This is a genomic window from Trueperaceae bacterium, assembly GCA_036381035.1.
Classification (GTDB): Bacteria; Deinococcota; Deinococci; order Deinococcales; family Trueperaceae; genus DASRWD01.
In genome coordinates this window covers 1-56,900 of sequence record DASVDQ010000071.1, presented here as the reverse complement: position 1 = coordinate 56,900, position 56,900 = coordinate 1, and the positions used below count along the sequence as shown (strand labels likewise).

General features: G+C 74.2%; 52 protein-coding genes and 1 riboswitch (1 of these 53 running past the window's edge). Of the genes, 29 read left to right on the top strand and 23 right to left on the bottom strand.

All coding sequences use genetic code 11. The annotated features are described in order from the left end of the window. Positions 1-1,869, top strand: partial view of a VWA domain-containing protein gene (locus VF202_08605; GenBank protein ID HEX7040157.1) — the 3' portion only. 3,045 nt of this gene lie to the left of the window's left edge; the window shows 1,869 of its 4,914 coding nt (coding positions 3,046-4,914); its start codon lies beyond the left edge, outside the window; the stop codon is at positions 1,867-1,869. A gap of 115 nt (positions 1,870-1,984) precedes the next feature. Then, on the top strand, positions 1,985-3,163 hold the full coding sequence (locus tag VF202_08600; protein ID HEX7040156.1) for an amidohydrolase: 1,179 nt from the start codon (positions 1,985-1,987) through the stop codon (positions 3,161-3,163). Between the two features lie 30 nt (positions 3,164-3,193). Here VF202_08600 and VF202_08595 read toward each other — a convergent pair whose 3' ends face one another. The 3 genes from VF202_08595 to VF202_08585 form a co-directional block, all read right to left on the bottom strand. Then, entirely contained in the window at positions 3,194-3,841 is a 648-nt protein-coding gene (locus VF202_08595; protein ID HEX7040155.1) for a CsgG/HfaB family protein, read from the bottom strand. Positions 3,842-3,942: 101 nt separating this feature from the next. Then, positions 3,943-5,274 (bottom strand): aspartate--tRNA(Asn) ligase, encoded by a 1,332-nt coding sequence (gene aspS / locus VF202_08590; GenBank protein HEX7040154.1) that lies wholly within the window; start codon positions 5,272-5,274, stop codon positions 3,943-3,945. A gap of 185 nt (positions 5,275-5,459) precedes the next feature. Then, positions 5,460-5,864 carry a hypothetical protein gene (locus VF202_08585; protein HEX7040153.1) on the bottom strand — a complete coding sequence of 135 codons (405 nt, stop codon included), beginning with the start codon at positions 5,862-5,864 and terminating at the stop codon, positions 5,460-5,462. Positions 5,865-5,932: 68 nt separating this feature from the next. On the opposite strand from VF202_08585, the gene VF202_08580 reads away from it, so the two are divergent. Next, positions 5,933-6,391, top strand: coding sequence for an META domain-containing protein (locus VF202_08580; protein HEX7040152.1), 459 nt, complete (start codon positions 5,933-5,935; stop codon positions 6,389-6,391). A gap of 16 nt (positions 6,392-6,407) precedes the next feature. On the opposite strand, the gene VF202_08575 is transcribed toward VF202_08580, so the two are convergent. The 4 genes from VF202_08575 to VF202_08560 form a co-directional block, all read right to left on the bottom strand. Continuing rightward, positions 6,408-7,070 carry a thiamine diphosphokinase gene (locus VF202_08575; protein ID HEX7040151.1) on the bottom strand — a complete coding sequence of 221 codons (663 nt, stop codon included), beginning with the start codon at positions 7,068-7,070 and terminating at the stop codon, positions 6,408-6,410. Then, a complete protein-coding gene (locus tag VF202_08570; GenBank protein HEX7040150.1) occupies positions 7,067-8,131 on the bottom strand; it encodes an ABC transporter ATP-binding protein in 1,065 nt (354 codons plus the stop codon). The genes VF202_08575 and VF202_08570 overlap by 4 nt, the downstream gene beginning before the upstream one ends. Before the next feature lie 105 nt (positions 8,132-8,236). Next, the gene (locus VF202_08565; protein HEX7040149.1) at positions 8,237-10,195 is read right to left on the bottom strand and encodes an adenylate/guanylate cyclase domain-containing protein; all 1,959 of its coding nucleotides are present in this window, start codon (positions 10,193-10,195) and stop codon (positions 8,237-8,239) included. An 85-nt stretch (positions 10,196-10,280) separates the two neighbouring features. Next, a complete protein-coding gene (locus tag VF202_08560) occupies positions 10,281-11,876 on the bottom strand; it encodes an iron ABC transporter permease (protein ID HEX7040148.1) in 1,596 nt (531 codons plus the stop codon). Between the two features lie 387 nt (positions 11,877-12,263). Here VF202_08560 and VF202_08555 point away from each other — a divergent pair, with 387 nt between their 5' ends. Together VF202_08555 and VF202_08550 are read left to right on the top strand one after the other, a co-directional pair. After that, the gene (locus VF202_08555) at positions 12,264-14,114 is read left to right on the top strand and encodes an ABC transporter ATP-binding protein (protein HEX7040147.1); all 1,851 of its coding nucleotides are present in this window, start codon (positions 12,264-12,266) and stop codon (positions 14,112-14,114) included. After that, positions 14,111-15,898, top strand: coding sequence for an ABC transporter ATP-binding protein (locus VF202_08550; GenBank protein ID HEX7040146.1), 1,788 nt, complete (start codon positions 14,111-14,113; stop codon positions 15,896-15,898). The genes VF202_08555 and VF202_08550 overlap by 4 nt, the downstream gene beginning before the upstream one ends. A 14-nt stretch (positions 15,899-15,912) precedes the next feature. Here VF202_08550 and VF202_08545 read toward each other — a convergent pair whose 3' ends face one another. Next, positions 15,913-17,022 (bottom strand): thiamine ABC transporter substrate-binding protein, encoded by a 1,110-nt coding sequence (locus tag VF202_08545; GenBank protein ID HEX7040145.1) that lies wholly within the window; start codon positions 17,020-17,022, stop codon positions 15,913-15,915. A gap of 40 nt (positions 17,023-17,062) precedes the next feature. Further along, positions 17,063-17,170, bottom strand: a riboswitch (TPP riboswitch). Positions 17,171-17,228: 58 nt separating this feature from the next. Next, complete coding sequence (locus tag VF202_08540) at positions 17,229-18,488, bottom strand: MFS transporter (protein ID HEX7040144.1); 1,260 nt, start codon at positions 18,486-18,488, stop codon at positions 17,229-17,231. A 129-nt stretch (positions 18,489-18,617) separates the two neighbouring features. On the opposite strand from VF202_08540, the gene VF202_08535 reads away from it, so the two are divergent. After that, entirely contained in the window at positions 18,618-19,295 is a 678-nt protein-coding gene (locus tag VF202_08535; GenBank protein HEX7040143.1) for a Crp/Fnr family transcriptional regulator, read from the top strand. Between the two features lie 111 nt (positions 19,296-19,406). Here the strand turns inward: VF202_08535 and VF202_08530 are convergent, their stop codons facing one another. The 3 genes from VF202_08530 to VF202_08520 are packed head-to-tail and all read right to left on the bottom strand — an operon-like array spanning position 19,407 to position 21,261. Then, the gene (locus tag VF202_08530) at positions 19,407-19,742 is read right to left on the bottom strand and encodes a metal-sulfur cluster assembly factor (GenBank protein HEX7040142.1); all 336 of its coding nucleotides are present in this window, start codon (positions 19,740-19,742) and stop codon (positions 19,407-19,409) included. Beyond that, a complete protein-coding gene (locus tag VF202_08525; GenBank protein ID HEX7040141.1) occupies positions 19,739-21,037 on the bottom strand; it encodes a hypothetical protein in 1,299 nt (432 codons plus the stop codon). The genes VF202_08530 and VF202_08525 overlap by 4 nt, the downstream gene beginning before the upstream one ends. Continuing rightward, positions 21,037-21,261: a DUF2249 domain-containing protein gene (locus tag VF202_08520; protein HEX7040140.1), complete on the bottom strand. Its 225-nt coding sequence runs from the start codon at positions 21,259-21,261 to the stop codon at positions 21,037-21,039. Before VF202_08520 ends, VF202_08525 begins: the two co-directional genes overlap by 1 nt. Before the next feature lie 85 nt (positions 21,262-21,346). On the opposite strand from VF202_08520, the gene VF202_08515 reads away from it, so the two are divergent. Genes VF202_08515 through VF202_08495 form a run of 5 tightly spaced genes read left to right on the top strand, consistent with a single transcriptional unit; the run spans position 21,347 to position 22,898 of the window. Then, on the top strand, positions 21,347-21,646 hold the full coding sequence (locus tag VF202_08515) for a DUF1858 domain-containing protein (protein HEX7040139.1): 300 nt from the start codon (positions 21,347-21,349) through the stop codon (positions 21,644-21,646). Next, positions 21,646-21,993, top strand: a complete 348-nt coding sequence (locus tag VF202_08510) for a hypothetical protein (GenBank protein ID HEX7040138.1) — start codon at positions 21,646-21,648, stop codon at positions 21,991-21,993. The genes VF202_08515 and VF202_08510 overlap by 1 nt, the downstream gene beginning before the upstream one ends. Next, complete coding sequence (locus VF202_08505) at positions 21,990-22,199, top strand: ferredoxin (protein ID HEX7040137.1); 210 nt, start codon at positions 21,990-21,992, stop codon at positions 22,197-22,199. Before VF202_08510 ends, VF202_08505 begins: the two co-directional genes overlap by 4 nt. Further along, a complete protein-coding gene (locus tag VF202_08500) occupies positions 22,186-22,410 on the top strand; it encodes a DUF2249 domain-containing protein (protein ID HEX7040136.1) in 225 nt (74 codons plus the stop codon). The genes VF202_08505 and VF202_08500 overlap by 14 nt, the downstream gene beginning before the upstream one ends. 44 nt (positions 22,411-22,454) lie before the next feature. After that, complete coding sequence (locus VF202_08495) at positions 22,455-22,898, top strand: hypothetical protein (protein HEX7040135.1); 444 nt, start codon at positions 22,455-22,457, stop codon at positions 22,896-22,898. Between the two features lie 63 nt (positions 22,899-22,961). Here the strand turns inward: VF202_08495 and VF202_08490 are convergent, their stop codons facing one another. Then, positions 22,962-23,567 carry an RDD family protein gene (locus VF202_08490; protein HEX7040134.1) on the bottom strand — a complete coding sequence of 202 codons (606 nt, stop codon included), beginning with the start codon at positions 23,565-23,567 and terminating at the stop codon, positions 22,962-22,964. 109 nt (positions 23,568-23,676) lie between these two features. Between VF202_08490 and pta the strand changes: the two genes are divergently transcribed. From pta to VF202_08475, 3 genes are all read left to right on the top strand, one after another. Beyond that, entirely contained in the window at positions 23,677-25,806 is a 2,130-nt protein-coding gene (gene pta, locus VF202_08485; protein HEX7040133.1) for a phosphate acetyltransferase, read from the top strand. Between the two features lie 66 nt (positions 25,807-25,872). Then, positions 25,873-28,194, top strand: a complete 2,322-nt coding sequence (locus VF202_08480; protein HEX7040132.1) for a Smr/MutS family protein — start codon at positions 25,873-25,875, stop codon at positions 28,192-28,194. A gap of 48 nt (positions 28,195-28,242) precedes the next feature. After that, entirely contained in the window at positions 28,243-28,929 is a 687-nt protein-coding gene (locus tag VF202_08475) for a TIGR00730 family Rossman fold protein (protein ID HEX7040131.1), read from the top strand. A gap of 179 nt (positions 28,930-29,108) precedes the next feature. On the opposite strand, the gene VF202_08470 is transcribed toward VF202_08475, so the two are convergent. Then, positions 29,109-30,203 carry an ankyrin repeat domain-containing protein gene (locus tag VF202_08470; GenBank protein HEX7040130.1) on the bottom strand — a complete coding sequence of 365 codons (1,095 nt, stop codon included), beginning with the start codon at positions 30,201-30,203 and terminating at the stop codon, positions 29,109-29,111. A gap of 43 nt (positions 30,204-30,246) precedes the next feature. Between VF202_08470 and VF202_08465 the strand changes: the two genes are divergently transcribed. From VF202_08465 to VF202_08455, 3 genes are all read left to right on the top strand, one after another. After that, complete coding sequence (locus VF202_08465) at positions 30,247-31,611, top strand: MATE family efflux transporter (protein HEX7040129.1); 1,365 nt, start codon at positions 30,247-30,249, stop codon at positions 31,609-31,611. A 23-nt stretch (positions 31,612-31,634) separates the two neighbouring features. After that, complete coding sequence (locus tag VF202_08460; protein HEX7040128.1) at positions 31,635-31,757, top strand: hypothetical protein; 123 nt, start codon at positions 31,635-31,637, stop codon at positions 31,755-31,757. Positions 31,758-31,864: 107 nt separating this feature from the next. Further along, entirely contained in the window at positions 31,865-32,251 is a 387-nt protein-coding gene (locus VF202_08455; GenBank protein ID HEX7040127.1) for a hypothetical protein, read from the top strand. 63 nt (positions 32,252-32,314) lie between these two features. Here VF202_08455 and VF202_08450 read toward each other — a convergent pair whose 3' ends face one another. Then, positions 32,315-33,316 carry a rod shape-determining protein gene (locus VF202_08450; GenBank protein ID HEX7040126.1) on the bottom strand — a complete coding sequence of 334 codons (1,002 nt, stop codon included), beginning with the start codon at positions 33,314-33,316 and terminating at the stop codon, positions 32,315-32,317. Positions 33,317-33,381: 65 nt separating this feature from the next. Between VF202_08450 and VF202_08445 the strand changes: the two genes are divergently transcribed. The 4 genes from VF202_08445 to VF202_08430 are packed head-to-tail and all read left to right on the top strand — an operon-like array spanning position 33,382 to position 37,046. Next, the gene (locus VF202_08445) at positions 33,382-34,413 is read left to right on the top strand and encodes an NAD(P)H-quinone oxidoreductase (GenBank protein HEX7040125.1); all 1,032 of its coding nucleotides are present in this window, start codon (positions 33,382-33,384) and stop codon (positions 34,411-34,413) included. Continuing rightward, positions 34,397-35,152, top strand: coding sequence for a methyltransferase domain-containing protein (locus VF202_08440; protein HEX7040124.1), 756 nt, complete (start codon positions 34,397-34,399; stop codon positions 35,150-35,152). Before VF202_08445 ends, VF202_08440 begins: the two co-directional genes overlap by 17 nt. Further along, on the top strand, positions 35,149-36,216 hold the full coding sequence (locus tag VF202_08435) for an ABC transporter ATP-binding protein (protein HEX7040123.1): 1,068 nt from the start codon (positions 35,149-35,151) through the stop codon (positions 36,214-36,216). Before VF202_08440 ends, VF202_08435 begins: the two co-directional genes overlap by 4 nt. Beyond that, positions 36,213-37,046 (top strand): ABC transporter permease subunit, encoded by an 834-nt coding sequence (locus tag VF202_08430; protein HEX7040122.1) that lies wholly within the window; start codon positions 36,213-36,215, stop codon positions 37,044-37,046. Before VF202_08435 ends, VF202_08430 begins: the two co-directional genes overlap by 4 nt. 6 nt (positions 37,047-37,052) lie before the next feature. Here the strand turns inward: VF202_08430 and VF202_08425 are convergent, their stop codons facing one another. From VF202_08425 to VF202_08405, 5 genes are all read right to left on the bottom strand, one after another. Further along, the gene (locus tag VF202_08425; protein HEX7040121.1) at positions 37,053-37,931 is read right to left on the bottom strand and encodes an NAD(P)-dependent oxidoreductase; all 879 of its coding nucleotides are present in this window, start codon (positions 37,929-37,931) and stop codon (positions 37,053-37,055) included. 77 nt (positions 37,932-38,008) lie between these two features. Next, positions 38,009-39,169, bottom strand: a complete 1,161-nt coding sequence (locus VF202_08420; protein HEX7040120.1) for an acetoin utilization protein AcuC — start codon at positions 39,167-39,169, stop codon at positions 38,009-38,011. An 18-nt stretch (positions 39,170-39,187) separates the two neighbouring features. Next, positions 39,188-39,838 carry a CBS and ACT domain-containing protein gene (locus VF202_08415; GenBank protein HEX7040119.1) on the bottom strand — a complete coding sequence of 217 codons (651 nt, stop codon included), beginning with the start codon at positions 39,836-39,838 and terminating at the stop codon, positions 39,188-39,190. 18 nt (positions 39,839-39,856) lie between these two features. After that, on the bottom strand, positions 39,857-40,450 hold the full coding sequence (locus VF202_08410) for a hypothetical protein (GenBank protein HEX7040118.1): 594 nt from the start codon (positions 40,448-40,450) through the stop codon (positions 39,857-39,859). A gap of 20 nt (positions 40,451-40,470) precedes the next feature. After that, a complete protein-coding gene (locus tag VF202_08405; GenBank protein HEX7040117.1) occupies positions 40,471-43,698 on the bottom strand; it encodes a hypothetical protein in 3,228 nt (1,075 codons plus the stop codon). Positions 43,699-43,777: 79 nt separating this feature from the next. Here VF202_08405 and VF202_08400 point away from each other — a divergent pair, with 79 nt between their 5' ends. From VF202_08400 to trxA, 3 genes are all read left to right on the top strand, one after another. Next, on the top strand, positions 43,778-44,896 hold the full coding sequence (locus VF202_08400; GenBank protein ID HEX7040116.1) for a CofH family radical SAM protein: 1,119 nt from the start codon (positions 43,778-43,780) through the stop codon (positions 44,894-44,896). A gap of 11 nt (positions 44,897-44,907) precedes the next feature. Beyond that, positions 44,908-46,107 carry an amidohydrolase family protein gene (locus tag VF202_08395; protein ID HEX7040115.1) on the top strand — a complete coding sequence of 400 codons (1,200 nt, stop codon included), beginning with the start codon at positions 44,908-44,910 and terminating at the stop codon, positions 46,105-46,107. A gap of 197 nt (positions 46,108-46,304) precedes the next feature. Continuing rightward, positions 46,305-46,628, top strand: coding sequence for a thioredoxin (trxA, locus tag VF202_08390; protein ID HEX7040114.1), 324 nt, complete (start codon positions 46,305-46,307; stop codon positions 46,626-46,628). Between the two features lie 105 nt (positions 46,629-46,733). Here the strand turns inward: trxA and VF202_08385 are convergent, their stop codons facing one another. Beyond that, positions 46,734-47,069, bottom strand: coding sequence for a hypothetical protein (locus tag VF202_08385; GenBank protein ID HEX7040113.1), 336 nt, complete (start codon positions 47,067-47,069; stop codon positions 46,734-46,736). A gap of 47 nt (positions 47,070-47,116) precedes the next feature. Continuing rightward, on the bottom strand, positions 47,117-47,785 hold the full coding sequence (locus VF202_08380; GenBank protein ID HEX7040112.1) for a hypothetical protein: 669 nt from the start codon (positions 47,783-47,785) through the stop codon (positions 47,117-47,119). Between the two features lie 46 nt (positions 47,786-47,831). On the opposite strand from VF202_08380, the gene acnA reads away from it, so the two are divergent. From acnA to mfd, 5 genes are all read left to right on the top strand, one after another. Then, complete coding sequence (gene acnA, locus VF202_08375; GenBank protein ID HEX7040111.1) at positions 47,832-50,567, top strand: aconitate hydratase AcnA; 2,736 nt, start codon at positions 47,832-47,834, stop codon at positions 50,565-50,567. A gap of 215 nt (positions 50,568-50,782) precedes the next feature. After that, a complete protein-coding gene (locus VF202_08370) occupies positions 50,783-51,202 on the top strand; it encodes a hypothetical protein (GenBank protein ID HEX7040110.1) in 420 nt (139 codons plus the stop codon). A 255-nt stretch (positions 51,203-51,457) separates the two neighbouring features. Continuing rightward, complete coding sequence (locus VF202_08365) at positions 51,458-52,573, top strand: SpoIID/LytB domain-containing protein (GenBank protein HEX7040109.1); 1,116 nt, start codon at positions 51,458-51,460, stop codon at positions 52,571-52,573. A 26-nt stretch (positions 52,574-52,599) separates the two neighbouring features. Next, complete coding sequence (gene rsmI, locus VF202_08360; protein HEX7040108.1) at positions 52,600-53,469, top strand: 16S rRNA (cytidine(1402)-2'-O)-methyltransferase; 870 nt, start codon at positions 52,600-52,602, stop codon at positions 53,467-53,469. Continuing rightward, positions 53,459-56,629, top strand: a complete 3,171-nt coding sequence (gene mfd, locus VF202_08355; GenBank protein HEX7040107.1) for a transcription-repair coupling factor — start codon at positions 53,459-53,461, stop codon at positions 56,627-56,629. Before rsmI ends, mfd begins: the two co-directional genes overlap by 11 nt. 81 nt (positions 56,630-56,710) lie before the next feature. Here mfd and VF202_08350 read toward each other — a convergent pair. Next, on the bottom strand, positions 56,711-56,900 hold a 190-nt coding region (locus VF202_08350), incomplete at its 5' end, for a hypothetical protein (protein HEX7040106.1).

The following is a 56,900-nucleotide window of genomic DNA, read 5'->3' as shown; positions in this document are numbered from 1 at the left end:
GAACGCACCGCGATGGCCCTGGACGAGCCGGTATGGGCGCGCTACGTGCGCCTCTCGTCCCCGAAGCGGGAGGGCGGCAGGCGCTACTTCCCGCCGACGAAGCTCGAGGCCCGCGAGGCGGCCCCGGGCGACGGCTACCTCTCGGCCCTCGGCGAGTGGGGTACGGGCGCCGGGAGCGGCCCCTACGAGCTGCTGGCGGCCGCCCCCGCCGCCGCCACTGTCGGGGCCGACGACGACGACGCGCCCGAGCGGGCGACGCCGTTGACGCCCGGCAGCGCGGTGGCGGGCACCGTGGCCGTGGGCGAAGACGTCGACTGGCTCCGCTTGACGGTGCCGCCGGGCCACAACCACCTCGCGCTGCGCCTGGGAGGCGACCCGACGATCGCCTACGACTACGAGCTGCTGGACGCCGACCTGACGCCCTTCCCTGTGGAAGCGAGCGAGGACGGCGACGAGGTGGTGCTGAGCGCGTTCGTCGCCCCGGGCGACTACCTGCTCAGGCTCGAGGAGCCGAAGCGGACCGTGGTGTTCTCGTGGGACACCAGCGGCTCGGTGTCGAGCTACCAGCCGATCACCTACGCGTCCCTCGCCGCCTTCGCCGACGACGTGGACGGGGACCGCGAGGCGGTCCAGCTCCTCGCCTTCGACGAGCCCTCCCCGCGATGGCTGCTGCCCCACTGGTCGAGCGACCCCGAGAGGGTGCAGCGGACGCTCACGGAGTGGGACAGGAACGCCGACTCGAGCCTCGCCGAGCTCGCCCTGCTGACGGCCGTCGAGGGCCTGCGCGAGCGCGAGGGCACGAAGGCCGTCCTCCTCATCACCGACGCCGAGACGGGCGGCTACTGGCTCACGCCCGGCCTGTGGGCGGCCCTGCGGGACGTGCGCCCCCGCGTGTTCACGTTCGAGGTCAGCTCGGGCGGCGACCTCTACCCGCAGCAACTCATGCGGAGCTGGGCCGCGGCCGGAGGCGGCGTCTACACGATGGCCGGCGGCGTGGGGGACTTCGACAGCGGCTTCGCCAGGGCGTCCTGCCTGCTGCGCCGCCTGAAGCGCTACACGGTCACCGCGACGACGGCCCGGTTGGAGCCGCCCGGCCCCGGCACGCTGTCGGTGCTGCCCGCGGGCGACGCCGGGCCCGGGGCCGTCCACGTGATCTTCGACGCGTCGGGCTCCATGGGGCAGCCGCTGCCGAGCGGCGAGCAGCGCATCGCCGCGGCCAAGCGGGCCCTGGAGCAGCTAGTCGGAACGGTGCTCGAGGAAGGCACCCCCTTCTCGCTGCGGGCGTTCGGCCACGTCGCTCCCAGCTCGTGCGAGACCCGCCTCGAGGTCCCGCTCGCCCCGCTCGACCGCGAGGGGGCGCTGGCGTCCGTGGCAGGCATCGAGCCCAAGCTCCTCTCGCAGACGGCGATCGCGGACTCGCTGCTGGCCGCCGTGGACGACCTGCGCTCCGCGACGGGCCCCCGCACCGTGATCCTCGTCACCGACGGAGAGGAGTCCTGCGGCGGCGACCCCGCCGCGGCGGCCGCCGCGCTGCGCGCCTCGGGCAGCACGACGATCGCGATCGTCTCGCTGGGGCTCGACGAGGCCGGCCTGGCCGCTTTCGAGGCGCTGGCCGAGGAGGTCGGCGCGACCTACGTCGACGTGACCTCGTTCGAGGAGCTGCGGCTGGCCGTGGCGGACGCCCTGAGGCCGGGCTTCGAGGTCTACGGACCCGGAGGCGACCTGATCGCCACCGGCCGGGTGGGCGAAGCGGTCGAGCTGCCCATGGGCGTCTACGAGGTGCGCGTCCTCACCTCTCCGGCGCAGGTGTTCGAAGCGGTGACGGTGCCGGGCGACGGCTCGGTGGAGGTGCGGGTGGGGGGACGCTGAGCCGCGGGCGTGGGCGCCGCCGAGCGGCGGGCCGGCGCGGCGGCGAGGAGGCCGGCGTGGCGCCGGACGTCCCTGGGGGGTGCGCCGGGATGCGCGTCGAGCGTAGTCTCGTGTCATGAGCAGCAGCATCGCGGCACAGGCGAAGGAGCTCCAGCAGAAGACCGTGGCGACGAGGCGCGACCTCCACATGCACCCCGAGATCGCGTTCGAGGAGCGCAGGACGATGGGCGTGGTCGCGTCCCGCCTGCGCGAGCTCGGCCTCGAGCCGCGGGTGGGCGTGGGCGGCACCGGCGTCGTCGCCGTCCTCGACACGGGGCGCCCCGGACCCACGGTGCTGGCCCGCGCCGACATGGACGCGCTGCCCGTGGCCGACGAGAAGGACGTCCCGTACAAGAGCACGGTGCCGGGCCGGCACCACGCCTGCGGGCACGACGGCCACACGAGCGTCCTGCTCAGCGTGGCCGAGGTCCTGGTGAGCCGGCGCGAGAGCCTGCCTGGGCGGGTCGTGTTCGTGTTCCAGCCGGCCGAGGAGATCGTGGCGGGTGCCAAGGCGATGCTCGCCGACGGCGCGCTGGACGGCGTCACCGTCGACCACGTCATAGGGCTGCACCTCTCGAGCACCGACAGGCTCGGGACCGTGGCCGTGCGCGCCGGGCCGGCGATGGCGGCGACGGACAGCTTCAGGCTCGTCGTCAAGGGCAAGGGCGGCCACGCCGCCTACCCGCAGGACGTGATCGACCCGATCGTCGCCGCCTCGCAGGTGGTGACGTCCCTGCAGACCGTCGTGAGCCGCGAGACCGAGCCGGCCGACCAGTCGGTGGTGAGCATCACCAGCTTCCAGGCCGGCACCGCCTACAACATCGTCCCGGACGAGGTGGAGCTGAAGGGGACCTTGAGGACCTTCGACCCGGCCACCCGCGAGAGGCTCAGGGCGCGCGTGCTGGAGATCGCCGGCACCGTCGCGCGCGCCTACCGCGCGGAGCTGCAGAGCGAGTGGTTCGAGGGGACCCCGGCCGTGGTCAACGACGCCGCGGCGGTGGCCAGGCTCCGCCGCGTCGCCGCCGGTCTCCTCGGCGAGGACAACGTCCTGGAGCAGCGCCTCGTCATGGGCGGGGACGACATGGCGCTGTGGCTGCAGCAGGCCAAGGGCGTCTACTTCTTCGTGGGCACCCGCTCGGGCGAGGCGACGGCCCACCCGCACCACAGCCCGCGCTTCGACATCGACGAACGCGGCCTGGAGGTCGCCGTGAGCGTGCTGGCCTCCGGCATCGTCGACCTGCTGGCCGCCGACTGACTCCGGGACCGGAGAGCCCCGGACCGCTCCCTAGAACGACGCGCGGATCGCCGCCACGACCTGGTTCACCGCCTGCTCGGCCGCCTCCGCCAGCAGGGGACCGACCGCCGGGTCGTCGAAGCGGATCAGCCCCGCCACCGGGATCGCGGACACGGCGACGTTGGGGCTGCTCGACCTGCCCGCGCCCGTCATCGACACGACGACCTCGCCGGTGATGATGTCGGTGGCCCTGACGTCCACCTCGACCTCTGCGCGGGTCTCGCCGAGCGAGACCCCGAAGACGCTGGCGCCCGGCCTGGCGATGGTGCCGCGGGTGACGGCGCCGGTGACCACGTAGCCGGCGCCGGCGGCGCGGGCGAGCTCCACGGGGTCCAGCGACTCGAGGCCCTGCCGCTGCATGACGTTCACGAGCTCGCTGCGCTCGACGACGACGTAGCAGCCCGAGGCCTTCATGAGGGTGATCAGGCGGGCCGTCGCGGCGTCCTCCACGCCGACGATCGTGGTGCCGTAGGTGCCCGTCGTGTTCGCGAAGTCGACGACGGCCACGGTCGGGGGCGGGTCCTGGGCGCAGGGCGCGTCCAGCGCCGCCAGGTCGGCCGCGGGCCCGGTCGCTGGCGCGCAGGCTGCCAGGAGCATCGCCGCCGCGAAGGCGACCGCCGCGAGGCGTCTGTCGTACATGCTGGCCCTCCCAAGCGTTCAGGTCGCCGGCGACCGTAGCAGGGGGGCGTCAAGGGCGCGTCAACGCCTCGCCCATGGGCGGCTCGGTACAGGGCCTCTTCTCAGGGCGACAGCCGCTGCGCGTCGCGCGGGAAGGCGCGCGCGAAGCGCACGTTCTGGATGCCCAGCAGCAGGGCCGTGAGGCGCTCGGCGCCGATCGCGAAGCCGCCGTGCGGCGGCATGCCGTGCTTGAACACCTCGAGGTAGTCGGCGAAGTCTTCCGGGTCCATGCCCCGCTTGGCCAGCTCCTGGACGAGCACCTCGTAGCGGTGCGCGCGCTGGCCGCCCGAGGTGATCTCGACGCCGCGGAAGATCAGGTCGAGGCCGCGCGTGAGGCCCCCGTCCTCCGGGTAGGTGTAGAAGGGCCGCGCCGCCTGCGGGAACTTGGTGACGAACACGAGGTCGGAGCCGTGCTCCTCCTTGGCCCAGCGGCCGATGAGCCTCTCGGCCTCGGGGTCGAGGTCCTTGCCGCCCGGCTCGTGCCCGTAGCGCTCGCGCACCAGCTCGCGGGCCTCCAGCAGGGGGACCCGCGGCACCGGCGCCGAGAGGTCGGGCGGCCCGGCGCCGAACAGGGCGAGCTCGGCCGGGCAGGCGTCGACGGCGGCGCGCAGCATGCCCTTGACGACCGCCTCCTGGAGGTCCATGACGTCGCCCTCGTCGTCGATGGGCCCGAACTCGACGTCGAGCGAGAGGTACTCGGAGAGGTGCCTGCTGGTGTGGCTCTTCTCGGCGCGGTAGACGGGCGCCGTCTCGTAGACGCGCTCGAAGACGCCGACCATGATCTGCTTGTAGAGCTGCGGCGACTGCGCCAGGTAGGCGCGCTGGCCGTAGAAGTCGACCTCGAAGAGGTTCGCGCCGCCCTCGGCGCCGGCGCTGACCAGCTTGGGAGTGAACACCTCGGTGAAGCCCCGCTCGTCGAGGAGCGCGCGGAACGCCCTCACCAGCACCGCCTGCACCTTCAGGGCCGCCCTGGCGCGCGGGCTGCGGACCGTCACGTGGCGGTAGGCGAGCAGCGTGTCGGGGTTCGCGTGCCACTCCTCCTTGGCGAGCTCCACCGGCGGCGGGGCGGCGGCCTCGCTGACGACCTCGAGCGACGAGGCGTGCACCTCGACGCCGCCCGGCGCCTTCGCGTGGGCGACGACGCGTCCCGTGAGCGACACGTAGCTCTCGTGGAGCGGCAGGCCGTGGAGGCCGCCGCGCCCCGAGACGGCGCGCTCGACGACGCACTGCACGACGCCCGAGCGGTCCCTCAGCAGCAGGAAGCCGACGCCGCCCAGGTCGCGCCGCGTCAGCACCCAGCCCTGCAGACGCACGACGTCGCCCACGCGGTCCGCCAGCCCGCTCACCAGGGTGCGGGCGCGCGCTCGTTCGCTCTCTGTCGTCGTGCCGGTCATGAGCCCTCCTAAGCGAAGACCCCCGAGCGACGCTCGGGGGTCCGTGCCTCTGGCTATGTTACGCGGCTACGCCCCGAGCCTCCGCGAGCGGGGATCGTCGTCCGAATTGAACGGGACGGCCGCGAGCATGGGCGGGAGTCTAACAGCGGCCCAGGCGGGTGTCAACGCGGCCGGTGGCCCTCCGCCTAGCCGCCCCGCTCCAGCACGCGCCTGAGCAGCTCCGCGTGCGGGGCGTCCTTGGGCCTGCCGGCCCTCTCCTTGAAGCGCAGCACGTCCCGCAGCGTCACGCACGGCACGCCGAGCACGAGCTCGGCGCCGTCTATGAGCGCGTCCAGGTCCTCGCCCAGCCAGCCGGACCACACCTCCACGCCCAGGCTCGGCAGGCTCACGCACAGGTCCTGCTTGCCGGGCTTGGGGGCGCCCAGCTCCAGCGCCCTGGCCCAGGCCGGCCCGCGGGCCACGACGTCGATGTCGCCCGCGTCCGGTATGAGACCGTGCAGGACCATGACGGCGCTGGCGTGGACGGCCCAGTGGCCGTTGGGGAGGTCGAGCTCGCGCAGCGTGGCGACGATCGTGTCGGCGTCGACCATGAGAGCAGGCTAACCCGCCCGACACGCAGCGCTAATCACCTGCCGCACGCCGGCGCTTAGTTTCGGGCATGCCACGCGCCCCCAGCACCGCCCGCCGCCTGGCCCCCGCCCTCGTCCTCGCGTGCCTCCTCGCCACGGCCGCCGCCGCGGGCGACGCCGCCACGGTGGCCGACCTCTTCGGCTCGGACCGTTGGCGGCTCGTGAGCCTCACCGTCGACGGCGAGACGATGCGCCCCGAACCCGGCGCGGACGCGACGTTCGCGGTCAACGAGACCGGCCAGCTCGCCGGCACCGTGGGCTGCAACCAGCTCGTCGCGGGCGCCGGCCTCACGCCCTCCGGCGGGATCGACTTCGAGCCGATCACGGCGACGCTCATGGCCTGCCCCGAGCCGGCGATGAGCCTGGAGAGGGCGTTCGTGGCGGCCCTCGAGGGCGTGGAGCGCTACGCGCTCGGCGACGGGGAGGTGAGGCTGACCGGCCCCGGCGTCGAGGTCGTGTTCGCGAGCGTGTCGGCTGGCGCCGGCTGAGCGTCCGGGGTCCCCGTTAGGCGGCGACGTGCTCGGCGATGACGGCGACGACGCCGGCGGCGCAGCGCACGACGACCCGGCCGCCCGTCGCGACGTTCGAGACCCCCAGGCCGACGCCGAAGGGCAGCCGCAGGTCCTCGACCGGGTAGGCGAGGCCCGTCGCCGTGACGACGGCGTAGCCTCCCAGCGCCAGCAGGCTCACCGTCGTGCCGGGCGGCCAGGCGGCGTCGCAGGTCAGCCCGGGGGCGCAGGGGCGCGCCTCGTGCGCGCCGCCGTGGAGCGTCACGGGGAACGGCGGCTCGGCCGTCGCCAGGCGCGCCGCCACCAGCAGGTTCGCCAGGCTCTGGTCGAGCCTGCCGCCGAACGCCCCCAGCACGCGCGCCGAGGCGGCCCCCAGCCGCCGCGCGGCCGCCAGGGCCAGCTCGAGGTCGAGCTCGTCCTTCGCGCGCGGGTGGCGCTCGACCGGCACGTCGGGGAACGCGCGCAGCAGGTCCTCGGTGACGCTGTCGAGGTCGCCCACGATCAGGTCGGGAGCGAGCCCCAGCGCCGCGGCGTGGCGCAGCCCGCCGTCCGCCGCGACCACCGGGCCCACGTCCTCCAGCAGCGGCGCCAGGAGGCCCGCAGCCGGCGGCTCGCCCCCGGCGAGCACGAGGGCCGCCGGCCCACTCTCCGGGCTCACGTCGCTCCCGGCGGGAGCGCCCGCCACGCGACCGACGGGACGACGAGCTCGTAGGCCCTGCCCGGCGAGGGCTCGCCGCCCAGCTCCCGGCTGTGGCCGCGCCAGACGACGTCAGCCTCCCAGGCCGGCACGCGCAGGACGAGCCGCCAGGCCAGGCCCTCGCGCGTCGCCTGCCTCACCACCGCCCGGGCCGTGCCGGTGCCGGAGCCCGTCGCGGACGAAGCGGCGCCGTCGCCGGCGGGGAAGACCGCGACCTCCTCGACCCGCAGCAGCAGGGCCCCGCCCGGGGCGGGAGGCGCGCCCAGGCCCGCGGCGAGGGCCACGCTGGCGGCCTCCGTTCCCTCCCACACGTTCTCGTGGCCGAGGAAGCGAGCCGTCCAGGCGTCCGCCGGAGCGGCCAGCAGCTCCTGCGCGCGGCCGACCTGGACGATCCGACCGGCGCGCATCACCGCGACGGCGTCGGCGACGGCGAACGCCTCGACCTGGTCGTGCGTCACGTAGACGGCCTCGGTACCCAGGGCGTCGAGCAGCTCGGCCACCTCGGCGCGCAGCTCGGCGCGCAGCGCCTCGTCGAGGTTCGAGAGCGGCTCGTCGAGGAGCAGCAGGCCGGGCCGGGGCGCCAGCGCCCGCGCCAGCGCGACGCGCTGCTGCTGGCCGCCGGACAGCTCGGTGACGCGCCGCCGCCCCAGGCCGGCCAGGCCGACCAGCTCGAGCATCTCCGCGACACGCTCGCGGCGCGCGGCGGCGCCCCAGCGACGCTCGACGAGGCCGAAGGCCACGTTGTCGGCGACGTTCAGGTGCGGGAAGAGCGCGTAGTCCTGGAAGACCATGCCGAGGTCGCGGCGCTGCGTCGGCACGCGCGTGGCGTCCGCGCCGCCCAGGAGCACCCGACCGCCGTCCGGCGCCTCGAGCCCCGCGACGAGCCTCAGCAGCGTGCTCTTGCCGCAGCCGCTGGGACCCAAGAGCGCGAGGGTCGAGCCGGGCGGCACCTCGAGCGTCACGTCGTCGACGGCCCTCACGGGTCCGTAGCTCTTCGACAGGCGCTCGACGCGTAGGCCCATGTCTCCGCGGCATCATAGCCGCGGCCCGAGCCGGGGCGCCGCCGCGCTGGGGGCGTCAGGGAGGCGCGCGAGGGGCCGCCCGTCGCGCTCGGCAGGTCGCCCGGGTCAGGCCCAGTTCACCGAGCGCACGGTCACGGGCTCGGCGACGCCCTTGAGCGTCGCCTGCCGCGGCGGCGAGACCTCCAGCCCGTGACCCCCGGCGCCCGCGAGAGTCGCCTCGGTCGCGAGGACCTCGTCGGCGCCGGCCAGCGCCGTCACGCGCGCCGCCACGTGCACGCCCTGGCCGGCGTAGTCGCGCTCGTGCGGCAGCGCCGCGGTCGCGTGCAGCCCGATCCTCACGGCCAGGGCCGAGCCGTGCTCGCGGCGGTTCCTGTCGAGCAGCCGCTGCACCTCGACGGCGCACCGCAGGGCCTCGCGGGCGTCGTCGAAGGCGACGAAGAAGCCGTCGCCCGTGTGGCGCACCTCCTCGCCGCCGTGGCGGGCGAACGCGGCCCGCAGCGTGCGGTCGTGCCACTCCATCACGCTCTCCCAGGCGCCGTCGCCGAGGCTGCCGGCGAGCTGCGTGGACGAGACGATGTCCGTGAACATGAAGGTCTTGACCGTGGGACGCGGCCTCTGGGGCTCGCCGCGTCCGCTCAGCGAATCGTCGGCGGCGGCTACGTCCGGCTCGGCGCCGAGCCGCTCGAACTCGCTCCGCGCGGCGGTCAGCTCCTGCCTGGCCAGCGCCTCGTCGCCGGCCGCCAGCAGCGCGCGCGCCAGGAGGGCCCTGGCGCGCGCCCACTCGTAGGGCACGCGGGCCCGCTGGAACAGGCGCGCCGCCCGCCGCAGCGAGGCGGCGGCAGCCTCGAGCTGCCCCCGGCCCAGGGCGACCCTGCCGGCCGCGGCGGCGGCGAGGCCGCTCAGGACGTCGCACTCGTACTGCGCGGCGACGGCCTCCAGCTCGGCCGCGCCGCGCTCCGCGGTCGCCAGGTCGTCGCCCGCCAGCGCGATCTCGACCTGGGCCGCGAGCAGGTAGGGGCGCTGGAGCCTGTCGCTCGCCGGTGACCCGGCCTCGGCCGAGAGGCTGGCGGCGATCATCCGCGCCGCCTCGGCGGTGGAGCCGCGCGCCAGCGCGAGCAGCGCCGTCCCCGGCTGGGCGTGGTGGCCGTGCTCGACCGCGCGCTGGAACGCCGCCGCGGCCTCGTCGAGGTCGCCGAGGCGCAGCCTCACCTCCCCGATCTGGTAGTAGGCGAACCCCACGCTGTCGAGCATGCGGAAGCGCTCGAGCTCGCCGCACGCCTCCAGCGCCTCGCGCTCGGCCTCCTGCCACTCCCCTTGGAGGCGCTTCAGCTCCGCCCGGTGCACGCGGCACTGGCCGCGGTAGCCGTAGATCGACCGCGAGCGCATCCAGCGGTCGGCTTGGGCGATCCACTCGTCGGCGCGGCCGTACTCGCCGAGGTCGGCGAAGGCGGCGATGGAGAGGCAGATCACGTCGCAGGCCGTGCGCGGCTCCACGCGCTCGGAGGACGCGGCGGCCGCGCCCTCCTCCACGAGGCCCAGGCCCTCGCGCCACGCCCCCTGGCGCAGCAGCATGTTCCCCTTGGCGACGAGGGCCAAGGACTCGACGTCGGGCACGTCGTGCTGCCGGGCGAGCCGCAGCGCCTCGTCGGCGAGCCGCACGCCCCCGGCGAAGTCGCCGTACCCGAACGCCGTGACCAGCCCCCTCATCACGGTCAGCCAGGCGTGGGCCCCGGACTCCGGCTCGCCCTCGAGCAGGCGCTGTGCCCGCGCGATCCACCCGGCCATGACCGACGGACGCACGGCCAGCATCGCCAGGCGGGACAGGCGGACCGCCGTCATGGCGGCGTCGGCGCGTCTGCCCGCCTGCTCGTAGCGAGCGTGGGCCTTCTCGAGGAGGTCGGTGGCGGCGTCGACGTCGCCGGCGAACCAGGCGGCGGTCGAGTACTCGACGAGGTCGTCGGGACCGAGCGGGCCGGTCCTGTCGGCCTCGGCGAAGCCCGCCAGGGCGTCCTCCCAGCGGTTCATGCGCAGGGAGAGGCGCGCGTCCTCGATGCTCACAGGCATCAGCGTCCCTTCGCCCACCGGGCCGTCGCGAGCTCCAAGTGAGGGGATTATCGCCGTTCCGCCGGCGAGGCGCGTGAGGGCGGCGTCAGAACTCGCCGCGCTCGCGGCGCTGCAGGACGAGCATGACCAGCGCCGTCACCGCCATCAGCACCAGGGAGAGGCCCAGCGCGGCGCCGTAGTTCTGCGGTCCTGGTCGCCCCAGCCTGTCGTAGATCGCCACCGGGAGCGTGGCGAACTCGGGGCGGACCAGCAGCAGCGACGCCCCGAACTCGCCCAGGGAGACGGCGAAAGCGAACGCGGCCGCGACCGCCAGGGAGGGCAGCAGCTGCGGCAGCTCGACGCGCCGCAGCGTGCGCCACGGGCCGGCGCCGAGGGTCACCGCCGCCGCCACCTGACCCGCCGGCAGCGCGCGCAGGGCCGGCAGCAGCGTGCGCGTCACGAAGGGGAAGGCGATCAGCGCGTGGGCGAGGGGCACGCCCCAGAAGGTGGCCACGAGCCAAGGGTAGGCGATCAGGTAGCCGAGTCCGAGGGTGACGGGGCTCGTCGCCAGCGGCAGGAGGGAGAGGCCGTCGAGCCAGCGCCAGCGCCCGCGGGTGACGGCGTACGCGAACGCCGTGCCCAGCGCCAGCGCCGCCGCCGTGGAGAGCGCCGCGAAGGTAAGTGAGTTGCGCAGGCCCAGCCCCAGCGTCGCGAAGCCCACCGAGCGCGGCGCCTCGAGCATCCCGCGCAGGTTCGCCAGGGAGGGGAACGAGCCGTCGGGCGCCGTGAGCGCCTGCGCGGCCAGGGCCACGAGCGGCGCGAGCACCACGGCGGCGACCACGAGGAGGTCGGCGCCGAGGAGGGCCGCACCCGCGCCCTTCGGACGGCGCGCCGCGGACCTCCCGGCGGGGACCGGGACGGCCAGGCGGGCCTGCAGCCTGGTGTAGGCCCAGCCGAGACCGCCGACCACGACGAGCTGCACGAGGGCCAGCGCGGCGGCGACGTCGAGCCGCAGCAGGCGCAGCGTGAGGCGGTAGAGCTCCACCTCCAGCGTGGCGAACCGCGCCTGGGGGGCGAGGATCAGGACCACGCCGAAGCTCGTGAAGCAGAAGATGAAGACGAGCGTAGCTGACGCCACGGTCGCGGGCAGCGCCAGCGGCAGCGTCACGCGCCACAGGCTCCGCCAAGGGCCCGCGCCGAGGGTCGCCGCCGCCTGCTCGAGCCGCGGGCCGACGCCCTCGAGGAAGCCGGAGACCAGCCGGGCGACGATCGCGAAGTTGTAGAACACGTGCGCCGCGAGGACGATGGCCAGCGTGCCGCGCAGGTCCACGCCCAGCGCGCCGCGCGGCCCGGCGAGGGCGAGGAAGCCCATGCCGGCGACGACCGTGGGCATCACGAACGGCACGCTGAAGGCGGCGGCGAGGAGACGGCGACCGCCGAAGCGGTAGCGCGCGAGCAGCAGCGCGGTCGGCAGGCCGAGGGCCACGGTCAGCGCCGTGGAGAGGAGCGCCTGCCAGGTCGTGAACCACAGGCGCCCGAGGTAGTAGGGGTCGGCGAGCGTGGCCGCGAGTCCGGCCAGCGGCGCGCCGCTACCGCCCGCCACGCCGCGCCAGACGATCGCCGCCAGCGGCACGAGGAGGGCGAGCGCGAGGAACGCCAGCGACGCCGCGCCCGTGACGTGCCCCAGCCAGGTGCGCCGCACGACGCGAGTCTAAGGCGGGGCGGTCGCGGCGCGAGCCGCTTCCGGCGCGTCGTGGTCCGCGGACGCCCTTCGCCGAGCCGGCCCGGACGAGGCGGACGCCGCGAACACCATCACCCCGTTGACAACGCGAGTGCGGCTCCACTAGAGTCATGCGGTCATGGCAGACCACGTGCGCATCCCCTTCCCGCGCACCGCGGCGCCGCTCGGCGTCGGCGATGGCATGGGAGTGGTCTGCCCTGAGACCGGTCATTAGCTAGCTACAGAAGCCAGAGCGGACCCGGCCGTGGGCGACCAGACAGGAGCCCGCGGCCTTCTTCTCGCGTGCACGGCCCGGGCGGACGAGAGAGCGGCACGCGCACCACACTCACCCTCAACGAACGAGGTGACATGACCACCCGAGCCAGCACCGCGAACCGGACCGCGCCGGCCCAGGCGTCGATGCTCGCCCTCCTGCGCCGCTACCTGGCGCCGCAGCGGGGGATGGCGGCCCTCATGGCCCTCCTGCTCCTCGCGGCGACGGGCCTGCAGCTCCTGGTGCCGCAGATCCTGCGGCGGTTCATCGACGGCGCGCTCACGGCGGCGCCGGGCGCCCGCCTGACGTCGCTGGCGCTGTCGTTCCTCGCCGTGGCCGTCGTGACGCAGCTCCTCAACGCCTTCGCGACCTACGTCGCCGCGTCCGTGGGTTGGCGGGCGACGAACCACCTGCGCGAGGACCTCACGCGCCACACGCTCGACCTCGACATGGGCTTCCACAACGCCCGCACCGCCGGCGAGATGATCGAGCGCATCGACGGCGACATCACCAGCCTGTCGAACTTCCTCTCGCAGTTCTCGGTGAGGGTGTTCGGCGGGCTGCTGCTCCTCGTCGGCATCCTCGCGGCCCTGTGGGTCGAGGAGCCGCTGATGGGCGGGGCGCTCACGGCGTTCGTCGTCCTGGAGCTCGTGGCCCTGACGCTGACGAGGCGCGTCGGCGTGCCGGCCTCGAACCTCGAGCGCGAGGCGAACGCGCGGCAGTTCGGCTTCATCGAGGAGCGCCTGCAGGGCCTCGACGACCTGCGCGCGAACGGCGGCGGCGAGTACTCGCTGCACCGCTTCCGCGGCGTGATGCGCGGCGTCTACCTGGACACGCGCCGCGCCTGGATGCTGCGCAGCGTCGTGTGGCTGTCGAGCTACGGCCTGTTCGTGATCGGCCTCGCCGTCACCGTGGGCTCCTCGATCTACCTCGTCAGGCGCGGCGACATGACCGTCGGCGCGGCGTACATGGTCTTCCAGTACCTGTTCATGCTGCAGAACCCTATCGAGCAGATCACCCAGCAGCTCCAGGAGCTCCAGAAGGCCGCGGCCGGCGTGCAGCGCGTGGGCGAGCTGTTCAGGACGCGCTCCGCCCTGCCGCCCGGCGGGGACGCCGAGCTGCCGGCCGGACCGCTCTCGGTGGCGTTCGAGGACGTCGACTTCCACTACCTCGACGCCAGCGCCGACCAGCTCACGCTGCGCGGCGTGACGTTTCGCCTCGCCCCGGGCAGGCGGCTCGGTCTACTCGGCCGCACCGGCTCGGGCAAGACGACGCTCACCCGGCTGGTGTTCAGGCTCTACGACCCGAGCGGCGGGAGGGTGCGGGTGGGCGGGGTCGACACCAGGGACGTCGACCTGCAGCGCCTCCGCGCGCGGATCGGCCTGGTCACGCAGGACGTGCAGCTCTTCCGCGGCACCTTGCGGGACAACGTGACGTTCTTCGACCCCAGCGTCCCCGACGAGGTGATCGTGAGCGTGCTCGAGGAGCTCGGCCTCGGCGCCTGGCTGCGCGGCCAGGAGAAGGGCCTCGACACCGAGCTCGACTCGGGCGGGCGCAACCTCTCGGCCGGCGAGGCCCAGCTCATAGCCTTCGCGCGCGTGTTCCTCAAGGACCCCGGCCTCGTGATCCTCGACGAGCCGTCGTCGCGCCTCGACCCCGTCACCGAGCGCCGCCTCGAGGTCGCCCTCGAGAGGCTCCTGCACGGCCGGACGGCGATCGTGATCGCCCACCGCCTGGAGACCGTCGAGCGTGTCGACGAGATCATGGTCATGGAGCGCGGCCGCGTGGTCGAGGCCGGCCCGCGCGTCGCCCTCGCCGCCGACCCCTCGTCCCGCTACTCGCGCCTGCGCCGCGCGGCGCTGGCGCTCGACCTCAACGTCGCCGGACGCGCCGGCGAGACGCGGCTCGACCCCGAGGAGGCCGAGCTGCTCGAGGACCTGGCATGAGCTTCGACACCAACCCCCTGCTGCTGACCCTGCGGCTCGTCCGCCAGAGGCGCCGGCTGTTCGTGGGCACGAGCCTGCTGTGGGCGCTGATCCACCTGCTGCCCGTCCTGACGGGCGTGCTCACCAAGGGCGTCTTCGACGCCCTCTCGGGCGCCGCGCCCGCGGGCTGGGACGCCTGGACGTTCCTCGCGCTCGCCCTCGCCCTCGACGTGGGCCGCATCGGCGTGTTCGTGGCGGCGATCCGCACGTGGGCGACCTACTGGGTCGAGATCACGCTGCACGTGCGCCACAACGTGCTGAGGCACCTGCTGACCGCGGCCGGCTCGCGGCGCCTGCCCGAGTCGCCGAGCGAGTCGGTGACGCGCTTCCGCGACGACGTCAACGACATAGGCGAGTACGTGGAGAACTGGGTCGACTTCTGGGGCTTCGCCCTCTACGGCGTCGTGGCGCTCGGCGTCATGGCGTACATCGACCCGCTGCTCACGGTGCTGGCCTGCGTGCCGCTGGTCCTCACGCTGGGGCTCACCAGCTACATGCGTCCGCTGATCCGCACGGCCAGGCGCGCCTCGCGCGAGGCCACGAGCCGCGTGACGGACTTCCTCGGCGAGACGTTCGGCGCCGTGCAGGCGGTGAAGGCCTCCGGCCGCGAGGAGAGCGTGCTGGCGCGCTTCCAGCGGCTGAACGAGGCCAGGCGCGAGCGTGCGCTGAAGGACACCGTGCTGACCGAGCTGTTCCGCAGCGTCACGGACAACATGGTCCACGTGGCCACCGGCGTCGTGCTCCTCGTGGGCGCCGGGGCCCTGCGCGACGGCAGCTTCACCGTGGGCGACTTCGCGCTGTTCGTCACCTACCTCCCGCGGCTCACCGGCGTCATGTCGTTCGTCGGCCTGATGTTCGTGCAGCACAAGCGCACCGGCGTCGCCTACGAGCGCCTCGGGAGGCTGATGGTCGACGCGCCCGTGGAGAGCCTGGTCGAGCCGCGCGACTACGACCTCGAGCGCGAGCAGGCGCCGTTCGCGCCGTCCTCGACGCGCGCCGAGCCGCTCGTCGAGCTCACCGTGTCCGGCCTCACCTACCGGCACGACGGCTCGGAGGAGGGCATCGAGGACGTCTCGTTCACCGTGCGCCGCGGCGAGTTCGTGGTCGTGACCGGCCGCGTCGGGTCGGGGAAGACGACCCTGCTGCGCGTGCTGCTGGGCCTGCTGCCGAAGACCTCCGGCGAGGTGCGCTGGAACGGCGTGCCCGTCGCGGACCCGGCGACGTTCTTCGTGCCGCCGCGCAGCGCCTACACCGCCCAGGTGCCGCGCCTGTTCTCCGACACGCTGCGCGAGAACGTCCTGCTGGGCCGAGCGGCGAGCGCCTCAGCGGTGCGGCGTGCGCTGGACCTGGCGGTGCTCAGCGCCGACGTCGAGCAGCTCCACGGGGGCCTGGAGACCGAGGTCGGCACCCGCGGCGTGCGGCTCTCCGGCGGCCAGGTGCAGCGCGCCGCGGCGGCGCGCATGTTCCTCACCGACGCCGACCTGCTGGTGTTCGACGACCTCTCGAGCGCGCTCGACGTCGAGACGGAGCGGCGCCTGTGGGACGGCCTGTTCGCCGACCGCGATGCCACCTGCCTCGTCGTGTCGCACCGCCGCGCGGCGCTGGAGCGCGCCGACAAGGTGATCGTCATGGACCGCGGGCGCGTGGTCGCCAGCGGCACGCTCGCCGAGGTCGCCAGGCACGCGCCCGAGCTCGCGGCCCTCTTCGACGCCGAGGAGCCGGGGGCCGTGGCCGCGGCGCCGTGAGCGCGGGACCAGGCCTACCTCAGCGAGGCCGGGTCCCGCCCCTGCATGACGACGGCGGTCCACTGCGTCAGCCAGCGCTCCTGGTTGGCCGCCACGACGGCTGGCGGGAGCGGCGCGGCGACGGCGCCCTCCGGCAGCGTCCCGTAGCGCGCGAACTCCGGCGGCACCGCCGCGCCCTCGCGCACGGGAGAGACGAACATCTCCAGGGGTATCGCCTCCTGGACCGCCGGCGAGAGGAGGAACTCGACGAACGCCTCGGCGGCCTCGCGGGCCCGCGTGCCGGCGAGGATCCCCACGGCCTCCACCTGCCTGTAGGCGCAGCCCTCGCAGGCGAGGTTCGCCGTCGGCGAGTCCTCCAGCGGCTCCTCGGCGAAGATCACCTCGGCCGCGGGGCTCGTCGCGTAGCTCACGACGATGGGCCTGTCGCCGCCGTAGCGGCTGAAGGCCGTGTAGTAGGCGTCGGTCCAGCCGTCGGTGACGAGGACGCCGTGCTCCTCCATCGCGTCCCAGAAGTCGAGCCAGTCGGCGAAGCCGGCCCGCGCGCCCTCGGGGGCCGCGGGCTCCACGCCCGCCTGCGGGTCGCCGAAGTAGGCGACCGTGGCGAGGAGGAAGGCGAGGCCGGGGCTCGACGTGGCCGGGTTCATCACCACGGTCAGCGGCGCCAGGCCCTCGCCGGCGAGGTCGGCCAGCGTGAGGGCGGCCGGGTCGACCCCGGCGTCGGCGAGGGCGGCCACGTCGTAGTTCGGCACGACGAAGCCGACGTCCACGGGGGTCACGAGGTGGGTGTCGTCGAACGCGTAGCCCTCGGCGACGTCGGCGAGGGAGGGGCTCTCGTACGGCTCGAACACGCCCTCGTCGGCGGCGCGCTGCCACAGGCCCTCGTCGACGCCGAAGAGGACGTCGGCGATGGGCCTCCCCTTCGTCAGGATCGCCCTGTTCAGGGCCTCGCCGGCGTCGCCTCCCGAGATGAACACGACGTCCACGCCGGCCTCGCGCTCGAAGGCCTCCACCAGCTCCGTGGGCAGCGAGAACGAGTCGTGCGTGAGGACACGTAGCTCCTGGGCCGCGGCGTGCGCCGCGAGCAGCGCGGCGCTAAGCAGGATCGTCAGGGTTCTGGTGATCATGGCGCCCTCTCCGTCACCGGTCGGACGCGCCCGGCGCGAGGCCGGGCCAGCGTCACTCTCCCTCCGCCCGCATTACCGGGGTCAGGTTCCTAGGGTCTGATCTCAGCCTGGACGCCCGTGAGCGCCCGAGACACCCCTGGTGACGACACGAAGATAGCCAGCTCCGCAGGCGCGCGGCAACGCCGGGGCGACAGGGAGGAGAACGCTCAGCGCGCCGGCTGGACCTTGGCGGCCGACGGCTCCGGGCTGCCGGCCGGCTCGTCGGGCGGCAGGCGCCAGGCGCCGAGCCCCGCCGTCGCGGCGAAGAGCGCCGCCGTGACGACGAAGATCGCGCGGTAGTCCGGCGCGCCCGGCGCGCTGCCGATCGAGATCACGGCGCCCGCGAGGAGCGGGGCGAAGGCCCGCGAGGCCGCGCCGACCGAGTTGTCGAGGCCGTACACCGAGCCGGACATGGCGGGGTCGGTGAGGCGGGCGAGCATCGCGCTCACCGCCGGGAGCACGCCGCCGACGGCGAACCCGACCACGACGTTGAGCAGCACGAGCTGCCACACGCCCGTCACCAGCGACATGGGCGCGTAGAAGACCGCCGTCGCCAGCGCCGACGCGACGAGGACGCGCTTGTGCCCGACCTTGTCGCCGAGCCGGCCCAGCGTCACGCCGCTGATCGTGCCGGCGAAGGAGGCCGCGCCGATCGCGATGCCGGTGTAGAGGCTGCTCAGCTCGTCGCGCATGGTCAGCGTGGCGATGAACAGCGGCAGGTAGGGCATGATCATCGTGCGGCCGAGCCAGGCCGTGAAGCGCAGCAGGTAGGCGAACCTCACGCCGGGGGCTCTCAGCACGGTGCCCCACTGGCCGAACATGTCGCGCACCAGGTGGTCCTTGCGCTCGGGCGGCGTGAACCTCTCGCGCACCCCGAAGATCACCAGCAGCCCGCCTATCGTCAGCACCACGCCGGTGACGACGAAAGACATGCGTATGCCGACCAGGAACTCCAGGAGACCGCCGAGGATCGGGCCGACCGAGATGCCCGCCCACTGGCCGGTCTGCATGAGCCCCATCGCGTAGCCGAGCCGCTCGCGGGGCACCGAGGCCGCCACCAGGGAGGCCGAGGCCGACACGACGCCGGTGACGATGCCCTGGAAGAGCCTGATGAGCACGAGCTCCTCGGCGCTGCGCGCGAAGCCCATCAGCACGACGAAAGCGGCGCCGCCGATGAGCGACCTGATCACCATCGGCTTGCGCCCGTAGCGGTCGGCGAGGGCGCCCCAGACGGGCGAGGCGATCGCCATCGCCACGGCCTGCACGCTGTAGACCATCGCGACCCAGAAGACGGTCGAGCCGCCCGTCGACGAGCCGAGCTCCTCCACGTAGGCCGGGAGGAAGGGGAAGACGGTGGAGAACCCGAGGGAGGCGAGGAGCTGGGCGAGGAACATCACCGCCACGGTGCGCTGCCAGCTCGAAGCCATCCGGGGAACCCCTCCTCGCCGCGGCGGCGTGGGGATGGCGCCCCGAGGGGCGGGGCCGCGCGCGGCGGAGGCCATGTTACCCCCGGACCGCGGCGGGACCGGTGCTCCTCCGGGCGTTACCTTGTGGTGGTGGCGCTCCCGGCCTTCGACGTCCTCGCCCGTTGCCCGCTGCTGGCGGGGCTGGCCGACGACGACCTGCGGGCGCTCGCCGCCCGCGCCACGCTGCGCGACTACGCCGCCGGGGAGACGCTCTTCCTCGAGGGCGACCCGTCCCTCGGCCTGCTGGTCATCGCCGAGGGCGAGGTCAAGGTCTTCCTCATATCACCGGTCAGCGGCCGGGAGCTCCTGCTCCATCACGAGCGCCAGTTCTCGACCGTGGCGGAGCTCGTCGCGCTCGACGGCGGACCCTACCCCGCCAGCGCGCAGGCGGTGACCGACACCGCCCTCTACGTCGTGGAGCACGAGCGCTTCGTGGGCGTGCTGCGCGAGCGACCGCAGGTGGCGCTGCACCTCATGCGCTCTCTCGGCCGCCACCTGCGGCGCCTGGTGGGCCTGGTGAACCAGATCTCGTTCCAGGAGGTCCAGCACCGCCTGGCCGGCCACCTGCTGCGCATGGCCGCGGGCGGCGTGCCGTTCGAGCTGATGACGAACGCCGAGATCGGCGCGCGCATCGGGACGGTGCCCGAGCTCGTCAGCCGGAACCTCTCGCGGCTCCACGCCGCCGGTGCCATCCGCATGTCGGGCCGCACCGTGGTGGCGGTCGACGAGGAGGCCCTGGCCGAGATGGCGCGGTCGGCCGGCCGCTAGCCGGCGGGGACCGCGGCGCACGCGTCGCGCGCTCCGCCCCGCCGCCCGGTCCCTCTCCCGCCCTCGCGGGCGGCCGCGCCCTCGGCGCCGCGGTGTCCGGCGCGCTAGGGGTCAGAAGAAGCCGAGCTGCCGCTTGCCCTCCTCGGTCATCGACATGGGTGTCCACGGCGGGTCCCAGACGAGCTCCACGTCGACCTGCTCCACGCCGGGCACCGCCGCGACGCACGCCCGCACCTGCTCCTCGATGGTGGCGTGCAGCGGGCAGCCGGGGGTCGTCAGAGTCATGCGCACGCTCACGGCGGCGCCGACGACGGACACCTCGTAGACGAGCCCGAGGTTCACGACGTCGACGCCGAGCTCCGGGTCGATCACGGCGGTCAGCGCGCCCAGCACCTCGGCGGCGGGCGCGGACGCGTCCCGTTCGGAGAGCACCATCTGTGTGGTCACTTGGTGGTCACCACCTCCAACCGCCTGCCGGCGCGGTTCCCCAGCGTCCGACTCACCACGGTCGCGGCCTGCCAGAGCTGGGCGCAGGCGCCCACGAGGAGGGACGCGGCGGCGAGGGAGGCGAGCGCCGTGGACGACCAGGCCACCGAGGCGGTCGCCGCCAGCGCGCCGACGCCGAGGCCCACGGTGATCACGGGCTCGAGCCGCGTCCGCGTGAGGTCGCGCAGCAGCGGCGCGGGTCCGGGCCGGCCCTGGCGCGCGCCGAAGGCCGTCGTCCAGGTCAGGAACGAGAGGATCTTGATCAGCATGCCGCTCACGGCCAGGCCGACGAAACCTAGGAGGGCGGCGACCACGGCGGCCTCGCGCTCCCCGGCCGCCAGCAGCAGCCCCGCGACGGGCAGGAAGGCGTGGGAGAGCACGTAGCGCTGCACGGGCGCCTCGAGGTGCCGGCGGAGGCGCCGCCGCAGCAGCGCCCCCACTTCCACCACCTGGAGGGCGCCGGACGCGCACAGGCCGAGCGTGGCGACCGCCTCGGCGGCGCGCCCGGCGGCGGCGGGCAGGCCGAGCAGCGGAGCGGCCGCGGCGACGAGCGTGGCCGCGACGCAGGCGTGCACGAGCCACGTCACGGCCGTGACGCGCCACGTGCTCCCGCCCTTGGACAGCGCGAACATCGACAGGAGCTTGTGCCCGGCGGCGGTGATCCCCAGCAGGAACGCGCCGACGATGCCCGTCGTCTGGTGCAGCGCGGGCGAGTAGCCGGCGGCGGCCGCCAGGCCCGCGGAGCCGCGCGCGCCGGCCAGCAGCGTCCCGAAGGCCACCGTCAGCGCGAGGTAGCAGACGGCCGCGACGAGCCCGCGGCTCGGGGCGTCGCGCGGCGGGCTGTTGCGCGCCGTCCTGAGCGTCTGGGCCGCCACCAGCGCCAGCGAGCCGGTGACGGCCAGGCCGCCGACGGCGAGCGGCGCCGGCCTGAAGCCGGCCGCGAAGCCGACCACGAGCGCGGTCCCACCGACCCCGAGGAGCGGCACCGCGACGAAGCCGAGCCGCTTCCACGCCAGGTCGGTGACGAGCAGCACGGCGGGGAGCTGCTGCAGGGTGCCCACGTAGACCAGGGCCACGTAGAGCAGCGTGAACAGGTGGGTGAGGGCCACGGCGCTCGGGGACCCCAGGTAGGAGGTCAGCGCGGTGGGGTCGGCGAGCAGCCAGGCGGCGCCCACTGCCAGCGCCAGCGTGCCCCCCAGCAGCGCCGACACGGGGAGGTAGGGGTGGGCGCCGCCCGCGGCGCCCGGCGGAGGCATCAAGGTGCGCCCTTGACGATCCGCACCTTGGCGCTGCCGTCAGGCAGCTCCTCGACCTCGTAGGTCGCGCCCTGGTCCAGGAGCTGGGGCAGGAGGTAGACGGGGACGCGGTCGTTGTGGATCGTCAGCACGTCGCCGGCCTCCAGCTCCTCGAGCAGGGCCAGCGTCCGGATCATCGGCTCCGGCGGCTGCAGTCCCCGGTTGTCGAGGTAAGCCTCTCGCACGCCGTGAAGCTAACCGCGCGCCCGCGCACCTCGCCTTGACCTGCGTCATGGGCGGCGTCCCGCGGCCGGTGCCACCATCCTCGTCGTGGAGACGAAGAGCCCGAGCCACGACGAGCTGCGGCGCATGCGCGTGTCCGACCTGCTGGCGGCCCACCCCGGCTGCCTCGACGTCCTGGTGAGGTACGGCTTCACGCCGCTGCGCCAGCCGGCGCTCCGGCGCGTCCTCGCGCGCACCGTCGACCTCGGCCAGGCCGTGCTGATCCGCGGCCTCACCGCCGAGGACGAGGCGTCCCTGCTGGTCGAGCTGGAGGGCCTGCTCGCGGGCAGGTCCACCGAGCCGGCGCCGACGAGCGAGCCGGCCCGGCGGACGAGCGAGGTGGCCTAGTGCCGCTCATCAAGGCCATGGAGCAGAGGCGCTTCTCGGAGCACGGGCCGGTGCCGCGGCCGGTGAGCATGGGCCGCGGGCTGGCCGTGATGCTCCTGTGCCTGCAGTCCGGCCAGACGATCGTCGCCCCGGAGGGCGACGGGGCCGAGACCGTGTTCACGGTGCTCGACGGCGAGGGCCAGGTCCGCGAGGGCACTGCCACGCACGACGTGGGCCCCGGCGACGTGGTGCACGTGCTGCCGGGTGAGGACAAGGCGCTCGTGGCGGGCGCCGGGCGCTTCACGGTCGTCGGCGTGCGGCGCCTCGAGCGCCGGGCGCCGAGCCAGTCCGGCTCGGAGCGAGCGTGAACCGCCTCAGGCGCCCCAGCCACGTGTACGTGGACCTCGAGCGCTGCATCGGCTGCGAGGTCTGCGAGGACGTGTCCCCCGGGACCCTGGCGGCCGCCGCGCGTGGTCCCGTGCCGGCCGACGAGAACAGCCTCGACGCGATGGCCGCCTGCCCCACGGGCGCCATCCGCTGGTGGGAAGGAGAGACACCCGGTGAAGCAGCTTGACGTACGCGAGGTCCCGCCGCGCCAGCGGCACCCCCTCATCTTCCAGACGTTCGACGCCCTCGCGCCGGGCGAGGCGTTCGAGCTGATCAACGACCACGACCCCAAGCCCCTCTACTACCAGCTCCAGGCCGAGCGGGGCGGGCAGCTCGCCTGGCAGTACCTGGAGCAGGGCCCCGAGCGCTGGCGCGTGAAGGTGGGCAAGGCCGCCTGAGCCGCTGGCAGGTCGCTTTCCTGCGCTGCGCCCTCGCGTGGCTCGTGCTCGCCGGTCTGGCGGGCGCCACGATGGCCGTCTGGCCTCACCTCGCGGGGGCGCTGGCGCCCACCCACGGTCACCTGGGGACCGTGGGCTTCCTGCTGTCGATGGTCATGGGGGTCGCCTACTGGATGCTGCCGCGGCCCGGCGGCATCAGGCAAGCCGGCTACGAGGCCGTCACCTTCCTCTTCCTGCAGGGCGGGATGGTCGCGCGCGTCGTGGGCGAGCCGTGGTGGCGCCTCACGGGCGGCGCGCTGCCGCACGCCCTGTTCGCGGCCAGCGGCGGACTGACCTTCGTGGCCGTCGTGACGTTCGCGCTGGCGATGAGCCGCCGCGTCGTCACGGTCGAGGCGCTCAGGGCGGCGGCGCGCCCGCGCGGCACGCGCCAGCGGCCGCCGGAGCACCTGGCGGCGGGGGAGTCCCCGCGGTCGGGCGAGGCGGGCTGAGGCGCCGTCGGAGCGCGCGGCGACGAGGCCAGCGGCGCCGCGTCCGCGAGCGCCGGTACGCCCCTACTGCGGCTGGTCGACGACCTTCGTGCCGGCGAGCTTGTCGCCGATCCTGCGGCCCTCGGCGTCGGTCAGGGTCAGCACGACCTCGGCGAGCTGCAGGACGATGCCCACGATGATCAGCAGGAACGTCAGGCCCAGCGTGACGATCCCCCCGAACACGCCGAGGGAGCCGGCGAGCGAGGCCAGCGCGATGGTCCAGTTGCGCGAGGCCGAGGTGGAGAGGTCCACCTTCCCGCCGTCGAGGCGCACCAGGCGCAGGTTCATGAGGTGCTTGCCCAGCGACCGGCCCTTCATGAAGTCGAAGTCGAAGCCGTCGCGCAGGAGCAGGTAGAGCGCGCCCAGGAGCGGCCCGATGAAGGTGGGGATGATCCAGCCCAGCGCCCAAGCGACTGCCAGGTCGATGATGTAGGCGAGGACCCGCTTGCCGGTGTCGGCCTTGGCGGCGGTGCCCGACGTGGCCACGCTCGCGGGCGCGGGAGGCGGCGTGTAGCTGGCGGGCGGCACCGGCTCGGTCGGCTGCGGCTCGGTCGGCTGCTGCTCGGTCGGCTGCGGCTCGGTCGGCACCGGCTCCTGGCTCATGGGGTCGAGCGGATCGCGGTCGGACATGGCCCACTCCTTCGCGGCGGTATGGCGGCGCTGTCCCCCTACTCTATGCGGGATCGCGACACATGTCGTGCGGAAGGCCATATCGCGTTCCCGGCGGTAAGCTCGGTCCATGTCGGCGCCCTCCGGCCTGCTGCTCGTGCCCACGGAGGCGCGCGTGGGCCTGACGTCGGTGAGCCTCGGCCTGCTGCGGGCGCTGGAGCGGCGCGGCCTGCGCGTCGGGTTCGTCAAGCCGATCAGGCAGCCCGGCGACGACGGCGGGCCCGAGCGGTCGACGGCGTTCGCGAGGGGCACCACGGCGCTGGACCCGCCCGAGCCCCTGCCGTTCGCGCGCGCCGAGGCGCTGCTCGCCGCCGGCCGGCGGCACGAGCTGATGCAGGAGGCCGTCGCGCTCTACGAGCGCGCGGCGGAGGGCAAGGACGTCGTGGTCGTCGAGGGCCTCACGGCCACGGCCACCCACCCGGAGCTCGACGCCATCAACGCCCAGCTCGCGCAGGCCATGGACGCGCAGGTCGTGCTCGTGGCCGCGCTGGGCGAGTCGCCCGCGGCGCTCTCCGACCGCCTGCGCGTGGCCGCGGAGCCGTTCGGCGGCGTCGCGGCGGCGCGCGTGATCGGCGTCGTCGTCAACAAGCTCGGCGCCGACTCCCGGGCCGTGGCGGGGGCGGCGCGGCCGACCACGCCCGCCGCTCCCGCGATCACGCCGGCCGAGCTCGTCGCCGGCACCCCGGTGCTGGCCTCCGGCGAGCTGCGCCTGCTGGGCGCCGTGCCCTTCGACCCGCGGCTCTCCTCCCCGCGCACGCGGGACATGGCGCGGCACCTCGGCGCCACCGTGATCGTGGAGGGCGAGATCGACACGCGCCGCGTCGCCGACGTCTCTCTCGTCGCGAGGACGGTGGGCAACATGACGCACCGCTTGAGGCCCGACGCCCTGCTGATCACCCCCGGCGACCGCGACGACGTGATCCTGGCGGCGGCGATGGCGGCCCTGAACGGCGTGCCCCTCGCCGGCCTGGTGCTCACCGGCGGCATCGCGCCGGACGAGAACGTGATGCGACTGTGCTCGCGAGCGTTCGCCACCGGCCTGCCGCTGTTGGCCGTGGACACCGACTCCTACGTCACGGCCGCCAGGGCGGCGGCCTTCGACCCCGAGGTGCCGCTCGACGACGCCGAGCGGCTCGGTTGGGTGATGGACGCCGTCGCCGAGCACCTCGACCTCGACTGGCTCGTCGAGCGCGTCGCCCAGGGCCGCGAGCCGCGCCTCTCGCCGCCGGCCTTCCTGCACCGCCTGGTGGAGCGGGCGAGGAAGGCGAACAAGCTCATCGTCCTGCCCGAGGGGACGGAGCCGCGCACGCTGAGGGCCGCGGCGCACTGCGCCGAGCGCGGCATCGCCCGCTGCCGGCTCCTCGGCGACCCGGACGACGTGGCGCGGGCGGCGGAGGCCGTGGGCGTCTCCCTCGGCCCCGGCATCGAGGTCGTGGCGCCCACGGACGAGCTGCGCGAGCGCTACGTGGCGCCGATGGTCGAGCTGCGCAAGCACAAGGGCCTCACCGCGGACGGGGCGCGCAACCAGCTCAAGGACGACGTCGTGCTGGGCACGATGATGCTGGCGACGGGCGAGGTCGACGGCCTGGTGGCGGGCGCCGTGCACACGACCGCGCACACGGTCAGGCCGGCCCTGCAGCTCATCAAGACCAAGGAGGGCGCGCTGCTCGTCTCGTCGGTGTTCTTCATGTGCCTGCCGGACGAGGTCCTCGTCTTCGGCGACTGCGCCGTGAACCCCGACCCGAACCCGGAGGAGCTCGCCGACATCGCCGTCCAGTCGGCGGACTCCGCGCTGGCGTTCGGCATCCCGGCCCGCGTGGCGCTGATCAGCTACTCGACGGGCGCCTCCGGCGAGGGCGTGGACGTGGAGAAGGTGAGGAAGGCCACCGAGATCGCGCGGCTGCGGCGCCCCGAGCTGCTCATCGAGGGCCCGCTGCAGTACGACGCCGCCACGGTGCCGGAGGTCGCGCGGCAGAAGGCCCCGGACAGCGCGATCGCCGGGCGCGCCACGGTCCTAGTGTTCCCCGACCTCAACACCGGGAACGCCACGTACAAGGCCGTGCAGCGCTCGGCCGGCGTCATCTCGATCGGGCCCATGCTGCAGGGGCTGAGGAGGCCGGTCAACGACCTCTCGCGCGGCGCCTCGGTCGAGGACATCGTGTACACGATCGCTCTGACGGCCATCCAGGCCGACAGCTGAGGAAGCGGCGCGAGGCCTACCACGGGCTGCCAGGGCAGGCGGGCCCGGGACCTATACTTACGGCTCGTGGAAGCGAGCCCACGGGCCCTCGAGCGCCTCTCCTTCGACCGCGTGCTGGCCGCGCTGGCCGCGCGGGCGAGCACGCGCCTGGGCGCGGAGCTGGCCGGCACGCTCGGCCCTCACGTCGGGCCCGCGGCCGCGGACGACCTGCACCGGCGCACCGCGGAGGTGTTGGAGGGCGGCGAGCTGTCGCTGGGCGGCATCGAGGACATCAGGCCGCTGCTGAGGCGCGTGCGCGAGGGCGGGATGCTCTCGGGCGAGGAGATCCTCAGCGCCGCCTACACCCTCGACGCCGTCGCCACGCTGCGCCGCAGCGTCGCCGCCTCGAACCGGCCGGCCCTGACCGAGCTGGCCGCGCGGATCGGCGGCTTCGACGGCCTGCTGCGGCTGGTGCGCGAGCAGCTCGACGTAGACGGCAACGTCCGCGACGACGCCACCCCCAAGCTGCGGGAGATCAGGCAGCGCCTCGCGCCCCTGCGCGGGCGCATCAAGGAGCGCCTCGCCAGGCTGCTCGAGGTCCACGCCGCCGACGTGCAGGAGCCGATCATCACGCTGCGGCGCGAGCGCTACGTGATCCCCGTGAAGGCGTCGGCGCAGTCGCGCGTGCCGGGCCTGGCCCTCGACAGGTCCGACTCCGGCGCCACCGTGTTCGTCGAGCCGGCGTCGGTGGTGGAGCTGAACAACGAGCTGGCCCTCCTCGAGATGGAGGAGCGGGACGAGGTCAGGCGCATCCTGCTCGCCCTCTCCCGTCGCCTAGCCGACGAGCCCCTCGTCGACGAGAGCCTCGCGGTCGTCGCCGAGCTCGACGTCGTGAACGCCGCGGCGCGCCTGGCCAAGGACTGGCGCCTGGTGGCGCCCGCGTTCGACGCTGCCGGTCGCGTGCGCCTGCCGGGGGCGCGGCACCCGCTCGTCGCGGACTGCGTCCCCAACGACGTCGAGCTCGACGCGGACAGGCGGCTGCTCGTCGTCACCGGCCCCAACGCCGGCGGGAAGACCGTGCTGCTGAAGACCGTCGGCCTGGCAGCGGTCATGGCCCACAGCGGCCTCTACGTCGCCGCGGCGCCGGGCGGTCAGGCGCTGCTGCCGCGGCTCGCGGCCCTGCTCGCCGACATCGGCGACCAGCAGAGCATCGAGGCGTCGCTGTCGACCTACGCCGGCCACCTCCTGAACCTCAGGGAGATCGTCGAGCGCGCCGGACCCGACACCCTGGTGCTCATCGACGAGCTCGGCTCCGGCACCGACCCGGACGAGGGCGCCGCGCTGTCGCAGGCGATCCTCGAGCGCGTGCTCCGGGGCGGGGCCCGCGGCGTCGTGACCACGCACCTCGCGCCGTTGAAGGTCTTCGCCGGCGAGGCCGAGGGCGCCGTGAACGCCGCCATGAGCTTCGACCTCGACGAGCTGCGCCCCACCTACAGGCTCACCGTGGGCCAGCCGGGCCGCAGCTACGCGCTCGCCATAGCCGAGCGCATCGGGCTCGACGAGGAGCTGCTGGAGCGGGCGTCCCAGCTCCTCGGCGCCGAGGCCGGCCGCCTCGAGGGACTGCTGGCCGCGCTGGAGGAGCAGCGGGCCGCGCTCACTGCCGAGCGCGACGAGGCGCGGCGGCGCACCGACGCGGCTGTGGCGGAGGCCGCGCTGCTGCGCGAGCAGATCGAGACGCTGCGCGCCCGCGAGGAGGAGCTGATCGCCGCCGCCGCGGCCAGGGCCGAGGAGCTGCTAGGCGAGACGCTGCAGCAGGCCGCGCGCCTCAAGCGCGCCGCGACGTCGCAGCCCGAGCAGCGCTCGCGCGCCCTCCAGGAGCTGCAGGAGCTGCGCCGCGCCGCCAAGCGGGCCGCGCGGCGCGGCGGCGGGGAGGAGCGCCGGGCGGACGACGCGACGACGCGGGACCCGTTCCGCCGCGGCGCGACGGTGGAGGTGCCGGCCTACGGGGCGCGCGGCCGGGTCGTGGAGGACCGCGGCGACGCGCTGCTCGTCCAGCTCGGCCTGGTGAAGGTCGAGGTCGCCAAGCGCGACGCCAGGCCCGTCGCGGAGGAGAACGCGGGCGCGGGCCGGCCGACCGGGCCAGCGGGGGTCGGCACCGCGTCGTTCGACGAGGAGCTCGACGTGCGCGGCGCCAGGGTCGAGGAGGCGCTGGAGGCCGTGCGCGGCTTCATCGCCGAGGCGCAGGCCCTCAAGGTGGGCAGCGTGCGCATCCTGCACGGCAAGGGCACCGGCGCCCTACGCGACGCGATCAGGCAGGAGCTGAGGGGGACCAGGGCCGTGAAGGGCTTCGCCGACGCCGTGCCGTACGAGGGCGGCCACGGCGTCACGGTCGTCGAGCTGCGGGCCTGAGCGTAGCCGGCACGGGCGCGGGCGGGCGCCACTGATAACCTCTGGGCGATGCAGGACGTCGAGAAGCAGTACGTCATCGACGCGCTGGCCGAGGACTCCTGGCGGATGTTCCGCATCATGGGCGAGTTCGTCCAGGGCTTCGAGGAGCTCGCCGGCGTGAACAAGGCCGTGACGGTCTTCGGCTCGGCGCGCGTGCGCGAGGGCTCGCCGCACTACGAGTCGGCCAGGCGGCTGGCCTGCGAGCTGGCCAAGGCCGGCTACACGGTGCTCACCGGCGGGGGCCCCGGCATCATGGAGGCCGCGAACCGCGGCGCCCTCGAGGGCGGTGGGCAGAGCGTCGGCCTCAACATCGACCTGCCGCACGAGCAGGCGCCGAACCCGTACCAGACGTCCACGGTGCGGTTCAAGTACTTCTTCGTGCGCAAGGTCATGCTGGTCAAGTACTCGACGGCCTTCGTCGCCTACCCCGGCGGCTTCGGCACGCTCGACGAGGTGCTGGAGGCGCTCACCCTCATCCAGACGAAGAAGATCAAGCCGTTCCCCGTCTACTTCGTGGGCGTCGAGTACTGGCGCGGCCTCGTCCAGTGGTTCCAGGGCACGCTGCTCAGGCAGGGCACGATCTCGGAGAACGACCTGCACCTCTTCAAGGTCTGCGACGACGTGGGCCGTATCCCGCAGGAGATCGAGGAGTACTACCGCAACGCCAACCACGCCGGCTTCAACCTGCCCTGGTGAGGTCGGGCCCGCAGCGAGACTCGCCGATCCCTTCACGCTCGGTGCGGGCGGGCCAGCCGCCCTGCCGGGGCCCGGCCCCCGAGTCCCCTACCGGCTCCGCGCGGGACCCTGGCCCCCGCTACCCCTACGCGCTCCGCACGGGGCCGCTCGGCCCGGGGCCGAGGTGGCCCGCTAGCTCCTCAGTCGTGGTACGGCGGCAGCGCCGACTCGCCGAAGACCTGCGCGGCCAGCGACCACACCTCCTCGGGCTCCAGCCCGGCGCCAAGGTACGTCTCGTCGCCGCGCCACACCTCCACGTGCGGGTGCGGGCCGTCCCTCGTGCCCTGGGCCGCCTCGAGCGTCCCCGAGTTGCCCGTCGTGGCGATGATGTCGCCCTGCCGCACGTGCGCGCCCACGACCACGGCCTCGGCGATCGAGGAGAGGTGGGCGTAGCGCGTGACGAAACCGCCCGCGTGGCGTATCCACACCTGGCGGCCGCGCAGCTCGTCGAGCAGCTCCGGCGGGGTGTCGAGCGCGGCGGTGGCGTCGGCGATGATCTGCTCGTACTCCTCTAGCGTGTGCTCCACGTAGTCGTGGTCGGCGCGGATCACGACGCCGTCGGCGGCGGCCCGGATCGGCGTGCCGTACTCGATGGGCACGCTGACGGTTCCGGAGTAGAAGTCGAAGCCCTCGTGCACGCCGTTGCGGTACTCCCGCGGCGCGCCGGGCAGGTGGTGGCGGCGCGAGGAGATCGTGGCGCCCTCGACGGGCACCACGTAGCCGCTGGGCCAGCCGCGCACGAACGCCACGTCCTGCAGCTCCACGAGCCTGACGTAGGCGCCCGACGTGCGCACGGCCGGGTTGGCGGCGGCGTGGTCGGCGGCCGAGCGCCCCTCGGCGTCGCGCACCGTGGGGTCGGCGCCGGCGTTGAGCAGGTAGACGACCTGGGCGGGCGTCCCCTGTGAGGCGGCGAGCATGAGGGCGGTGAGGCCGTTCGCCGCCTGCTGGTTCACGTCGGCGCCCGCCGCCAGCAGCTCCTCGGCCACCTGTGTCGGGGCGTTCGACGCGATGGCGACCATCAGCGGCGTGAGGCCGGCCTCGTTGCGGGCGTGGACGTCGGCCCCGCCGGCGATCGCCTCCGCGACCTGCGCCGGGTCGCCCGTCTCGACGACGGGGAAGATCTCGGGGACGGGCGGCGGCGCCGGCTCGCGGGGGCCGAAGGGCGGCAGGCCGAAGGCGTAGAGGGCGCCCAGGGCGAGGACGGCGACGAGCAGTGCCGCAACCAGGACACGCATGCCGCGATGGTAACAATCCCGCCGCCGCGAGTATCGTTGACGGATGCCTCGCAGCGTCACCGGAGAGCTCAGGAGCCTGCTCGTCGTCGCCGCGCCGCTGGTGCTGGCGCAGGTGGCGCAGAACGGCATGAGCTTCGTGGACACGGTGATGGTCGGCCGGCTCGGGGCGGGCCCGCTGGCCGGGCTCGCCCTCGGCGCGGTGGCCTTCAACTTCGTCTACCTGCTGACGATGGCGCTCGTCATGGCCGTCAGCCCCGTCGTGGCGCAGGCCGTCGGCGCCGGGCGGCACGCCGACGGCGCCAGGACGCTCCGCCACGGCCTGGTGCTGGCCCTGGCGCTGTCGCTGCCTGTGGCCCTGCTCGTAGCGAACCTGTCGCCCCTGCTGAGCCTGCTCAGGCAGGAGGCCGGCGTCGTGGCGGCGGCGGACGAGTACCTCGGGGCCGTGGCGTTCGGCTTGCCCGGCGCGCTGGCCTTCGTGGCGCTGCGCGGGTTCCTCGAGGGGAACGGCCAGACGCGGCCGATCATGTTCGTGGCCGGCGCCGGCGTGCTCGTCAACGCGGGCCTCAACGAGCTCCTGATCTTCGGGCGCCTCGGCCTGCCCGCCCTCGGCCTCGTCGGGGCCGGCGTCGCGACCGCGGTCACCTACAGCCTCATGGCCGTGGGCGCTGCCCTCGTCGTGAGCTGCGGCTACGGGTCGCTGCGGGTGTTCCGCGGCTGGCGCCTGGAGGGGCGCGTGCTGCGCGAGCTCCTGGCGCTCGGCTGGCCGATGAGCCTCTCGCTCGGCTTCGAGGCCGGACTGTTCTCGGCCACGGCGCTGGTTATGGGCGTGTTCGGGGAGGGGCCGCTCGCCGGCCACCAGGTCGCGATGCAGACGGCCTCGCTGTCGTTCATGGTGCCGCTGGGGGTGGGCATCGCCACGAGCGTCAGGGTGGGCCAGGCGGCCGGCAGGGGAGACCGCGACGGCGTGCGGCGCGCCGGGTGGACGGGCGTGGCCGTCGCCGCCTCGTTCATGTGCCTCACCGCCGCCCTCTACATCCTCGCGCCGCGGCTCGTCACGGCGGTCTACCTCGACGTGAACGACCCCGCGAACGCCGTCGTCGTGGGCTGGGCGGCCACGTTCCTCAGCCTGGCCGGAGCGTTCCAGCTCTTCGACGGCGTGCAGGTCGCCGCCGTCGGGGCGCTCAGGGGCCTCAAGGACACGCGCGCGCCGATGCTCATCACGCTCCTCTCTTACTGGATCGTCGGCTTCCCGCTGGGACTTATCTGCGCCTTCTGGCTGGACCTGGGCCCGCGCGGGATGTGGTACGGCCTGATCGCCTCCCTCGTGCTCGCGGCCGTGCTGCTGTCGCTGCGTTTCCGCGCCCTCACCGGGCGTCGCTCCCTGGCTCCCGCCGCGCAGGGCGCCTGAGTTATGCTCTCTTAGGAGGAGCCGTGGAGACCTTCCTGCCCATCATCCGCAACGCCGTCATCATCCTCGCCTCGCTGGCGGCCCTCGCCGCCGCCGGCGTGGCCATCGGCACCTGGTTCGCCCGCCACACGCACGAGCCGCACTGACGCGGGGCGGCGCGCTCTGCCGCCTCGCCGCCTCGTACCTGGAGGCCGGCGAGCTCGGCGTAGGGCGGGCGACGGCCTTCCTGAGGCTGGCCTTCGCCGGCGCCTTCATGGCGCAGACCGCCGCGGCGCTGGTCGTGGGCGTCGTCGTGGCCGCGCTGGCGCCGGGCCCGCCGCGGCCGAGCGGCCTGCTGGCCTGGACCCTCGTCGCGCTGGCGGTCCTCCTGCTGCCTCTCGGGCTGGCCTCCCTGGCGCGCCTGGCGTACGTGGACAGCCGCCAGGCAGCGCTCTCGCGCGCGATCTTCGCCGGCGTCACCCTGTCGACGTCGTCGTGGTTCGCCGCGCTGGCCCTCGCCACCGGTCAGCGTGGCGCCCCCGTGCTCGTGCTGCTGGCGGTCCTGCTGCTCGCCTACGCCGCGGGCTTCGTCGGGTCCGGCAGGCTGGGCCGGGCCGCGGCGGCGGCCCCGCCGCGACGCGAGGCGCCGGGGTCCGCGTAGCGGGCGCCCCTCGGTAGAAGCGCTCTCAGGCCTCGCAGCGGGCGCCCCTCGGCCGCAGCGCTCTCAGGCCTCGTAGCGGGCGTCGCGCAGCAGGTGCACCATGTCGAGGGCCTGGGCGGTGCCCAGCACCACGCAGTCGGCGGCGTTGGGGGCCACGCCGACGGGGATCGAGGTCACGGCGCCCAGGTAGGCGTCGAGGTTGCGCAGGAGCGCGCCGCCGCCGGTCATCACGATGCCGCGCTCGATGACGTCCGCCACGAGCTCGGGCGGCGCCTGCTCGACGACCTTGCGCAGCCCGGCGGCCAGCTTCTCCAGCGAGGGGCTCAACGCCGTCACGACGTCCTGCGTCGACACCGTGACGGTCTTGGGCATGCCGTCGATGAGGTCGCGGCCGCGCACCTCGACGCTCCTGTCGTCCTCGGGCGAGACGACCTTCGCCGCCCCCACGGTGCGCTTGATCTCCTCGGCGGTGCGGTCGCCGATCAGCAGGTTGTGCTTGGCCTTGACGTAGGCCATGATGTCGCGGTCGAACGTGTTGCCGGCGATGCGCAGGCTCTCGGAGACGACGATCCCGCCCATGCTGAGGATGGCGATGTCGGTGGTGCCGCCGCCGATGTCGATGACCATCGAGCCGACGGGCTCGGCGATCTTGATGCCAGCGCCGATGGCCCCGGCCACGGGCTCCTCGATGAGGAACGCCTTGCGCGCGCCGATCTCGTGCATCGCCTGCACGACGGCGCGGCGCTCGACCTCGGTGATGCCGGATGGTATGCAGACCATGATGTTCGGCCGCAGGAAGCGCGCCGGCCCGGTCAGCACCTTGCCGATGAACGCCTTGAGCATCTTCTCGGTCAGCGTGTAGTCGGCGATGACGCCGTCGGCCATCGGCCTGACGGCGGTGATGTTCCCGGGGGTGCGCCCCAGCATCCGGTACGCCTCCTGACCGACGGCCTTGACGTCGGTGGTCCCCTTCACGACGGCGATCACGGCCGGCTCCCTCAGCAGGACACCCTTGCCCTTCACGTGGATCCTTACGTTGGTCGTGCCGAGGTCGACGCCGATCATGGCCTCCAAGCTACCAGGAACGGGCCTTACCCGATCCGTCCCGGCGGGGCCGTATAGCATGGGGCATGTCACCAGACGTCGCGGCGGCCGGCGTCCCGGCGGTCATGCGCGCCGCCGTCGTCGACCAGGCCGGCGGCGTGGGCGTGGGGCAGGCGCCCACGCCGACCCTGCGCCCCGGCGAGGTCCTGCTGAAGGTCATGGCGACGGCGCTGAACCGCGCCGACCTGTCGCAGGCGGCCGGCAACTACCCCCCGCCGCCCGGCGAGTCTGAGGTGCTCGGGCTCGAGGCCGCCGGCGTGCTCGTCGCCGGCGACGAGGAGGTGATGGCGAGCGCGGGGGTGCGTCTGGGCGGCGCCTACACGGCCCTCCTGCCCGGCGGGGGCTACGCCGAGTACGTCGCGGTGCCCGCGGCGATGCTGATCCCGGTCCCGGAGGGCTGGACGTGGGCGGAGGCCGCCTCCCTGCCGGAGGCCGCCTTCACCGCCTACCTGAACCTGTTCATGGAGGCGCGCCTGCAGGAGGGGGAGCGCCTGCTCGTGCACGGCGGCGCCAGCGGGGTGGGGTCGTACGCGATCATGCTGGCCAAGCGCGCCGGCTGCACCGTGTACGCCACCGCCGGCGGCGCCGAGAAGTGCGAGGCGTGCCGGCGCTTCGGCGCCGACCTGGCCGTCGACAGGCACGCCCGGCCCTTCGAGGAGGCCGTCATGGAGCACACGGGCGGCCAGGGCGTGGACGTGATCCTCGACATCGTCGGCGAGGCCTACCTCAGGGCCAACCTCGACGTCCTGGCGACGGGCGGACGCCTCGTGTTCATCGCCACGCTCGGCGGTCGGCGGGCGCAGCTCGACATCCGCGAGCTGATGACGCGGCGGCTGAAGCTGATCGGCTCGACGCTGAGGCACAGGCCGCTCGCCGAGAAGCTCAAGGTGAGGCAGGAGTTCCTCGCGCGCTTCGGGGACGACCTGGCCGCGGGCCTGCTGAGGCCGCACGTGGACAGGGTCTACCGGCTCGAGGAGGTCGCCGAGGCCCACGCCTACATGCGCGAGAACCGCAACGTCGGCAAGGTGGCGCTGCTCGTCGATGAGCGGGCGGACTGAGCCGGGCCGGCCGCTGCGCGCGGCCCCGTTCACCATGCTCGCCTCCGTCTACGACGCCGTCATGGCCGAGGTCGAGTACGACCTGTGGGCCGAGTTCGTGCTGCGCCTCGCCGCCGAGCGCGGCTACCGGTCGGGCCCCGCCCTCGACATCGGCTGCGGCACCGGCAACTCGACGGCGCCGTTCGCGGCGCGCGGCGTGCCGGTCGAGGGGCTCGACGCCAGCCGCGAGATGCTCGCCGTAGCCGCGGCGAAGCTGCCGGGCACGCCGTTCCACCTCGGCGACTTCGCGTCGTTCTCGCTGCCGCGCCGCTTCGCGCTGGCCTACTCGGTGTTCGATTCGCTCAACAACCTGCTCACCGACGCCGCGTTCACCGCGGCCTGCCGCAACGTCGCCCGCCACCTCCTGCCCGGCGGCGTGTTCGTCTTCGACGCCAACACCGAGCTGGCGCTGCGCGAGCTGTGGGCGGGCGGCAAGGTCGAGGGCTGGGCCGACGACGTCTACTACAGCTGGCGTCACTCCTACGAGCCCGAGACGGGGCTGGCCTACGTGGAGGCGTTCTGCAGCACCCCGGAGGGCAGCTTCGTCGAGCGGCACGTCGAGCGCGGCTACTCGCCGGCGGAGCTGCGGCGGCTCGTCGCGGCGGCCGGGTTCGTTGACGTGGACGTCGTCGAGTACCCCGGCGGCGAGCCGGCGCGCGAGGACGCCGACCGCGTGTGGGTGGCGGCGCGGTGGCCGTGAGCGACGCGGGGCCGTCGTCGCGGAGCGGCGGCGCGCCGGGGGTCGCGGCGGTCCGGGTCACGAACGCCGCCGCGCCGGACGCCCCAGCCGTCGTCGCCGAGGGCCTCACGCGCCGCTTCGGGGCCACGACCGCCGTGGACGGCCTCGACCTGAAGGTCGCCCGCGGCGAGCTGTTCGCGCTCCTGGGCCACAACGGCGCCGGCAAGACCACGACGCTCCGCATGCTCGCCGGCGTACTCACGCCCAGCGCGGGCATGGCGCGCGTGCTCGGCCTCTCGCCCACGACGCGGGGGCCGGAGGTGAGGGCCAGGCTCGGCGTCCTGCCGGAGCACCACGCCCTGGAGGAGCGCCTCTCCGCGCGCCAGAACCTCAGGTACTGCGCCGCGCTCTACGGCTACCCGGAGGAGCGCGTCGCCGCCAGGGTCGACGAGATGCTCGACCGGTTCGGCCTGCTGTCGGCGGCCGACCAGCGCGTGGGCGGCTTCAGCAAGGGCATGAAGCAGAGGCTCGCGCTGGCGCGCGCGCTGCTGCACGAGCCCGAGCTGCTGTTCCTCGACGAGCCGACCTCGGGCCTCGACCCAGTCGTCTCCCGCCAGGTCACCGAGACGATGCGTGAGCTCAGCGCCGGCGCGGGGCGCACCGTCCTGATCTGCACCCACGACCTGGCGCTGGCGCAGCGCGTGTGCGACAGGGTCGCCGTCCTGCAGCGGGGCCGGCTCGTCGCCCTGGGCACGCCCCGCGAGCTCGCCGCCAGACTGCCGCAGGGACGCCTCCACCTCGGCGTCGGCGACGGTGAGGGGGCCGCCGCCGCGGAGGCCGTGAGGGCGGCGTTCCCCGAGGCCGTCGTCGAGGCGGCCGCGGGGTCGAGCTCCGAGCTCGTCGTCACGCGCCTGCCGCCGGGGGCGACGCCGCGGCTCGTGGCGACGCTGGTCGGGGCGGGCCTGGCCGTGCACAGGGTCGAGCCGGAACAGGCCACGCTCGAGGACGTCTACTTCGCGATCCACGGGGAGGCTCCGGCGGGGGACCGGCCGCCGGCGGAGGCGCGGCGAGGGGAGGGCGCGTGAGCGGGGCGGCCGCGAGCGGCCGGCGCTGGCGGTCCGTGCGCGCCGTCGTGCGCAAGGACCTCACCGTCGCCCTCGCCAGCAAGGCCGTCACGGTGCCGTTCGTCGTCGTGCCGGTGCTGTTCATGCTCGTCTTGCCGCTGGGCGTGGCGCTGCTGGCGCCGGTGGTGGCCGACGAGGCCGGGGCGGTGGCCGAGCTGCTCGAGACGTTCTCGCCGACGCTCCTGGCCAGCCTGGAGGGGCTGAACGACGCCCAGCGGGTCGTCGTGGTCGGCATCGTCTACATGCTGGCGCCCCTGTACCTCGTCGTGCCGCTGATGGTGGCGAGCGTCCTGGCCGCGGACTCGTTCGCCGGCGAGAAGGAGCGGAAGACCCTCGAGGTCCTCGTCTACAGCCCCCTCTCCGACGCCGACCTCGTGCTCGCCAAGATGCTGTCGGCCTGGCTGCCGGCCGTCGGCATCGGCCTGGGCGCGTTCGTCGTCTACGCGGTGACGGCGAACGCCGCCGCCTGGCCCGTGATGGGCCGGCTGTTCGTCCCGACGGCGATGTGGCTCGTCCTGCTCGCGTGGGTGATGCCCGCCGCCGCGGCCCTCGGCCTCGGCGCCTCCGTGATCGTCTCGGCGCGGGTCAGCACGTTCCAGGAGGCCTACCAGCTCGGCGGCATCGTCGTCCTGCCCGTCGTGGCCCTGGTCGCGGCCCAGGCCCTCGGCGTCATCTACCTCAGCGTCTGGCTGGTCGCGGCGCTGGGGCTGGTGCTGTGGCTGGCCGCGGCCTCGCTGCTGTGGGTCGGCGCCCGGTCGCTGCGCCGCACGGAGCTGATCGCCAGGCTGTGAGCGCGCTCAGTCGTCGATGCCGGCCAGCTCCCTGACGACCCGGGCGACGTTCGAGACGTCCTCGTCGCCGTAGCCGCGGCCGACGAGCCCGGCCTCGAGCTGCTCGACGTAGGCCGCGACCGGCATGCTCACGCCGCGCTCCCTGGCCTCGTCCAGCGCGATCTCCAGGTCCTTGCGGTGCAGCCGCGTGCGGAACCCCAGCGGGTACTCGCCGCGCAGCATGTTCTGCGCCCTGTTCGCCAGCACCCAGGACGAGGCCGCGCCGCCGGAGAGGGCCCGCAGCAGCGCCTCCCGGTCCACGCCGGCCTTCATGGCCAGGGCCATGCCCTCGGCCACGGAGGCGTAGGTGCCGGCGATGATCACCTGGTTCACGGCCTTCGCCACCTGGCCGGCGCCGCTGGCGCCGACGTGCGTGATCGTCTTGCCCAGGACCTCGAGGAGCGGGCGCACGCGCTCCAGCGCCTCGGCCGGACCGCCGACCATGATCGACAGCGTGCCCCTCTCGGCGCCCTCGCTGCCTCCGGAGACGGGCGCGTCGAGCATGCTCACGCCGCGGTCCTCCAGCTCGGCGGCGAGGCGCCGCGTGGCGGCGGGGCTGACGGTGCTCATGTCCACGAGCACGCTGCCTGGCTCGAGCCCGAGGGCGGCCCCGTCCGGTCCCAGCACCACGGCCTCGAGGTCGGGAGTGTCGGAGACCATCGTGAAGACGACCTCGCGCGCGGCGGCGCACTCGCGCGGCGTCGCGGCCCGCCGGGCGCCGAGCGCTGCCAGCGGCTCCTCCCGCTCGCGGGTGCGGTTGTGCACGACGACGTCGTGGCCCGCCTCGACGAGCCGGCGCGCCATCGGCGCCCCCATGGTGCCGAGTCCTATGAAGCCTACCCTCATGCTCCCTCCGCTTCCGCGGGCGCCCCGCCTCGTGCTCGTCCGCGCCGGGCCGTGGGGCCGGTGGCGGAACGACGTCCTCAGGCGGCCGGCGCCTCGCTCCAGATCTCCTCCAGCTGGGCCAGCAGGCGCTGCGCCACCGAGCGGTTGCGTCCGGCGATCGCCGCGGCGCGCGGCGAGGGCTCGGGCTCCTCGTCCACGAAGGTCGCCGGCAGCTCCACGCCCAGGCGCCCCTCCCACTCCTCGCGCCACGCCGGCGGCACCTCCGCGGGCAGCGAGCGCCCGGCGAGCGCGGACCAGGCCAGCGCCCAGGCGCGCGGCACCGTGCGGTAGGCGTCGTACCCGCCGCCTCCCGTGAGCACCAGCCGCCCACCCGTGAGCTCCTCGGCCAGCTCCACGACGCGCTCGTAGGCGCCGCGCATGCCGCGCAGGGTCAGCGAGAGGTCGGCGAGCGGGTCGCGGTGGTGCATGTCGGCGCCGGCCTGCAGGACGATCAGGTCGGGCGCGAAGCGGCGCAGCGCGCGGGGCACGACGGCCTCGAAGCACTCGAGGAAGCTGTCGTCGTCGGTGAAGGGCTCGAGCGGCACGTTCACGGCGGTGCCGCGCCCGCGCCCGTTGCCCGTCTCGTAGGTGAAGCCGGTGCCGGGGAAGAGGTAGCGGCCCGACTCGTGGAGGCTCACGGTCAGCACGCGCGGCTCGTCGTAGAAGAGCCACTGCACGCCGTCGCCGTGGTGGGCGTCGACGTCGACGTAGGCGACGCGCAGCCCGTGCCTGTCGACGGCCCGCCTGATCGCCACCGCCAGGTCGTTGTAGACGCAGAAGCCCGAGGCCCGGTCCCTCAGGGCGTGGTGCAGCCCGCCCGAGAGGTTCGCGGCGCGCCGCGCCGCGCCCGCGGCGACGAGGTCGACGGCCGTGACCGTCGCGGCCACCACGCCCCGCACGAGCTGGTGCATGCGCGGGAAGACGGGGTTGTCCGCGGTGGCCAGGCCGTGGCGCTGCAGCTCGGGGTCGGGCGGCCGCGAGGACGGCGCGGAGGCCGCCCTCACCAGCCCGACGTAGCGCTCGTCGTGCACGGTCAGGAGGTCGTCGTCCGAGACGGGGCGCGGCGGCACGACCTCGTCCTCTTCGAGGGCCCCGGCGGCCCGCAGGAGCGTACGGGCCAGCTCGTAGCGCAGGGGCTTGAACGGGTGCTCCGGCGCGAGCTGGAAGGAGGCGAGCTCGGGGTCGAAGACGAACCTCACGGGGCCGGCGCTCACGGCTCAGGTCCGCTTGTCCGGCGGCCAGGCGACGTTCACGCCGGCGCCCTTGAGGTGCCTGGCGAGGCCCCTGGCGTCGGCGGTGGCCACGCGCAGCACGAACGAGACGGTCTCGTCGTCGCCGCGCGTGGTCATGACGCTGACGACGTTCACGCGCCTGTCGGCGATCAGGCCGAGGAGCTCGGCCAGCGCGCCGGGACGGTTCGGGACCTCGACCTCGAGCCGGGACGCCGCCTGGTGGACGCCGGACATCCTCACCAGCGCGTCGAGCAGGTCGGTGGCCGTGACGATCCCGACGAGGCGCCCGTCCTCCATGACGGGCATGGCGCCGATCTTCCTCAGGCGCATCGTCTTCGCCGTCTCCTCGATGGGGTCGCCCGGGTGGGCGGTGACGACGCTCCTCACCATCAGCCGGCTCACCGGGTCCGTGGACCTCACGCCGGCGGGGGCGCGGGGGTGGTCGGCGCCGACGAGGCGGACGTCGCGGTCGGAGACGATGCCGACCAGGGCGTCGGGCCGACCCGGCGCGGCGCGTCCCTCGAGTATCGGGAAGTGCCTGACGTTGCGCTGCTCCATGAGGGCCTGCACGTCGCGGATGGGCGTGTCGGGCCCTATCGCGACGACCTGCCTGGTCATGACGTCGGAAACGAGCATGGGCCTCCCTCCCCGAGGCTACCAGCGGCGGGTCCTCAGCCGCTCGAACTCGCTCACCACGCGCTCCGGGGCGCGCGGGCCGACGCGCGCGACGAGGCGGTTGGCCGGGTCGTGGGCGATCTCCGGGTCCGTGGTGTCCACGGGCACCAGCCCGACCGTGCCGTAGAGGCGCTCCAGCATGCGCCGGTAGCCGAGCTCGCCGAGGCCGGTGCGGTGCAGGTCGTAGTGCCAGCGGTAGAGGGCGGCGAACACGACGGTGTCGTCGAACCTGCCCCCCGCGAACGACGCCGCCAGCATGCGCTCGGCGAGGCGCTGGCCGCGGTAGGCGTCGGCGACCTCGACGGCGCCGAGCTCGACGAGGGCGCCGCTCCTGTCGTCCCCCCACGTCTCGACCGGCGAGGGGGCGTGGAAGGCGACGTAGCCGACGAGCTGGCGGCTGCCCGGGTCGTAGGCGGCCGTGACGCAGCCGCGCTCCTCTCCGGCGATCGCCAGGAGCGCCGCGTGCTGCGCCGCGGGGGGACGGAAGGCGTCGAGGCCGGGGTGCGGTGTCAGACCGGCCAGCAGGCCGGGCGGAGCGCAGGGGACGATGGTGGCGACGGGCGCGCCGTCCACGCGGGGCGCGCCCGCCAGGGTCACCGGCCGGCCGGGGCCGGCGCGGCGTTGCGCGTGCGCCAGGCGGCGACCAGCGCGTCGGGCAGGCGCGCCGGCGTGGACGGGCCGGTGCCGGAGATGCCCAGCACCGCCCGCAGCGGGCGGTGGCGCTTCCACGACTGGTCTGGCTCCAGCTCGGCGGCCTCGCCGAAGGCGCGCAGTACGCCCTCGTGGAACGGCGCCAGCAGCGGGTCGGACAGGGCGCTCACGACCGCCTCGGCGGCCTGCGACTGGTCGCCGGCGCGGAGGTGTGCCACGGCGCGCAGCACGGCGTGCTGCGTGCGCAGGCCGAGGTCGCCCGACTCCGCGGGCGCGCCCTTCACGGCGCTGGCCAGGACGCGGGTGGAGCGGGCGAGTGCGGCCTCGCCGGCGGCCACGGACGCCAGGGCCTCCTCGCAGCGCCCGCAGCGGATGAGCGCCAGCGCCTTGGCGGCGTGGGCGTCGGAGCGCTGGTAGTCGAAGCGCGCGGCGGCCACGGCCTCCTCGGCGAGGGCCAGCGCGCGCTCCGGGTCCGGCGTGATGTAGGCGGCCATGAGGCGCGCCTCGCGCACCAGGCCGCGCAGCGCCGAGACGCCTGCCGGCTGGCGCCGGCGCGGGTCGGTGACCGTCTCGATGACCTCGGTGAGGGTCGCGAGCGCGTGGTCGAGGTCGGCGCTGCCGCGCTCGACGGCCAGGAGCGGCAGCGGCCGCCTCAGCGGCACGTTCAGGCCGCGCAGCGCGTAGGCGGTCGCGAGGTGCACCTCGGCGCGGGCGATGCGGAAGGAGGCGTCGACCTCGCGGCGCTGCTGGTACTCCTTGAACGTCGCGATGGCGGTGGTGACGGCCACGATCGCGGCCTCGTGGTCGCCGGCCGCCAGCGCCGCGCTGGCCGCCTCGTCCTCGACGCGGGCGAGGCCGAAGGCGACGTCGAGCTTGTCGCCGGGGCCCTGCTCGGTGAGCTCCCGCGCCAGGTCGAACCACTCGGCGGCCCCGGCGAGGTCGCCCGTGAGGCGGGCCAGGGTCCCGCGCCGGGCGGCGAAGCGGGCGCGCTCGCGCGGGAGGGCGCCGTAGGTCGCTGCTGCCTCCAGCGCGTGGTCGAGCTCGCGCCCGGCGGTGTCGAACAGGCCCAGCCGCAGCGCGACGTCGCCGCGCTGGAACGCCAGGCGGGCGCCCATCAGGTCGCCGCCGGTGTCCTCGGCCCATAGCTGCTCGAGGGAGCCGATGAGGTCGCCGGAGTCCTTGGCGATGAGCCCGGCCCACACGGCCGAGTTCGTGCGCAGGGCCCGCTCGGCCAGCGAGCCGGGGGGCACCGACCGCGCCCCGTCGCGCCCGGCCACGTGCGCCACCAGCTCGGCGGCGCGCTCCAGCTCGCCGCGCCAGCGCATGACGCTGGCGGTCGTGAGGTCGCGCTCGGCGGCGAGCACCGGGTCGTCGACGCCCTCGTCGCTGGAGACGAGCAGGACCTCGGCCCGCTCGAACCGCCCCGCCGACACCTCGGCCTGGGCGCGCAGCACGGCGGTCCAGGCGCGGCGCAGCGGGTCGGCGGAGCGGGAGAGGAGCTCGCAGGCCCTCACGGTCTCGACGTGCTCGTAGGCGCCGAGGCGGAGCATCTGCCTCGCGAAGGCCAGGGCGAACGCCTCGAGCTCGTCGCCCGCCAGCTCGCGGCGCGCGGCGTCCCACATGCGGGTGAGCACGGGGTAGGGGGCGGGGCGGCTCTCGCACCAGGCGACGAGCTCGCCCCAGCGACGCGCCTCGAGGGAGTGGTGGAGGTGCCTGTGCGCGGCGCGGGACGTCGGGTCGGCGGCGGCCGCCTCGGCCGTGCGGTCGGCGGCGGCCGCGTGCGCCGCGCGCAGGAGCTCGGGGTCGGAGGCGGCCAGGCGCTCCTCGACCAGCCTCAGCAGCCGGCGCGAGAACGTGCGGTAGCTGCCGGGCCGGTTGGGGAGGGGGTCGAGGAACGAGAGCTCGAACTGGGAGAGGCCCTTGCGCTGCTCGCCGGGGGCGACGGCGCGGGCGACCTCGGCCAGCTCCTCGCCGGAGAGCTCCTGCTCCTCGCCGGAGGACAGCACGGCGAGGGCGGCGAGGAAGGCGCGGATGCGCTGCTCGGCGCCCGGCTCGGCGAGCGCGCTGAGGCGCTCGAGCGCCTCCTCGGTGCCGGCGTCCTCGCCCACGGCGTGCTGGCGGACGTAGGTGAGGAGCGTCAGCGTGCGCAGCTCCTCGTAAGACCTGCCGGCGCGGGCGACGATCGCGTCCTTGACGTCCTCGGGGAGGTCCGGCCCGTGGGCCGCCACCAGGCGCTTGGCCTCGGCGGTCGTGGGCGCCGTGAGGCGCAGCGGTCCCTCGAAGGGGGCCGTGGCCTCGTGGGCCGCGGCCGGCACCTCGACGGCGCTGACGTAGACGCTCGTGCGCTGGAGCGTGGCCAGGGGCCTGAGCAGCGACTTCCACAGCCACTCGGCGGCGCTGACGCGGGGCACGTCGGGCGTGTTGAGGCGCAGCGGCTGGGAGCCCAGGCGACCCGGTGCGCCCAGGCCCTGCGACAGGTGGACGATCAGCACCTTCGGCGCCGGGTCCGAGCGCAGGTGCTCCATGACCAGGCGCACGGTCTCGGCCTGGGCGTCGGCCTGCACGGCGAACGGCCCCGCGCTGCCGATGCGCACGAGCCGCGACTCCATGAGCCCGTCCGGCATGCCGAGCGCCGCCGCCAGGCGGACGAAGGCGGCGTCGAGCTCGGGCGAGGGGAAGTGGGCCCGGTACACGCGGAGGCCGTCCCTCTCGTGGAGCTCGAGCGCCTGCTGGATGTAATCGGCGAGCATCGTCTTGCCCGAGCCGGCGCGTCCCGTGACGATGAGCTTGGGGTACCCGCCCGCCCGTATACCTCCGACCATCGCCCGGTACACACGCCGCTGCTCGCGCCCCAGCACCTGGTCGACCTCGAGCTCGGCGGCGGCGAAGGGCGTGCCGAGCTGCGTGAGCTCGGGGTCGTCTATGGGCGGCAGGCCGAGGTCGCGCCTCAGGTCCTCGAGGATCAGGTAGAGCTCGCGCTTGTCGAAGAGGCGCCCCTTGTCGCGGTAGATGATGTTGCGCACGACGTTGGGGTTCGCGCCCCGCCGCTCCATGGCGTGACGCAGCCAGTTGATGCTGCCGATCGTCGCCACCTCGTCCCGGCGACCGTGAGCCGCCTTGGCGGTCTCCTCGAAGACGGACCGCCAAGGGCTCCCGTTCTTCCTGGTCATGAGCGCAGTTTACTTCGTGTCGCCCGCATGTATACAGGGCCGCCGGAGGGCCGTCCAGGAGCGGTGCTATGCTGCCGCCATGGGCCTGCTGGCGAAGGCGGCGTCGGGTACACGGCTCACGCCCGAGGAGGCGGTGGCGCTCCACGAGCTGCCGCTCTTCGACCTGGCCGCCGCCGCGCACGAGGTGAGGCTCGCCCGCACCGACCCCGAGACCGTCAGCTACCTCATCGACCGCAACGTCAACTACTCGAACGTCTGCAACGTCGGCTGCAGCTTCTGCGGCTTCTACCGCACCAGGCGCCAGGCCGACGCCTACGTCCTGTCCTACGAGCAGGTGAGCGAGAAGCTGGCCGAGCTGGAGGCCATCGGCGGCACGCGCGTGCTGATGCAGGGCGGCGTGAACCCCTACCTGCCGTTCGAGTGGTACACGGGCCTCCTGAGCTTCCTGAAGGAGCGTCACCCCGGCGTACGGCTCGAGGTCTTCAGCCCCGAAGAGATAAGGGGCATGACGCGCCTCACCGGCATGAGCGCCAAGGAGGTGCTCGCCGAGCTGAAGGCCGCCGGCCTCGACGGCCTGCCGGGCGGCGGGGGCGAGATACTCGTCGACGAGGTCAGGCACGCTCGGCACGTGGCGCCCGCCCGCATCTCGGCAGGCGAGTGGTTGGGCATCATGGCCGACGCCCAGGAGCTCGGCCTCTACACGACGGCGACGATGGTCATCGGCTTCGGCGAGACCGTCGAGCAGCGCGTCGAGAGCCTCCTGTGCCTGCGCGACGCCCAGGACCGCGCCCTCGCCACGCACGGCAACGGCTACTCCGCGTTCATCTCCTGGACGCTGCAGACCGAGGGCGTGCGCATCCAGGGCAAGGTCCCCGGCGCCGACGCCCACGAGTACCTGCGCAACGTCGCCGTCACGCGGCTGTTCCTCGACAACTTCGTGAACTTCCAGGCGTCGTGGCCGACGATGGGCTACAAGGTCGCGCAGACCGCGCTGTTCTTCGGCTGCAACGACTTCGGCAGCACGATGATGGAGGAGAACGTCGTCTCCCGGGCGGGCGCGCGGCACCGCGCCGCCTCGGAGCGCGAGATCGTGCGGCAGATCGTGGACGCCGGCTTCGTGCCCGTGCAGCGCGACAGCCTCTACAACGTGATCGCGCGGCCCGACGTGGACGCCCTGCTGGCCTCTCCCGCCGCCTGACGCCGACCGACGTGCCTTTCGTCCCTCTCGACGAGCTCGTGCGCCGCGCCGCTCCCGCCGACCCCGGTGGGCCGCTGCGCTGCGTGGTGACGGCGCGCGTCGTGTACGAGGGCTACGGCACGCCGCGTCAGGAGGCCGCCGTGGCCCTGTTCGAGGACGAGCCGGGCCGGCTCGTGGTCACGGCCGTCGGCCCCCGCGACGAGCTGCTCGCCGCGCACCCCAGGTCGCTCGTGGTCGACGCCGGCTACGCCGTGAGCCCCGCGCCCGTCAACGCGCACACCCATCTGGACCTCAGCGACATGCCCTACACGCCGGGCGGGTACGAGGACTTCCTCAGGGCCGTGATCGCCCACGGGCGCGCCGGGGCGCGGGGCGCGTCCGCCGCGCGCCGCGGCCTGGCGGAGGTGAAGGCGAGCGGCGTGCGCGTCGTCGGCGACACCGTCACGGACCCCGCCGTGATGGAGCTGCTCCTGGGCGACCCGGACCTGACGGGCGTGGCCTACTGGGAGGTCATCGGTCCCGACCCCGACGCCGCCGAGGAGGGCTTCGCGCGGGCGGTCGAGGTCGTGAACCGCTTCCGGTCGCTGGAGCGCCCCGGCGGCGTGCGGGTGGGCGTGTCCCCGCACACGCCGCACACGGTGTCGGCGCCGCTGCTGCGGCGCGTCGCGTCGTGGGCGCGGGCGCAGGGCCTGCCCGTGGCGATCCACGTGGCCGAGACCCCCGCCGAGCGCGAGCTGTGGCTGCGCGGCACCGGCCCGCTGGCCGCGGCGCTGGCCTCATGGGGCCACCCGGTGGCGCCGGTGGGCGCGTCGCCCGTGCGCTACCTCGACGACCTCGGCGCCCTCGAGGGCGGCCCCACGCTCGTGCACATGGTCGCCGTCGACGACGAGGACGTCCGGCTGGCGCAGGCGGCCGGCTGCGCCGTCGTGCACTGCCCCCGCTCCAACGCGTCCCTCGGCTGCGGGCGCTTCCCGTGGGAGACGTTCGCCAGGCACGGCGTCGACGTGGCCATCGGCACCGACTCCCGCGGCTCCTCGCCCGACCTCGACGTCGTCGCCGAGGCGCTCGCCGCCGCCGAGCTCCACGGCGAGAGGGCGAGCCCCCGCGCCGTCGTCAGGGCCGCCGTGAAGGGCGGCTACAGGGCCCTGGGCCTCCGGCCCCCGCGCGTCTCGGTCGGCGCCCCCGCCGCGGCGCTCGGCGCCTGGACCTAGCGACGCGGCCCCGGGACCTGCGCGCGGGCGCCGCGGCGCCGGCCGCTTCGCGGGCGGACCTGCCGGGCATCCGGGGCGAGCGGGCGAGGCGCCCGGCGCCGTCCGGCTCACCGGCGACACGCGCCCCGCGAGCGCCGCGACGTAGATTGGACCGGAACGCCAACACCCGCCGGCCGGTTCCGGCGGTAGGAGATGCAGTGGACGACCACCTCGTTGAGATCACCGACGACAACTTCCGCGACGAAGCCGGCGACGGCCTCGTCCTCGTCGACTTCTGGGCGCCCTGGTGCGGCCCGTGCCGCGTCGTCGGCCCGATCATCGAGGAGCTGGCGCACGAGTACGCTGGCTCCGTCAAGGTCGGCAAGCTCAACGTCGACGACAACCTGCAGACGGCGCAGATGTTCCGCGTCATGAGCATCCCGACCGTGATCCTCTTCAAGGACGGCCAGCCCGTGGAGCAGGTCGTCGGCGTCGCCCGCAAGGCCGACTACCAGGCGCGCATCGCCAAGCACCTGAACTGATACGGGCGCCGCGGCAGCGGCCGCGCGCGGGCCCACGGCGCGAGCGCCCGCCGCCACGGCGGGGCGCTGGCGCTGGCGCGTCACGCCGGCCCGGTCCGGTCGGACCTAGCTCACGCGCCTGACCCCGCGGGGTGACACCTCCCACGCGGCGCCCTCGGCGCGCGAGGACGTGAGCAGCAGGCTGTAGGTCGAGCCGTCGTTGGCGAACTCCTGCAGCGTCCACTTCGCGCCCTCGGGGAGCTGCAGGTCGACGAGCACGTTCGTCGTGTACGTGCCGGTCTCGAGGAAGCCGAGCTCCATGCGGTGGTAGATGATGTTCGCCGTGCGGTCGAGCTCGGCCGCGACCTCGTCGTCGGCGCCGGGGAGCGTCGTGGGCGCGCAGGCGGCGAGCGCGGCGGCCAGGGCGACGATGAGCGCTGTGAGGGCAGGCGTCCGCTTCATGCCGTGATGCTACGGCGCGCAGGTGAGAACGTACACCGCCGACACGTTCAGCCCAGGACCGGCGCCATGGCGAGGTGCACGACGTACCGCTGCGAGCCCTCCTTCTCGAGGTAGCGCAGCAGCAGGTCGAACATCTCGCGCTGCAGCGCCTTGGCGTCCTCGAAGTCGAGCATGACGGCGTCGCGCCAGGCCGAGAGCACGGCCGGGGCGCCCGGGTCGAGCATCGTCACGTTGGCGTCGGGAGTGACGGCCGTCTGGACCTGCAGGCGCCCGCGCTCGTCGCGGTAGATCCGCGTGCCCCACTCCCCGAAGGCCTCGAGGCGCGTGCGGACGACGTTGCGCCTGAGCAGCTCCTCGGCGTAGGACTCCCGCGCCCGCAGGACGGCCTCGTACGACTCGGCCTCGGTGACGGCGAACGGCACGAAGAACACGTCGGCCACGGCCGAGTAGAGCTTGATCGGCCGACCGGCGCGCTCCCGCTCCCGCGCGACCTCGAGCAGGCCGAGCTCTACGAACCTGCGCACGCGCTTGAGGACGGTGTTCGGCTTCTCGCCGGTGAGGCGCGCGGCCTCGGTGACGCTCAGCTCGGCACCGAGGAACGGCGCGAGGTGCCTTACCGTGGACGGGTCGAGCAGGGCCGAGGCGGCGGCCCTGTCGTCGACGACGACGGTGCGCCGGGAGCGCCCGGGCCTGCTACGTGACTCTGGCTCCTTCACGTCACGTAGTTTAGGCGGAGACTCGAGCCGAGAGTAGGGAGCAGACATGCGTGACAGAACGAACCCAGACAGCTTCGAGGCGCGGTCCACGTTCGACACCGGCTCGGGCCAGGCCTACTACTACCGCCTGGCCGCGCTGGAGGAGGCGGGGCTCGGCGAGGTCTCCCGCATGCCGTTCAGCGTGCGCGTCCTGCTCGAGTCGCTCCTGCGCAACGAGGACGGCTACGTCGTCACCGCCGACGACGTCAGGCGCCTGGCCGCCTACGACGCCAGGTCCGTGGCCGACCAGGAGATACCGTTCATGCCGGCCCGCGTCGTGCTGCAGGACTTCACCGGGGTCCCCGCCGTCGTCGACCTGGCGGCCCTGCGCAGCGCGATGCACCGCCTCGGCGGCGACCCCGAGCTGATCAACCCTCAGGTGCCCGTGGACCTGGTCATCGACCACTCGGTGCAGGTGGACGAGTACGACAGCCCGCTGGCCCTGCTCCGCAACGCCGAGATCGAGTTCGAGCGCAACCGCGAGCGCTACGAGTTCCTGCGCTGGGGCCAGGCGGCCTTCGACGACTTCAACGTCGTGCCCCCCGCCTCCGGCATCGTCCACCAGGTGAACCTCGAGTACCTGGCCAAGGGCGTGCTCAGCAAGCCGCACCTCGGCGGGGAGGTCGTCTACCCCGACTCCCTGGTGGGCACCGACAGCCACACGACGATGATCAACGGCCTGGGCGTGCTCGGCTGGGGCGTCGGCGGCATCGAGGCCGAGGCCGTGATGCTCGGCCAGCCCTACTACATGGTCATGCCCGAGGTGATCGGCTTCAAGATCACCGGCAGCCTGCCCGAGGGCGCGACCGCGACCGACCTGGTGCTCGTCGTCACGCAGATGCTCCGCAAGAAGGGCGTGGTGGGCAAGTTCGTCGAGTTCTTCGGCCCCGGCCTCAAGGCCATGACCGTGCCGGACAGGGCGACGATCGGCAACATGGCGCCCGAGTACGGCGCCACGGTGGGCTTCTTCCCGATCGACGAGGAGACCCTGCGCTACCTCCGCCAGACCGGGCGCCTGCCCGACGAGGTCGAGGCCGTCGAGCGCTACGCCAAGGCGAACATGCTGTGGCGCGACGACTCCACCCCCGACCCCGTCTTCACCGACGTCATCGAGCTCGACCTCTCGCTCGTCGAGCCCTCCGTCGCCGGACCCAAGCGCCCGCAGGACCGTATCCGCCTCGCCGACGTCCAGCGTCAGTTCCGCGAGGACCTCACGAAGCCGTTCGAGGAGCGCGGCTTCGCGCTCGACGACGCCGCGCTGCGGCGCACGGGCAGGCTGCGCATGGGCGACGTCGAGAGGGACCTCAGGCACGGCGACGTGGTGATCGCCGCCATCACCTCGTGCACCAACACCTCGAACCCGAGCGTGATGATCGCGGCGGGCCTCGTCGCGAAGAAGGCCGCCGAGAGGGGCCTCAGGGCCAAGCCGTGGGTGAAGACCAGCCTCGCGCCCGGATCGAAGGTCGTCACCGAGTACTACAAGGACACGGGCCTGCTGCCGTACCTCGAGCAGGTCGGCTTCTACGTCGTGGGCTACGGCTGCACCACGTGCATCGGCAACTCGGGGCCGCTGCCCGACCCGGTCGTGCAGGCGATCCAGGAGGGCGACATCGTCGCGGCCAGCGTGCTCTCCGGCAACCGCAACTTCGAGGGACGCATCAACCCGCACGTGAAGGCGAACTACCTGGCGAGCCCGCCCCTCGTCGTCGCCTACTCGCTCGCCGGCACCGTCGACATCGACATCGTCAACGACCCGCTGGCGCACGACGCGCAGGGGAACCCCGTCTACCTGCGCGACCTGTGGCCGACGCACGCCGAGGTCGTCGCCCACATGGAGAGGGCGATGAACCCCGAGACGTTCCGGCGCATCTACGACGGGATCGAGCGCTCGAACGAGAAGTGGAACGCGATCCCCGTGCGCGGCGGCACGCTCTTCGAGTGGGACGAGAGCTCCACCTACATCCAGGAGCCGCCGTTCTTCATCGACATGCCGGACGAGCCGGCCCCCGTGGAGCCGATCCGCGGCGCGCGGGTCCTGGTGAAGGTGGGCGACTCCGTCACCACCGACCACATCTCGCCGGCCGGCTCGATCGCCGTGAACAGCCCCGCCGGGCAGTACCTCATCGAGCGCGGCGTCGAGAAGAAGGACTTCAACTCCTACGGCTCGCGCCGCGGCAACGACAGGGTCATGACCCGCGGCACGTTCGCGAACATCAGGCTCAAGAACCAGGTCGCCCCCGGCACCGAGGGCGGCTACACGACCGACTTCACCGACGGCCAGGTCAAGAGCATCTACGACGCCAGCCGCAGCTACATCGCCAAGGGCGTGCCGACCATCGTGATCGCCGGCCAGGACTACGGCATGGGCTCGAGTCGCGACTGGGCGGCGAAGGGCACGTACCTGCTCGGCGTCAAGGCCGTCATCGCCCGCAGCTTCGAGCGCATCCACAGGTCGAACCTCGTGGGCATGGGCGTGCTGCCGTTGCAGTTCCTCGACGGCCAGGACGCCGAGGTGCTGGGCCTCACCGGCACCGAGACCTACGACATCGACGTCGCCGAGCCGCTCGAGCCGCGCCAGCGCGTGAGGGTCACGGCCCGGCGCGACGACGGCAGCGCCACCGAGTTCGAGGCCGTGCTGCGTCTCGACACGCCCGTCGAGGTCGACTACCTCCGCAACGGCGGCATCCTCCACACCGTGCTGCGCAACATCAAGCGCGCGTCCGCCGGCAGCGTGGCGCCTTGAGGTCCCGGTCCGCGTAGGCGAGGGCGGGCGCCGCTGCCACGACGGGCCGCGGCGCCCGTTCCATCACGGCGGCGGGCGCGCTGCTCGTCGTCGCCGGCGTGGGTGGGGACCACCGCGGGCGCCCGTTCCGCTCCGCCCGAGCCGGAGACAGGAGGGCGACAACGCGGCAAAGCCCACGGAGCCGCGCGGCCCGGGCGCGTTATCATCCGCCTCACATGCGCGACCTGCTCGGCTTCCTGCTGGTGCTCGCGGCGATCTTCTTCGTGGTGGGCGAGCTCAGGGGCTGGTACCTCGGGGTGCCGACCCAGACGCCCATACTCCTCTACAAGATGGACCACGTGGCGGAGACCAGCCGGCGCACGCTGATGCGCGAGGACATGCCCGTGGGCTTCAGCGGCCTCGTGAGGCGCGGGTCGGTCACGGTCGCGGTGCTCTACGAGCGGCCGGCCAGCTTCCAGACCAACGCACCCGGCGCGCCCGAGTCCAAGGTCTTCGAGCGCACGTACCGCGCCGGCGAGCGGATCGCGCTCGACGAGGTCTTCGCCCTGGGGGGCGGCGTCTACACGGTGAGGGTGACGTACCAGGACGCCACGGGCGTGTTCCGTCTCACGATGCCGGGCGGCAGCGACCTGTAGCGCGGGGGTCCACGGGCCTCTAGCGGCGCGGCGGAAGTCGGACAGCCGGCGCTCTCGCGGGAGCGGCGGCCGTCGGGCGCGATCGCCTCGGGTGGCTGGCTCCCTGGCCGGCGGGCGGGAACGCGTCCGGTACGCCGTCGTCGCTAGGCGTGGTCCTCCGTGTGGGATAGTCCCGAGCCCGGCGACGGGCGCGCCTGGCATACTCGCCTGGTGATGCGCGCCGGCACGCGCCGTCCTCGCCTACGTCCACCCCGCGTGCGGCGTCTCCTGCTCGCCGCGGCGGCCCTGTGCCTGGCGCTGGCCCCGGCGGCCCTCGCCCAGGCCGTGGGCGGGTCCGCCGTCGTCCGCGTCCTGCTGGCCGTGGAGCCCAGCGTCGTCGTCGACCTCGACGGGCCGCACGTGGGGCTGGTCGACGGGCGCCGGCGCTTCAGGGCCGGTGCTGGCCTCGAGTGGCCCGTGACGGCACTTGACGGCACCCTCTACGTCGACGGGGCGGCGGTGGGGCAGACGTTGACCCTCGAGCCGGAGACCGGCCTGTTCGCCTTCGACGGCCGCCGCTACCGCGGCGCCGTGCGGCTGTCGGCGGTCGAGGGCGGCGTGGAGGTCGTGAACGTCGTCGGCGTCGAGGACTACCTGCGCGGCGTCGTCCCCGCCGAGATGGCGGCGTCGTGGCCGCTCGAGGCGCTCAAGGCCCAGGCCGTCGCCGCGCGCAGCTACACGCTCACCTCGCTCGACCCCGCGGCCCGCTACGACCTGTGCGCCACCGAGGACTGCCAGGTCTACCGCGGCGTCGCGGCGGAGAACCCGCGCACCGACGCCGCGATCGCCGCCACCGCCGGCGTGGTCGTGACCTACGGCGGCGCCCCGGCGCGGACCTACTACCACGCCGACTCCGGCGGCACGCTGGCCTCCAGCGCCGAGGTGTGGGGCACGTGGACGCCGTACCTGGTGGCGCGCGAGGACGCGCGCTCGAGCAGCCCGCACCGCTCCTGGTCCGTGCGCCTGGACGGCCGCAGCCTCGGCGCCTCGCTGGCGGCGGCCGGCCTAGACGTCGGCGACGTCACGTCGCTGCGCGTGCTGGCGCTCTCGGAGTCAGGCCGCGTCAGCGAGCTGGAGGTCGCCGGCACCCGGGGCACGCGCGTGCTGCGCGGCGCCCAGCTGAGGTCCCTGGCGCGGTCCTGGGGGCTCAAGTCGATGTCGTTCCGGGTGCAGGGCGGCCTCACCGTCAGCGGCGACGGCTGGGGACACGGCGTCGGCATGAGCCAGTACGGCGCGCGCGCCCTGGCGAGCGCCGGCTACGACTACAGCCAGATCCTGGCGTTCTACTACCCCCACACGGGCCTGACCCGCTTCGTGGCCGAGGCGCGCTGACCCCGCCGCCGCGGTAGCCTCGGCTCATGACGGAGGGCCGCGCGCCCACGGTGGCCCGGAGGCTCACGCTCGTGCCGACCCCGGTGGGCAACCTCGGGGACGTGACCCTCAGGGCGCTAGACGTCCTGCGGCAGGCCGACGTCGTCGCCGCCGAGGACACCCGCCGCACGCGCGTGCTGCTCGACCACCACGGCATCGCGGCGCGTCTCGAGCGCCTCGACGCCCACACGATCCCCTCCCGGGCGCCGGCGCTGTTCGAGGAGCACGGGTGGGTGGCCTACGTGACCGACGCGGGCACGCCCGGCATCTCCGACCCCGGCGCGGAGCTCGTGCGGCTGGCGCTGGCGTCCGGCGTGGAGGTCGAGGTCCTGCCCGGCGCCACGGCCTTCGTGCCCGCCCTCGTCGCCTCCGGGCTCCCCACCGCCCGCTTCACCTTCGAGGGCTTCCTGCCGCGCAAGGGCAGCTCGCGCTCGCGCCGGCTGCGGGACATCGCCGCGAGCCACGCCACCAGCGTGGTCTACGAGTCGCCGCACCGCCTGGCCGAGACGCTGCGCGACCTGGCCGAGGCCTGCGGCGAGGCGCGGCCCGCCAGCGTGAGCCGCGAGATCTCGAAGCTCCACGAGGAGACGGTGAGGGGCACGCTCGGCGAGCTGGCGACCCGCTTCGCCGCGGCGCCGGCGCGCGGCGAGGTCGTGGTCGTCGTGGGGCCGCGCCCGCACGCCGAGGACGACCACCCCGAGCCCGCCCTGGGCGGCCTCACCGCCGAGGAGGCGGCCGCGCGACTCGCCGCGGCCGGGGTTAGGGGTAGGCTCTTGCGCGGCGCGCTCGCGGCGCTGGGCGCCCCGCGCAACGCCGCCTACCGCGCCGCCCTGGACCACCCCGACCATGACGACTAGGGAACCCCTCACCAGGACAGCCGCCGGCCGCCTCCTGGGCCTGCCCAGCGTGGCGCGCCTGGCGCTGTTCGCGCGCCACGAGGGACCGGCGGTGCTGCTCACGACGGCCGACCGCCTGCCGCTGTTCGCCGACGCCAGGGTCTTCGGCGCCGACGTCACCGTCGAGCCCGGCCCGGCCGACTGGCACGAGCTGAGGGAGAAGGTCGTCGTCAGCCTCGACCGGGCGCTCAGCCCCGTGCCCGCCGACCCGCGCGCGCTGGCGCTGCGGCTCGAGGCGGGGCGCGACTACCACCGCGACGACCTGCTCGCCTCCCTGGTGAGGCTCGGCTTCGAGCGCGACGCCCTGCCCGGCTTCACCGTGCGGGGCGACACCGTGACGGTGCACCTCTCCGCCGACGACGCCGACGGCGCGCTCCGCCTCGAGTTCTTCGGCGACGAGCTCGAGGCGCTCACGTTGGCCGGTGAGCCCAGGTCCTCCCACGTGCTGGCCCCCGTGTCGCTCGCCGAGTACGACAGGTCGACGTGGACCACCAGGCTCCTCGAGCACCTGCCCGGGGTCGTGTTCCTCGACGCGCCCGAGCTGATGCCCGGCGCGGTACCCGACGAAGCGGCCGAGACGCGCGGCGGGCGAGGGACCGCGGGGGACGGCGCGCCGCGGCGTGGCGACGCGGGGCCGGGGAGCGCGCCCGACGACGACCAGCCGCCGTCAGGCGACACCGGAGGGGCCGCTTCGACTGAGGTCCTCGGCACGGCTTGGCTGTGGGGCTACCTGGCGGGGCGGGAGGTCGTGAGCTTCGGCCGCGACCCCCTCGACCTGGAGCGCGCCAGCGCGCCGCTCGAGCCGCTCGGCTACTACCGCGGCAAGCTGACGGCGTTCGCGCAGGACGTCCACATGTGGCTGCGCGACGGCTACTCGGTGCACCTGCTCCTGCGCTTCGAGCGCACCGGGCGCTACCTGCGCGAGAAGGTCCTGGACGAGCAGGAGTCGCACTGGCGCAACGAGGTGGGCGACCGGCCGGGCCAGGTGTCGCTGCTGATCGCGAAGGGCGCGCAGGGCGGCTACCGCGACCCGGAGCGCCGCGAGGTCGTGCTCAGCGAGGAGCTGCTCTACGGCTACCAGGGCGGCCGCCGCCTCAAGCGGCTGCCCGGCAAGGCCGTCCACGACGCCTCCCAGCTCACCGTGGGCGACTACCTGATCCACCCCGACCACGGCATCGGCCGCTTCCTCGGCCTGGAGCCGCGGCAGGTGGTGGGCGTCACGCGCGACTACCTGCTGCTCCAGTACGCCGGCGAGGGCAAGCTCTACCTGCCCGTCGAGCAGCTCCCGCTGGTGCGCCGGCACCCCGGCACCACGGACGACCCGCCGCGCCTGTCGACCCTGGGCACGAACGAGTGGGCGCGGGCGCGCGAGAAGGCGCGCGTCAACGCGTCCGAGCTGGCGGCCGAGCTCATCAAGGCCTACGCCAAGCGGCAGGTCTCGAAGGGCACGGCGTTCCCGCCGCTGCCCGACTGGGACCCGCTCATCGAGAGGAACTTCGGCTTCGAGCTGACGCCGGACCAGGCCAAGGCCGTCGAGGACGTCTTCGCCGACCTAGGGCGCGAGGTGCCGATGGACCGCCTGATCTCGGGCGACGTCGGCTTCGGCAAGACCGAGGTCGCGATACGCGCCGCGCACCGCGTCGTCGGGCACGGCTACCAGGTCGCGATGCTCGTGCCCACGACGGTCCTGGCGAAGCAGCACTTCGACACGTTCAGGGAGCGCTTCGCGGGTCTGCCGGTGCGCGTCGAGATGCTCTCGCGCTTCACGCCAGACAGGCAGGCCAGGGACGTCATCGAGGGCCTGAAGAGCGGCAGCGTGGACATCGTCGTCGGCACGCACCGGCTGCTGGCCGAAGGCGTGGCCTACAAGCGCCTCGGGCTCCTCGTCGTGGACGAGGAGCACCGCTTCGGCGTGGGCCAGAAGGAGCGCCTGAAGAGCCTCAAGGCCGACGTCGACGTGCTGTCGCTGTCGGCCACGCCGATCCCGCGCACGCTCTACATGAGCCTGGTGGGCCTGCGGGACGTCAGCCAGATCCTCACCCCGCCGCAGGGTCGCAAGCCCATACAGACCGTTCTACAGCCCTACGACCCGCTCACCGTGCGCGACGCGGTGCTGTTCGAGATGGAGCGCGGCGGCAAGGTGTTCTACATCCACGACCGCGTCGGCTCGATGAGCCTCAGGGCACGCACCCTCTCGCAGCTCGTGCCGGAGGCGCGCATCGGCGTGGCGCACGGCCAGATGCCGGAGGACGAGCTGGAGGAGGTCATGATCGGCTTCGACGAGGGCGCCTACGACGTGCTGCTGTCGACGACGATCGTCGAGTCCGGCCTCGACATCACGGGCGCCAACACGCTGGTCATCGAGCGCGCCGACAGGCTGGGGCTCGCCCAGCTCTACCAGCTCCGCGGCCGGGTGGGCCGGCGCGAGACCGAGGCCTGGGCCTACCTGCTCTACCCGGGACGCCTCACGGAACAGGCGCAGCGTCGGCTCTACGCGATCGCCGAGCTGAACGACCTCGGCTCCGGCCACCTCCTGGCCGAGAAGGACATGGAGATACGCGGCGTCGGGAACCTGCTGGGGCCCGAGCAGCACGGCCACATCAGCGCGGTCTCGCTCGAGGTCTACACCGAGTTGCTCGCCGAGGAGATCGCGAAGCTCAAGGGCGAGCAGCGCGCCGCCGAGAGGCCCCAGGTGACGATCGACCTCTCCGTCGACGCCCGCCTCAGCCCCACCTACCTGCAGGACGACGACGAGCGGGTCGCCTTCTACGGACGCTTCGCCGAGACCGACTCCCTCGCCGAGGTGTCGCGCGTGGCCAAGGAGCTGCGCGAGGCCTACGGACCGTTCCCGCCCGAGGTGAAGGCGTTCGTCGAGCTGACCCGGCTGCGGATCCTCGCCGGCTCGAAGGGCGTGGCCACCGTCAAGGAGCACATGACCGACGTGCAGATCAGCCTGCACGGCGACGTGGGCGACCTCGACTACGACGCGAGGGCGCTGAAGCGGCTCCCCTTCGCCGTCGAGGTCACGCGCTACCCGCCCGGCTTCAGCATCAAGAAGCGCGGCCTCAAGCCCGCCGACCTGCCCGGCGCCGTCACCGACGTCCTCTACCTACTGGGTTGAGCCTGGACCCCTCCGGTCGCACCACAAGAAGACGAGGCCCCCGCACCAGGCAGGGGCCCTGCACTGTCAGGTCTCGTATCGCTAGAAGTGGTAGTTGAAGCCCAGCTTGGCGGTGACGCCGAAGACGAAGGGGCTGAACCCTAGCGACGGGCCGGCCTCGAGGAAGATCCCGCCCTCGGGGAGGCCCGCCTGCGACAGGCTGAACTCGCCGCCGGCGAAGGCGTTGACGGCGACGTTCACGCCCGCCCCGATGCCGAGGCCCACGCCGCCG

Excerpts from the sequence above, each read along its gene's own strand:
- VF202_08445 (HEX7040125.1), top strand. The coding sequence starts at position 33,382 with ATGTCACCAGACGTCGCGGCGGCCGGCGTCCCGGCGGTCATGCGCGCC.
- VF202_08525 (HEX7040141.1), bottom strand. The coding sequence starts at position 21,037 with ATGCCTCCGCCGGGCGCCGCGGGCGGCGCCCACCCCTACCTCCCCGTG.
- VF202_08405 (HEX7040117.1), bottom strand. The coding sequence starts at position 43,698 with ATGACCAGGAAGAACGGGAGCCCTTGGCGGTCCGTCTTCGAGGAGACC.
- VF202_08565 (HEX7040149.1), bottom strand. The coding sequence starts at position 10,195 with ATGCCTGTGAGCATCGAGGACGCGCGCCTCTCCCTGCGCATGAACCGC.
- VF202_08370 (HEX7040110.1), top strand. The coding sequence starts at position 50,783 with ATGCGCGACCTGCTCGGCTTCCTGCTGGTGCTCGCGGCGATCTTCTTC.
- VF202_08440 (HEX7040124.1), top strand. The coding sequence starts at position 34,397 with ATGAGCGGGCGGACTGAGCCGGGCCGGCCGCTGCGCGCGGCCCCGTTC.
- VF202_08415 (HEX7040119.1), bottom strand. The coding sequence starts at position 39,838 with ATGCTCGTTTCCGACGTCATGACCAGGCAGGTCGTCGCGATAGGGCCC.
- VF202_08585 (HEX7040153.1), bottom strand. The coding sequence starts at position 5,864 with ATGGTCGACGCCGACACGATCGTCGCCACGCTGCGCGAGCTCGACCTC.
- VF202_08490 (HEX7040134.1), bottom strand. The coding sequence starts at position 23,567 with ATGTCCGACCGCGATCCGCTCGACCCCATGAGCCAGGAGCCGGTGCCG.
- VF202_08465 (HEX7040129.1), top strand. The coding sequence starts at position 30,247 with ATGCCTCGCAGCGTCACCGGAGAGCTCAGGAGCCTGCTCGTCGTCGCC.
- VF202_08595 (HEX7040155.1), bottom strand. The coding sequence starts at position 3,841 with ATGTACGACAGACGCCTCGCGGCGGTCGCCTTCGCGGCGGCGATGCTC.
- VF202_08545 (HEX7040145.1), bottom strand. The coding sequence starts at position 17,022 with ATGATCACCAGAACCCTGACGATCCTGCTTAGCGCCGCGCTGCTCGCG.
- rsmI (HEX7040108.1), top strand. The coding sequence starts at position 52,600 with ATGACGGAGGGCCGCGCGCCCACGGTGGCCCGGAGGCTCACGCTCGTG.
- VF202_08385 (HEX7040113.1), bottom strand. The coding sequence starts at position 47,069 with ATGAAGCGGACGCCTGCCCTCACAGCGCTCATCGTCGCCCTGGCCGCC.
- VF202_08540 (HEX7040144.1), bottom strand. The coding sequence starts at position 18,488 with ATGGCTTCGAGCTGGCAGCGCACCGTGGCGGTGATGTTCCTCGCCCAG.
- VF202_08580 (HEX7040152.1), top strand. The coding sequence starts at position 5,933 with ATGCCACGCGCCCCCAGCACCGCCCGCCGCCTGGCCCCCGCCCTCGTC.
- aspS (HEX7040154.1), bottom strand. The coding sequence starts at position 5,274 with ATGACCGGCACGACGACAGAGAGCGAACGAGCGCGCGCCCGCACCCTG.
- VF202_08425 (HEX7040121.1), bottom strand. The coding sequence starts at position 37,931 with ATGAGGGTAGGCTTCATAGGACTCGGCACCATGGGGGCGCCGATGGCG.
- VF202_08550 (HEX7040146.1), top strand. The coding sequence starts at position 14,111 with ATGAGCTTCGACACCAACCCCCTGCTGCTGACCCTGCGGCTCGTCCGC.
- VF202_08470 (HEX7040130.1), bottom strand. The coding sequence starts at position 30,203 with ATGCGTGTCCTGGTTGCGGCACTGCTCGTCGCCGTCCTCGCCCTGGGC.
- VF202_08555 (HEX7040147.1), top strand. The coding sequence starts at position 12,264 with ATGACCACCCGAGCCAGCACCGCGAACCGGACCGCGCCGGCCCAGGCG.
- VF202_08400 (HEX7040116.1), top strand. The coding sequence starts at position 43,778 with ATGGGCCTGCTGGCGAAGGCGGCGTCGGGTACACGGCTCACGCCCGAG.
- mfd (HEX7040107.1), top strand. The coding sequence starts at position 53,459 with ATGACGACTAGGGAACCCCTCACCAGGACAGCCGCCGGCCGCCTCCTG.
- VF202_08570 (HEX7040150.1), bottom strand. The coding sequence starts at position 8,131 with ATGGGCCTACGCGTCGAGCGCCTGTCGAAGAGCTACGGACCCGTGAGG.
- pta (HEX7040133.1), top strand. The coding sequence starts at position 23,677 with ATGTCGGCGCCCTCCGGCCTGCTGCTCGTGCCCACGGAGGCGCGCGTG.
- VF202_08450 (HEX7040126.1), bottom strand. The coding sequence starts at position 33,316 with ATGATCGGCGTCGACCTCGGCACGACCAACGTAAGGATCCACGTGAAG.
- VF202_08475 (HEX7040131.1), top strand. The coding sequence starts at position 28,243 with ATGCAGGACGTCGAGAAGCAGTACGTCATCGACGCGCTGGCCGAGGAC.
- VF202_08600 (HEX7040156.1), top strand. The coding sequence starts at position 1,985 with ATGAGCAGCAGCATCGCGGCACAGGCGAAGGAGCTCCAGCAGAAGACC.
- VF202_08455 (HEX7040127.1), top strand. The coding sequence starts at position 31,865 with ATGGCGCAGACCGCCGCGGCGCTGGTCGTGGGCGTCGTCGTGGCCGCG.
- acnA (HEX7040111.1), top strand. The coding sequence starts at position 47,832 with ATGCGTGACAGAACGAACCCAGACAGCTTCGAGGCGCGGTCCACGTTC.